The 54675-nt window shown below is 58.4% G+C and carries 64 protein-coding genes (1 of these 64 only partly in view); 26 read left to right on the top strand and 38 right to left on the bottom strand.

Going from position 1 to position 54675, the window contains the following annotated elements:
* From MUY35_RS08480 to parC, 4 genes are all read right to left on the bottom strand, one after another.
* Window positions 1–94, bottom strand: a 94-nt coding sequence (locus tag MUY35_RS08480) for a GTP-binding protein (protein WP_002583150.1), incomplete at its 3' end; no start/stop codon positions are given.
* A gap of 172 nt (window positions 95–266) precedes the next feature.
* Complete coding sequence (locus MUY35_RS08485; RefSeq protein WP_248365738.1) at window positions 267–1442, bottom strand: M48 family metallopeptidase; 1176 nt, start codon at window positions 1440–1442, stop codon at window positions 267–269.
* Window positions 1439–2614, bottom strand: a complete 1176-nt coding sequence (locus tag MUY35_RS08490) for a DUF898 family protein (RefSeq protein ID WP_248365740.1) — start codon at window positions 2612–2614, stop codon at window positions 1439–1441. Before MUY35_RS08490 ends, MUY35_RS08485 begins: the two co-directional genes overlap by 4 nt.
* A 3-nt stretch (window positions 2615–2617) precedes the next feature.
* The gene (parC, locus tag MUY35_RS08495) at window positions 2618–4951 is read right to left on the bottom strand and encodes a DNA topoisomerase IV subunit A (protein WP_248365742.1); all 2334 of its coding nucleotides are present in this window, start codon (window positions 4949–4951) and stop codon (window positions 2618–2620) included.
* Between the two features lie 237 nt (window positions 4952–5188).
* Here parC and MUY35_RS08500 point away from each other — a divergent pair, with 237 nt between their 5' ends.
* From MUY35_RS08500 to MUY35_RS08525, 6 genes are all read left to right on the top strand, one after another.
* On the top strand, window positions 5189–5776 hold the full coding sequence (locus tag MUY35_RS08500) for an SH3 domain-containing protein (RefSeq protein ID WP_248365744.1): 588 nt from the start codon (window positions 5189–5191) through the stop codon (window positions 5774–5776).
* A 126-nt stretch (window positions 5777–5902) separates the two neighbouring features.
* Complete coding sequence (locus tag MUY35_RS08505) at window positions 5903–6739, top strand: SDR family NAD(P)-dependent oxidoreductase (RefSeq protein ID WP_248365761.1); 837 nt, start codon at window positions 5903–5905, stop codon at window positions 6737–6739.
* A gap of 76 nt (window positions 6740–6815) precedes the next feature.
* Window positions 6816–7022 carry a twin transmembrane helix small protein gene (locus tag MUY35_RS08510; protein ID WP_248365763.1) on the top strand — a complete coding sequence of 69 codons (207 nt, stop codon included), beginning with the start codon at window positions 6816–6818 and terminating at the stop codon, window positions 7020–7022.
* A complete protein-coding gene (locus tag MUY35_RS08515; protein ID WP_248365772.1) occupies window positions 7022–7594 on the top strand; it encodes a cob(I)yrinic acid a,c-diamide adenosyltransferase in 573 nt (190 codons plus the stop codon). The genes MUY35_RS08510 and MUY35_RS08515 overlap by 1 nt, the downstream gene beginning before the upstream one ends.
* 206 nt (window positions 7595–7800) lie before the next feature.
* Window positions 7801–8559, top strand: a complete 759-nt coding sequence (locus MUY35_RS08520; RefSeq protein WP_248365774.1) for an electron transfer flavoprotein subunit beta/FixA family protein — start codon at window positions 7801–7803, stop codon at window positions 8557–8559.
* Window positions 8559–9485 carry an FAD-binding protein gene (locus tag MUY35_RS08525; protein WP_247038593.1) on the top strand — a complete coding sequence of 309 codons (927 nt, stop codon included), beginning with the start codon at window positions 8559–8561 and terminating at the stop codon, window positions 9483–9485. The genes MUY35_RS08520 and MUY35_RS08525 overlap by 1 nt, the downstream gene beginning before the upstream one ends.
* A gap of 66 nt (window positions 9486–9551) precedes the next feature.
* Here the strand turns inward: MUY35_RS08525 and MUY35_RS08530 are convergent, their stop codons facing one another.
* Window positions 9552–10379 carry a DUF6473 family protein gene (locus MUY35_RS08530; protein ID WP_248365776.1) on the bottom strand — a complete coding sequence of 276 codons (828 nt, stop codon included), beginning with the start codon at window positions 10377–10379 and terminating at the stop codon, window positions 9552–9554.
* A 159-nt stretch (window positions 10380–10538) separates the two neighbouring features.
* On the opposite strand from MUY35_RS08530, the gene MUY35_RS08535 reads away from it, so the two are divergent.
* Window positions 10539–11414, top strand: a complete 876-nt coding sequence (locus tag MUY35_RS08535) for a 3-hydroxybutyryl-CoA dehydrogenase (RefSeq protein ID WP_248365778.1) — start codon at window positions 10539–10541, stop codon at window positions 11412–11414.
* Between the two features lie 22 nt (window positions 11415–11436).
* Here MUY35_RS08535 and MUY35_RS08540 read toward each other — a convergent pair whose 3' ends face one another.
* Genes MUY35_RS08540 through MUY35_RS08570 form a run of 7 tightly spaced genes read right to left on the bottom strand, consistent with a single transcriptional unit; the run spans window position 11437 to window position 16904 of the window.
* A complete protein-coding gene (locus MUY35_RS08540; protein ID WP_248367221.1) occupies window positions 11437–12294 on the bottom strand; it encodes a 1-acyl-sn-glycerol-3-phosphate acyltransferase in 858 nt (285 codons plus the stop codon).
* A 56-nt stretch (window positions 12295–12350) separates the two neighbouring features.
* Window positions 12351–12623, bottom strand: coding sequence for an HPr family phosphocarrier protein (locus MUY35_RS08545; protein ID WP_248365786.1), 273 nt, complete (start codon window positions 12621–12623; stop codon window positions 12351–12353).
* 3 nt (window positions 12624–12626) lie between these two features.
* Window positions 12627–13022: a PTS fructose transporter subunit IIA gene (locus MUY35_RS08550; protein ID WP_248365788.1), complete on the bottom strand. Its 396-nt coding sequence runs from the start codon at window positions 13020–13022 to the stop codon at window positions 12627–12629.
* Window positions 13023–13027: 5 nt separating this feature from the next.
* Window positions 13028–13936 carry an RNase adapter RapZ gene (gene rapZ, locus MUY35_RS08555; protein WP_248365795.1) on the bottom strand — a complete coding sequence of 303 codons (909 nt, stop codon included), beginning with the start codon at window positions 13934–13936 and terminating at the stop codon, window positions 13028–13030.
* Window positions 13937–13945: 9 nt separating this feature from the next.
* Entirely contained in the window at window positions 13946–14395 is a 450-nt protein-coding gene (locus MUY35_RS08560; protein WP_248365797.1) for an HPr kinase/phosphatase C-terminal domain-containing protein, read from the bottom strand.
* Window positions 14392–16179 carry a sensor histidine kinase gene (locus MUY35_RS08565; RefSeq protein WP_248365799.1) on the bottom strand — a complete coding sequence of 596 codons (1788 nt, stop codon included), beginning with the start codon at window positions 16177–16179 and terminating at the stop codon, window positions 14392–14394. Before MUY35_RS08565 ends, MUY35_RS08560 begins: the two co-directional genes overlap by 4 nt.
* A 20-nt stretch (window positions 16180–16199) precedes the next feature.
* Entirely contained in the window at window positions 16200–16904 is a 705-nt protein-coding gene (locus MUY35_RS08570; RefSeq protein WP_248365801.1) for a response regulator transcription factor, read from the bottom strand.
* A 361-nt stretch (window positions 16905–17265) separates the two neighbouring features.
* Between MUY35_RS08570 and MUY35_RS08575 the strand changes: the two genes are divergently transcribed.
* Window positions 17266–18864 carry a phosphoenolpyruvate carboxykinase gene (locus MUY35_RS08575; RefSeq protein ID WP_248365803.1) on the top strand — a complete coding sequence of 533 codons (1599 nt, stop codon included), beginning with the start codon at window positions 17266–17268 and terminating at the stop codon, window positions 18862–18864.
* 60 nt (window positions 18865–18924) lie between these two features.
* Here the strand turns inward: MUY35_RS08575 and MUY35_RS08580 are convergent, their stop codons facing one another.
* Window positions 18925–19692, bottom strand: a complete 768-nt coding sequence (locus MUY35_RS08580) for a sulfite exporter TauE/SafE family protein (RefSeq protein ID WP_248365805.1) — start codon at window positions 19690–19692, stop codon at window positions 18925–18927.
* 192 nt (window positions 19693–19884) lie between these two features.
* On the opposite strand from MUY35_RS08580, the gene MUY35_RS08585 reads away from it, so the two are divergent.
* Complete coding sequence (locus MUY35_RS08585) at window positions 19885–21534, top strand: acyl-CoA dehydrogenase family protein (RefSeq protein ID WP_248365807.1); 1650 nt, start codon at window positions 19885–19887, stop codon at window positions 21532–21534.
* On the opposite strand, the gene MUY35_RS08590 is transcribed toward MUY35_RS08585, so the two are convergent.
* Complete coding sequence (locus MUY35_RS08590; protein ID WP_248365809.1) at window positions 21531–21950, bottom strand: DUF3995 domain-containing protein; 420 nt, start codon at window positions 21948–21950, stop codon at window positions 21531–21533. The two genes, MUY35_RS08585 and MUY35_RS08590, sit on opposite strands and share 4 nt — an antisense overlap.
* 160 nt (window positions 21951–22110) lie before the next feature.
* Between MUY35_RS08590 and MUY35_RS08595 the strand changes: the two genes are divergently transcribed.
* Together MUY35_RS08595 and MUY35_RS08600 are read left to right on the top strand one after the other, a co-directional pair.
* A complete protein-coding gene (locus MUY35_RS08595; RefSeq protein ID WP_248365811.1) occupies window positions 22111–22671 on the top strand; it encodes a TetR/AcrR family transcriptional regulator in 561 nt (186 codons plus the stop codon).
* Between the two features lie 40 nt (window positions 22672–22711).
* Window positions 22712–23110 carry an META domain-containing protein gene (locus MUY35_RS08600; protein ID WP_248365813.1) on the top strand — a complete coding sequence of 133 codons (399 nt, stop codon included), beginning with the start codon at window positions 22712–22714 and terminating at the stop codon, window positions 23108–23110.
* Here MUY35_RS08600 and recO read toward each other — a convergent pair.
* The 11 genes from recO to folK form a co-directional block, all read right to left on the bottom strand.
* A complete protein-coding gene (gene recO / locus MUY35_RS08605; RefSeq protein WP_248365815.1) occupies window positions 23101–23853 on the bottom strand; it encodes a DNA repair protein RecO in 753 nt (250 codons plus the stop codon). The two genes, MUY35_RS08600 and recO, sit on opposite strands and share 10 nt — an antisense overlap.
* A gap of 54 nt (window positions 23854–23907) precedes the next feature.
* Entirely contained in the window at window positions 23908–24240 is a 333-nt protein-coding gene (locus tag MUY35_RS08610) for a DUF1491 family protein (RefSeq protein WP_248365822.1), read from the bottom strand.
* Complete coding sequence (gene era, locus MUY35_RS08615) at window positions 24237–25154, bottom strand: GTPase Era (RefSeq protein WP_248365832.1); 918 nt, start codon at window positions 25152–25154, stop codon at window positions 24237–24239. Before era ends, MUY35_RS08610 begins: the two co-directional genes overlap by 4 nt.
* Window positions 25151–25837, bottom strand: a complete 687-nt coding sequence (gene rnc, locus MUY35_RS08620) for a ribonuclease III (RefSeq protein WP_248365843.1) — start codon at window positions 25835–25837, stop codon at window positions 25151–25153. Before rnc ends, era begins: the two co-directional genes overlap by 4 nt.
* Window positions 25834–26613 (bottom strand): signal peptidase I, encoded by a 780-nt coding sequence (lepB, locus tag MUY35_RS08625; RefSeq protein ID WP_248365845.1) that lies wholly within the window; start codon window positions 26611–26613, stop codon window positions 25834–25836. Before lepB ends, rnc begins: the two co-directional genes overlap by 4 nt.
* 108 nt (window positions 26614–26721) lie before the next feature.
* Complete coding sequence (acpS, locus tag MUY35_RS08630; protein ID WP_248365847.1) at window positions 26722–27135, bottom strand: holo-ACP synthase; 414 nt, start codon at window positions 27133–27135, stop codon at window positions 26722–26724.
* A gap of 31 nt (window positions 27136–27166) precedes the next feature.
* A complete protein-coding gene (locus MUY35_RS08635; protein ID WP_248365849.1) occupies window positions 27167–27919 on the bottom strand; it encodes a pyridoxine 5'-phosphate synthase in 753 nt (250 codons plus the stop codon).
* Window positions 27920–27962: 43 nt separating this feature from the next.
* The gene (locus tag MUY35_RS08640) at window positions 27963–28610 is read right to left on the bottom strand and encodes a DUF2062 domain-containing protein (protein ID WP_248365859.1); all 648 of its coding nucleotides are present in this window, start codon (window positions 28608–28610) and stop codon (window positions 27963–27965) included.
* 29 nt (window positions 28611–28639) lie between these two features.
* Complete coding sequence (locus tag MUY35_RS08645) at window positions 28640–30778, bottom strand: bifunctional (p)ppGpp synthetase/guanosine-3',5'-bis(diphosphate) 3'-pyrophosphohydrolase (protein WP_248365861.1); 2139 nt, start codon at window positions 30776–30778, stop codon at window positions 28640–28642.
* A gap of 34 nt (window positions 30779–30812) precedes the next feature.
* A complete protein-coding gene (rpoZ, locus tag MUY35_RS08650) occupies window positions 30813–31169 on the bottom strand; it encodes a DNA-directed RNA polymerase subunit omega (RefSeq protein ID WP_248365863.1) in 357 nt (118 codons plus the stop codon).
* Between the two features lie 84 nt (window positions 31170–31253).
* On the bottom strand, window positions 31254–31850 hold the full coding sequence (folK, locus tag MUY35_RS08655) for a 2-amino-4-hydroxy-6-hydroxymethyldihydropteridine diphosphokinase (protein ID WP_248365871.1): 597 nt from the start codon (window positions 31848–31850) through the stop codon (window positions 31254–31256).
* Between the two features lie 102 nt (window positions 31851–31952).
* Between folK and MUY35_RS08660 the strand changes: the two genes are divergently transcribed.
* From MUY35_RS08660 to rnhA, 4 genes are all read left to right on the top strand, one after another.
* Entirely contained in the window at window positions 31953–32513 is a 561-nt protein-coding gene (locus MUY35_RS08660; RefSeq protein WP_248365873.1) for an NYN domain-containing protein, read from the top strand.
* 130 nt (window positions 32514–32643) lie between these two features.
* A complete protein-coding gene (ispH, locus tag MUY35_RS08665) occupies window positions 32644–33594 on the top strand; it encodes a 4-hydroxy-3-methylbut-2-enyl diphosphate reductase (protein ID WP_248365875.1) in 951 nt (316 codons plus the stop codon).
* Window positions 33591–34178, top strand: coding sequence for a class I SAM-dependent methyltransferase (locus tag MUY35_RS08670; protein WP_248365877.1), 588 nt, complete (start codon window positions 33591–33593; stop codon window positions 34176–34178). Before ispH ends, MUY35_RS08670 begins: the two co-directional genes overlap by 4 nt.
* Complete coding sequence (rnhA, locus tag MUY35_RS08675) at window positions 34171–34623, top strand: ribonuclease HI (RefSeq protein WP_248365886.1); 453 nt, start codon at window positions 34171–34173, stop codon at window positions 34621–34623. The genes MUY35_RS08670 and rnhA overlap by 8 nt, the downstream gene beginning before the upstream one ends.
* Before the next feature lie 6 nt (window positions 34624–34629).
* Here the strand turns inward: rnhA and MUY35_RS08680 are convergent, their stop codons facing one another.
* From MUY35_RS08680 to def (MUY35_RS08700), 5 genes are read right to left on the bottom strand one after another with little or no spacing between them, the layout of a single operon-like run.
* Window positions 34630–35292 carry a hypothetical protein gene (locus MUY35_RS08680; RefSeq protein ID WP_248365888.1) on the bottom strand — a complete coding sequence of 221 codons (663 nt, stop codon included), beginning with the start codon at window positions 35290–35292 and terminating at the stop codon, window positions 34630–34632.
* A 55-nt stretch (window positions 35293–35347) separates the two neighbouring features.
* The gene (locus MUY35_RS08685) at window positions 35348–35587 is read right to left on the bottom strand and encodes a GlsB/YeaQ/YmgE family stress response membrane protein (RefSeq protein ID WP_248365890.1); all 240 of its coding nucleotides are present in this window, start codon (window positions 35585–35587) and stop codon (window positions 35348–35350) included.
* 39 nt (window positions 35588–35626) lie between these two features.
* The gene (fmt, locus tag MUY35_RS08690) at window positions 35627–36526 is read right to left on the bottom strand and encodes a methionyl-tRNA formyltransferase (protein WP_248365892.1); all 900 of its coding nucleotides are present in this window, start codon (window positions 36524–36526) and stop codon (window positions 35627–35629) included.
* The gene (gene def / locus MUY35_RS08695) at window positions 36523–37020 is read right to left on the bottom strand and encodes a peptide deformylase (protein WP_248365907.1); all 498 of its coding nucleotides are present in this window, start codon (window positions 37018–37020) and stop codon (window positions 36523–36525) included. Before def (MUY35_RS08695) ends, fmt begins: the two co-directional genes overlap by 4 nt.
* Complete coding sequence (gene def, locus MUY35_RS08700; protein ID WP_248365909.1) at window positions 37017–37538, bottom strand: peptide deformylase; 522 nt, start codon at window positions 37536–37538, stop codon at window positions 37017–37019. The genes def (MUY35_RS08695) and def (MUY35_RS08700) overlap by 4 nt, the downstream gene beginning before the upstream one ends.
* A gap of 138 nt (window positions 37539–37676) precedes the next feature.
* On the opposite strand from def (MUY35_RS08700), the gene MUY35_RS08705 reads away from it, so the two are divergent.
* Window positions 37677–38849: a PatB family C-S lyase gene (locus MUY35_RS08705; RefSeq protein ID WP_248365922.1), complete on the top strand. Its 1173-nt coding sequence runs from the start codon at window positions 37677–37679 to the stop codon at window positions 38847–38849.
* A gap of 86 nt (window positions 38850–38935) precedes the next feature.
* Entirely contained in the window at window positions 38936–39478 is a 543-nt protein-coding gene (locus tag MUY35_RS08710) for a L,D-transpeptidase (protein ID WP_248365924.1), read from the top strand.
* Here MUY35_RS08710 and MUY35_RS08715 read toward each other — a convergent pair.
* The 4 genes from MUY35_RS08715 to MUY35_RS08730 form a co-directional block, all read right to left on the bottom strand.
* Window positions 39475–39828, bottom strand: coding sequence for a hypothetical protein (locus MUY35_RS08715; protein ID WP_248365926.1), 354 nt, complete (start codon window positions 39826–39828; stop codon window positions 39475–39477). The two genes, MUY35_RS08710 and MUY35_RS08715, sit on opposite strands and share 4 nt — an antisense overlap.
* 98 nt (window positions 39829–39926) lie before the next feature.
* A complete protein-coding gene (locus tag MUY35_RS08720) occupies window positions 39927–41396 on the bottom strand; it encodes a deoxyribodipyrimidine photo-lyase (protein ID WP_248365927.1) in 1470 nt (489 codons plus the stop codon).
* 72 nt (window positions 41397–41468) lie between these two features.
* Entirely contained in the window at window positions 41469–42668 is a 1200-nt protein-coding gene (cbiE, locus tag MUY35_RS08725) for a precorrin-6y C5,15-methyltransferase (decarboxylating) subunit CbiE (protein WP_248365929.1), read from the bottom strand.
* Between the two features lie 177 nt (window positions 42669–42845).
* Window positions 42846–43673, bottom strand: coding sequence for a protein-disulfide reductase DsbD domain-containing protein (locus MUY35_RS08730; protein WP_248365931.1), 828 nt, complete (start codon window positions 43671–43673; stop codon window positions 42846–42848).
* 106 nt (window positions 43674–43779) lie between these two features.
* On the opposite strand from MUY35_RS08730, the gene MUY35_RS08735 reads away from it, so the two are divergent.
* Entirely contained in the window at window positions 43780–44358 is a 579-nt protein-coding gene (locus tag MUY35_RS08735) for a YqgE/AlgH family protein (protein WP_248365933.1), read from the top strand.
* Here MUY35_RS08735 and MUY35_RS08740 read toward each other — a convergent pair.
* On the bottom strand, window positions 44355–45311 hold the full coding sequence (locus MUY35_RS08740; protein WP_248365935.1) for an L-threonylcarbamoyladenylate synthase: 957 nt from the start codon (window positions 45309–45311) through the stop codon (window positions 44355–44357). The genes MUY35_RS08735 and MUY35_RS08740 overlap by 4 nt on opposite strands.
* Window positions 45312–45417: 106 nt before the next feature.
* Here MUY35_RS08740 and MUY35_RS08745 point away from each other — a divergent pair, with 106 nt between their 5' ends.
* Complete coding sequence (locus MUY35_RS08745) at window positions 45418–47139, top strand: acyl-CoA dehydrogenase (protein WP_248365936.1); 1722 nt, start codon at window positions 45418–45420, stop codon at window positions 47137–47139.
* Window positions 47136–48179, top strand: coding sequence for an MBL fold metallo-hydrolase (locus tag MUY35_RS08750; RefSeq protein WP_248365938.1), 1044 nt, complete (start codon window positions 47136–47138; stop codon window positions 48177–48179). The genes MUY35_RS08745 and MUY35_RS08750 overlap by 4 nt, the downstream gene beginning before the upstream one ends.
* Here MUY35_RS08750 and MUY35_RS08755 read toward each other — a convergent pair.
* Window positions 48176–49126: an NAD(P)-dependent oxidoreductase gene (locus MUY35_RS08755; protein ID WP_248365940.1), complete on the bottom strand. Its 951-nt coding sequence runs from the start codon at window positions 49124–49126 to the stop codon at window positions 48176–48178. The two genes, MUY35_RS08750 and MUY35_RS08755, sit on opposite strands and share 4 nt — an antisense overlap.
* 169 nt (window positions 49127–49295) lie before the next feature.
* Between MUY35_RS08755 and MUY35_RS08760 the strand changes: the two genes are divergently transcribed.
* From MUY35_RS08760 to MUY35_RS08770, 3 genes are all read left to right on the top strand, one after another.
* Complete coding sequence (locus MUY35_RS08760; RefSeq protein WP_248365948.1) at window positions 49296–49757, top strand: DUF6173 family protein; 462 nt, start codon at window positions 49296–49298, stop codon at window positions 49755–49757.
* Window positions 49758–49838: 81 nt separating this feature from the next.
* Entirely contained in the window at window positions 49839–49973 is a 135-nt protein-coding gene (locus tag MUY35_RS08765) for an aa3-type cytochrome c oxidase subunit IV (RefSeq protein WP_248365950.1), read from the top strand.
* 34 nt (window positions 49974–50007) lie between these two features.
* The gene (locus tag MUY35_RS08770; protein WP_248365952.1) at window positions 50008–50604 is read left to right on the top strand and encodes a hypothetical protein; all 597 of its coding nucleotides are present in this window, start codon (window positions 50008–50010) and stop codon (window positions 50602–50604) included.
* 8 nt (window positions 50605–50612) lie between these two features.
* Here MUY35_RS08770 and MUY35_RS08775 read toward each other — a convergent pair whose 3' ends face one another.
* Both MUY35_RS08775 and MUY35_RS08780 read right to left on the bottom strand, forming a co-directional pair.
* A complete protein-coding gene (locus MUY35_RS08775; protein WP_248365953.1) occupies window positions 50613–50942 on the bottom strand; it encodes an AzlD domain-containing protein in 330 nt (109 codons plus the stop codon).
* Window positions 50939–51652, bottom strand: coding sequence for an AzlC family ABC transporter permease (locus MUY35_RS08780; RefSeq protein WP_248365955.1), 714 nt, complete (start codon window positions 51650–51652; stop codon window positions 50939–50941). The genes MUY35_RS08775 and MUY35_RS08780 overlap by 4 nt, the downstream gene beginning before the upstream one ends.
* Before the next feature lie 48 nt (window positions 51653–51700).
* On the opposite strand from MUY35_RS08780, the gene MUY35_RS08785 reads away from it, so the two are divergent.
* The 3 genes in view from MUY35_RS08785 to MUY35_RS08795 are tightly spaced (each overlapping or abutting the next) and all read left to right on the top strand, a layout consistent with a single transcriptional unit that may run on beyond the window.
* Entirely contained in the window at window positions 51701–52591 is an 891-nt protein-coding gene (locus MUY35_RS08785) for a formate dehydrogenase accessory sulfurtransferase FdhD (RefSeq protein ID WP_248365957.1), read from the top strand.
* The gene (mobA, locus tag MUY35_RS08790) at window positions 52588–53208 is read left to right on the top strand and encodes a molybdenum cofactor guanylyltransferase MobA (protein WP_248365959.1); all 621 of its coding nucleotides are present in this window, start codon (window positions 52588–52590) and stop codon (window positions 53206–53208) included. The genes MUY35_RS08785 and mobA overlap by 4 nt, the downstream gene beginning before the upstream one ends.
* On the top strand, window positions 53205–54675 hold the 5' portion of the coding sequence (locus MUY35_RS08795) for a bifunctional molybdopterin-guanine dinucleotide biosynthesis adaptor protein MobB/molybdopterin molybdotransferase MoeA (RefSeq protein ID WP_248365961.1). Its footprint extends 290 nt past the window's final position; the window shows 1471 of its 1761 coding nt (coding positions 1–1471); it begins with the start codon at window positions 53205–53207; the stop codon falls past the right edge of the window. The genes mobA and MUY35_RS08795 overlap by 4 nt, the downstream gene beginning before the upstream one ends.

Genomic DNA, 54675 nt, shown 5'->3' on the forward strand with positions numbered 1-54675 from the left:
TCGCCGCCGTCAGCGTCGTTTTGCCGTGGTCAACGTGGCCAATCGTGCCAATGTTGACGTGCGGTTTGGAGCGTTCAAACTTTTCCTTAGCCATGTGCCATAAGCCTTGTATCTGATGGGGTTCCGCCGAACCCGGATTCATTATCGCGCGCTCACTACTCGGTCGCGCAGGGAAAATCAAGACTTCCCGAACGCGGATTGGTGCGAAAGCCACGATTGTTTCATTTGGGTTTGGTCGCGGCGTCGAACAGCCTTACATCGCAGCGTTAATCATCCCGGGACCAAGTCTTCTTGTCCATGGTTTCGGGGTCGGATTGCACTGGGGCCGCACCGCCACAGACCGTCCGCAAAGACTGCCACTCGCCTTCATCAAGAATTGAGCCGTAATTTCGGCCTTCCACGACCGCTGCCTGTGCCGCTGCAATCCGCTTGCCCATCTGTGGATGCGACATGAAGTGCGCCACGATACCTTCGGCGTCACCATGTTCTTCGCGCAAACGCTCAAACATCGTGCCCAGCGCTGCGGGTGAAACACCTGCATTATCCAGAAGGTCGTGGGCATAGTCGTCCGCCGTCGCCTCGGCGGTTTGACTGTAGGACGCGTTGATCAACTGGTTGGCTAGAAACAAGGCAATTGTTCCGCCTGCAAAATCGCCAAACAACAGACCCAGCACCCCCAGAGAGCCAGCCGAACGCAATGCATCGCGGGTCGGGTCGCGGTTCACGACATGGCCTATTTCGTGTGCCAGAACGGCGGCGACCTCCTCCGGGTTCTCCGCCTGTTCTATCAATCCACGAAAAAAGACGATACGCCCACCGGGCAAAGCAAAAGCATTGACCATATCATGATCAAGAACGTGGATCTGCACATCGTAAGGCAGATCAGATGTAGGATTGAGACGGTCATACATTGCCTGCATCGCCGCATTTCCCGCGGACCCTTCGCAGATGGGCGTGACGCCCAGCCCTGTTTCATTCAGCGCCATGCGGATTTGTTCGAACGTGGTGTCGCCCAAAGCCTTTTCGCCTTCAGGCGGCAGCATCACCGCGAGCTGTGCGGCCATCACCGGGACAAGGAAAAAGATGATCGCCGCGACCGATGCCGCCGCCCCGCTGACCCAAACCGCAAGCTTTGACAATGAAATGGTCCGATCGCGCTTTTTCAGGTGCGGGGCACGCGATTGGACGTCCTTTCGCAAACCCTCATCCCGAAGATACAGTCGCGCGACCATGTCCCCCGACCGACCGATCACCAATGCATCTCTGTCGGCCTGATCCGGCAGGCGTCGCAGATCGGACCATTGCCAAATAAGCGGCTGACCATCCGGTAACATAAGCTCCAATCCATCGGGCAGTTCGCGCACGGACACACGCGTCAGCACGGCACGTTCTCCGGCAACGAAATCGGCAAAGCCCGAGGGCTGGTCCTGTGTATGGTTCAAATCGCTGCCCCCACATCCAAGGCTTCAGCAAAGCCTTCGGCTTCGGCAAACTCATCACGGTCCCGCTGCGCAATCAGGTGCAGGTCATCGGCGCTCACGAGTTGGGTCACTTCGGCGAAATGTGCCGCGATTGGCAGCGTTATCCAAGCATGGGTCATCGCGCGATATCCCAGAAAAATGGTGAAGTAGGCCAGTATCAATACAGGCGCGCCGGCCGCCAAAGCCGTCTCGAACTGTTCGATGTTCTCGACATCAAAACCCCTGCCGCCGACAATCATGACAGCGACCCCCATTAAGATCAGCACCAAACCGGTGAACACCAGATAGATCAACAACCAGCCCAGCGCATAGATACCGACAATCGCCCAAGGTCGCGGGGCCGTGCGAAATCGCATTGGCCCGAGTTCTTTCGCCTCGGTCATGCGTTTGAAGCTGTCGGCGCGCCAATAGGCCAAACCATAGACAAGCCATGGACCGGTCAGCAAGAACATCGCAAACCATGCCGGATTTTCAGACAGCGCGCCCATAACGCCCGCCACCGCGGACAGGCCAAGTGGATAATAGATGTGCTTCATCGAACCGAACAGCAGGCCGCGACGCCCGCCCTGAATGAAAACCTGATCACCATAATAGGTATGGCCGACCTTGTATTTCTCAAGCCAAAGTGTGGTCAGGGGCCATGACAGCCCAACGGTCAACGCCGCCAGCACCCAATGCACAATGGCGCGCCACGCATAGCCCCATGCGCCCGGCTCCAGACCAAATCGGATGCCGCGCCAGCGGGTGCGGGCCAGAATATATCGGCGCGCGCGATACTGAGCAAAAAAAATGATCGGTGCCAGCCCGACAAAGCTGAGAAGATAGGCCGCGACGTTGCCCTTAAACAGTGTAAAGCTGAAATACATCAATATCAGGTTCACCACACCGATATAGAACGCCATGAACACCACGGCGACCAGAAATCCCAGCAGCTTTTCAAGCGGGTCGCCGACATATTCCAAGGGGATGCCGCCGGGGCGAATGGCGCTCCAGTAATAACGGCGAAGGCGGGTCTTGGCCCAGAACCGATAGAAGCCAAGCGTCAGGATGGTCAGGATACCGGTCTTGAGGGCCAGCCCCAGCATCGGGCCTTTTCGGCCTGAATAGGTGATATTTAGTCTGGCCGGCGGCATCCGTTAGTCGAACTTGTTGTCGCGCGGGAAGCCATGCGGCGGCGCTTTGCCAACCCCGGCACGTTTGCCCAACCAAGGCGACATGTCAGGCTCGGTCCGCGTGCGGTCGCCGGTTGCTGGCCAGGACAAGCCCGCATCCAAGTCAAACGTCTTGATGTCCGACAGCCCGCCATCCAGTTCAAGCACCCCCTGTTTGCCCCGTGCGCTGTTGTATTTCTGAAGCCTGACACCCTTGCCGCGCGTCATCTCGTTAATCTCGGCAACCGGGAACACCAGAAGTTTGCGATTTTGCGAGATTACAGCCACGTGGTCGCCATCGACGGGCTTGCAAATTCTGGCAGTTGCGCCGCCCACGTTCAGAACCTGTTTGCCGTTCTTGGTTTGCGCCAGAACGTCATCTTCGTTGACGATAAAGCCGTTCCCCTCGTTCGAGGCGACAAGAAGGCGTCGTCCCGGCTGGTGAATGAACAGGTCCACAATCTCGGCCTCGTTCGGCATGTCGACCATCAGGCGCAGGGGTTCACCCATACCGCGCCCGCCAGGCAGGTTTGCCGCCGACAGCGTGAAGAATTTACCTTGCGAATCAAACACCAGAAGCTTGTCGGTTGTTTCAGCGTGGAAAACGAAGCGGGGGGCGTCGCCGTCGCGGAATTTCAACTCGCGCGACAGATCAATGTGACCCGACATCGCGCGAATCCAGCCCATTTGCGAGCAGACGACCGTGATCGGCTCCTTCTCGATCATCGCTTCCAGCGGCACGTCTTCGACCACGCCCGCCTCGGCAAATTGGGTGCGACGGGCACCGCCTTCGTAATTCTTGCCAAACAGCTTCTTGGTTTCTTTCAACTGGTCGGAAATCCGCGTCCATTGCAGGTCGTCGCTGTCCAACAAGTCTTCAAGCCCAGCGCGTTCTTCCATCAGCTTGTCACGCTCGCGGACAAGCTCGATTTCTTCTAGACGGCGCAAGCTGCGCAGACGCATGTTCAGGATCGCTTCGGCCTGAACTTCGGACAGTTCACCTTCGCCCGGCGCAGGGCTCACATAGTCTGACTCGTTCATGGCGCGAACGTGGTCGCGGCCCCAATCCTCGCGCATTAGCGCGGCTTTCGGGTCGTCGTCGTAACGGATGATGTCGATCACGCGATCAAGGTTCAGGAACGCGACGATGAAGCCTTCCAACACTTCAAGCCGGTGGTCGATCTTTTCCATCCGATGAACAGAGCGGCGCAACAGCACATCGCGGCGGTGATCAAGGAAGGCGCGCAGCACCTCTTTCATCGAGCAGACCTTGGGCGTCACACCATCGATCAGCACGTTCATGTTCAGACTGAACCGCGTCTCAAGGTCCGAGTTGCGGAACATCAGGTTCATCAGAAGCTCGGCATCCACGTTCTTGGATTTCGGCTCCAGCACGATCCGAACGTCATCGGCACTTTCATCACGAATATCACCAAGGATCGGAACCTTCTTGGTCTGGATCACCTCGGCAATCTTTTCGATCAGTTTCGATTTCTGAACCTGATACGGAATCTCGGTCACGACGATCTGCCACTGACCGCGGCCCAGATCCTCGACCTCCCATTTGCAGCGCAGACGGAACGATCCACGCCCGGTGCGGTAAGCCTGCGCAATGTTTTCAGACGGCTCGACGATCACACCGCCGGTCGGAAAATCAGGGCCGGGCACATAGTTCAACAGTGTATCGTCGCGCGCATCCGGCACCTTGATCAGATGCAGGCAGGCGTCGATCAATTCGGCGATGTTATGGGGCGGGATATTGGTGGCCATGCCGACCGCAATGCCGGACGAGCCGTTGGCCAACAGATTCGGAAACTCGGCAGGTAAAACGACCGGTTCGGTCAGGCGGCCATCGTAATTGTCACGATAATCGACGGCGTTTTCGTCCAGCCCGTTCAACATCGCCTCGGCGACAAAGGTCATCCGCGCTTCTGTGTACCGGCTGGCGGCGGGGTTGTCGCCGTCGATATTGCCGAAGTTGCCCTGCCCGTCGACAAGCGGATAACGCACCGCGAAATCCTGTGCCAAACGCGCCATCGCGTCATAGATCGCAGCGTCGCCGTGCGGGTGAAAATCCCCCATCGTATCGCCAGAAATCTTAGCTGATTTCAGGAACTTACCACCGGATGCCAGTTTCAGACGCGACATCGCGTAAAGGATGCGGCGGTGCACCGGCTTCAGCCCGTCCCGCGCATCAGGCAAAGCCCGGTGCATGATCGTGGACAGGGCATAGGTCAGATAGCGATCACCAATGGCACGGCGAAGCGGCTCTGATATAGAGAGGGAGTTTTTATTGCTGTCATCGGTCAAATCGGTCATAAATGATGTGTATCGAGTGCTGTTGGAAGGGTAAAGCTACTGCGGGAAAGGATGCTTATCTTTCCCCTATTATTTTAGATAGCTCGGTGTTCTTTTTAACACCAACTAGACGAACTCCTGCTTGAATCATGTCGGTAAGGGACTGGCAATCGAAACCGAGCAAGGGTTTGTGCGTTAAATAGTCGAACAGAAGATCAAAAAGATCTCGTCAAGGGTACATGGTTAAGGGGAAGTATTGTGGGAATTATTAAACTAAGTTGCCTGACGATTGGTGTTATTGGCATCTCGATGGTCCAATTTGGACGGGACGGTGATCTGCCTGCCGACCGCATTGGGCGCGAACCAACAATCGCGCAAGAAACAATCCTGCCCGTATCCGCCGTGCTTGATGCGGGGATCGCAGCATCGCCCGAGACTGCGCAGGGCGAGGTTATTGCAACTGCAAATGCCGCTCCTGCTGTCGTACCGCCAAAGCAAACACGTTTGGTTGCAGTTCCGGTCACTCTGACAAGCGCGACCGTGCCGCAAACGCCCGCAGAAATTGCAGAAGCTGCCGCCCGCCTGATGGCGTCAAAAGCGACAAAGCCGACGCCCGCGGCCGTCCGAAACAACATATCTGGTGCGCTGCCAACTGCCTTGGTCAGCGGCAGTGCGGTGAACATGCGCGCCGGGCCTTCGACAGGCCACGGCGTGGTTGCGAAGCTCTCGCGCGGTACAGAAGTCTTCGATATGGGCCCTGTCGGCGGGGGCTGGAGCCAGATCAAAGTCGTGGACACGGGCGCGCGCGGCTTCATGGCCTCAAAATTTCTGGCACCGCAATCCTGAGCGGGCTGCCAACCTAGAATTAAACGCACCAAACGACGTGCCCGAACATAAGGGCGCGTCGTTTTTCGTTGACCCCAACTTTTTCTGCCGACTTAAGTGTCGCCTGCACGCGCACAGGACCCCACCATGAAAACTTCAGGCAAATCTATCCTTATCACCGGCTGCTCATCGGGCATCGGGTATGATGCAGCACACACCTTAGCCAAACGCGGCTGGCGCGTCTTTGCCACCTGCCGGAAAGAGGCTGATTGCGAACGCCTGCGCGCCGAAGGGCTGGAAAGTTTCCTTCTGGACCACGCCGACGAGGCAAACATGGAGGCCGCAATGGCCGAGGCGCTGGATCGCACTGGCGGCACGCTGGACGCGCTGTTCAACAACGGCGCTTTCGCGATCCCCGGCGCCGTCGAAGACCTGCCGACGAATGCGCTGCGGCTGATCTTTGAAACCAACCTGTTCGGCTATCACCACCTGACACGCTTGGCGATTCCGGTGATGCGGGCGCAGGGCCATGGCCGGATCATCAACAATTCGTCAGTTCTTGGCTTCGCCGCCCTGCCTTGGCGCGGCGCTTACGTGGCGACGAAATTCGCACTTGAAGGGCTGACCGACACATTGCGGCTTGAGATGCGGGGAACCAAAATAAAGGTGATCCTTATTGAACCCGGCCCGATCACCTCGAATATTCGCCAAAACGCGCAACCGCATTTCGAACGCTGGATTGATTGGGAAAACAGCGCACGATCAGGGCTGTATCACAAATTGCGTGAACGGCTTTATGACGACAGCGGCACGCCAGACACGTTCGAACTGCCGGCCTCTGCCGTCACCGATAAACTGATCCACGCGCTGGAAAGTCCTCGCCCCAAGCCCCGCTATTACGTCACGACGGCCACGCGGATCGCTGGGATTGCGCGTCGGCTGTTGTCGACCCGCTTTGGTGACCGCGTAACGCCGAACGGGTGAACGCCGCGGATTTGCCCTCGCAATCTGGCGGTTTCGGGGCTATCTGAAACGCAATGCACTGACCCAAGGAAGCAGCATGTTCGACGATCCGCTTTTTGTCTTAGTTGTTGTCGCGGTTGGCGGCGTTGCCATTATTCTGTTTATGGGAATCGGCACGTTCGGCATCGGCGGAGAGACATCGCGTAAGCACTCGAACCGATTCATGCGGTATCGAATTTATGCACAAGCCATCGCGATCGCACTGATCTTGCTGTTCGTCTGGCTAAGAGGAGGAAACGGCTGATGGTTGTCCTGAACAAGATATACACCCGCACCGGCGACAAAGGTGAAACGGCTCTGGGCGATGGCTCGCGCGTGCCAAAACATTCGGCCCGCGTTGATGCCTACGGCACAGTGGATGAAACCAATGCCACGATTGGTCTTGTGCGCCTTCATGCAGACGGTGACATGGACGCCGCCCTTGCCCGCATCCAGAACGACCTGTTTGATCTGGGCGCAGACCTGTGCCGCCCGCATATGGACAAAGACGATACGGCTGAATACCCGCCCCTTCGGATGGTTGACGCGCAGGTTGACCGGCTCGAGGCCGAGATCGACGCGATGAACAAGGCGCTGGAACCGCTGCGCAGTTTCGTCTTGCCCGGCGGGTCCGCGCTGGCCGCTCATCTGCATCTGGCCCGCACCGTCAGCCGCCGCGCGGAACGCATGGCCACGGAACTTGCGACGCAAGAAGATGTGAACCCGGCCGCGGTCAAATACCTCAACCGTCTGTCAGATTGGTGCTTCGTCGCGTCACGCGTGGCAAATGACGACGGCAAGTCGGATGTGCTTTGGGTGCCGGGCGCGAACCGCTAAGTCGGCTTCCAGCCCTGGCGCGGCAAAACCCCTTGGATGCCGAACAGCGGAAACATTCTCGCAATGAATCGCGGCCAAAACGATAGAACGCGGCGTCCTTAAGGCAGAACGTGACGATTTTGCGCTGTTTTCGGCGCCCCCGACCCGGTAAACGGGAGAAGAACTGAGACCGCCCCATCCGGGGCTTAATTGGGAGATACACGCCAATGAAGGTGCTTGTGCCTGTGAAGCGCGTGATTGACTACAACGTGAAGGTTCGTGTGAAAGCGGACGGATCGGGTGTCGATCTTGCAAACGTAAAAATGTCGATGAACCCTTTTGACGAGATTGCCGTCGAAGAGGCCATCCGCCTGAAAGAAGCCGGTAAGGCCGACGAGATTGTCGTCGTGTCGATCGGCGTAAAGCAAAGCCAGGAAACGCTGCGCACCGCGCTGGCGATGGGCGCTGACCGCGCCATTCTGGTGGTTGCTGCTGATGATGTTCATAACGACATCGAACCGCTGGCCGTGGCCAAGATTTTGGCGAAAGTCGTGGAAGAAGAGCAGCCGGGCCTTGTTCTGGCCGGCAAGCAAGCCATCGACAACGACATGAACGCCACCGGCCAAATGCTGTCGGCCCTGCTGGGCTGGTCGCAAGGCACGTTTGCCTCTGAACTGGACATCGACGGCGACAAGGCTGTTGTGACCCGCGAAGTGGACGGCGGTCTTCAGACCATCAAGGTCAACATGCCGTCAATCGTCACCGTTGACCTTCGCCTGAACGAGCCGCGCTATGCGTCGCTGCCCAACATCATGAAGGCCAAGAAAAAGCCGCTGGACGAAAAAACCGCCGCCGATTACGGCGTCGACGTCACACCGCGCCTTGAGATCGTTTCGACCACCGAACCTGCCGCGCGTGCCGCAGGCATCATCGTGGGTTCGGTTGACGAATTGGTAGAGAAACTTAAAGAAGCGGGGGCTGTATAATGGCTGTTCTTCTTCTCGCAGAAGTCAACAATGGCGAACTGGCGATGGACGCCACCGCCAAGGCTGTCACCGCCGCGAAAGCACTGGGTGACGTGACGGTTCTGGCCGCTGGCGCATCTGCCGCCGCTGCTGGCGACGCTGCCGCAAAAATCGACGGAGTGTCGAAGGTGCTGGTCGCCGAAGACCCCTCGCTGGGTCATCGGCTGGCTGAATCCACAGCCGCGCTGATCGTCTCGCTGGCTGGCGACTACGAACATATCGTCGCCCCAGCCACCACCGACGCCAAGAACGTGATGCCCCGAGTGGCAGCACTTCTGGACGTCATGGTGATCTCGGACGCATCGGGCGTGGTTGACGCCAATACGTTTGAACGCCCGATCTATGCGGGTAACGCCGTTCAGACGGTCAAATCGTCGGACGCCAAGAAGGTCATCACCTTCCGCACCTCGACCTTTGATGCGGCTGGCGAAGGCGGGTCGGCTTCGGTTGAGACCGTATCGGCCGCTGATAACCCCGGTCTGTCGGAATGGGTCGAAGACAAGGTTGCCGAAAGCGACCGGCCCGAACTGACCTCGGCTGGTGTTGTCGTGTCCGGTGGGCGTGGTGTTGGCTCGGAAGATGACTTCGCGCTGATCGAGAAGCTGGCTGACAAGCTGGGTGCCGCCGTTGGTGCCTCGCGTGCAGCGGTCGACTCGGGTTACGCCCCGAACGACTGGCAGGTTGGTCAGACCGGCAAGGTTGTCGCCCCGGATCTTTACATCGCGGTCGGTATTTCCGGCGCGATCCAGCACTTGGCTGGCATGAAGGATTCGAAGATAATTGTCGCGATCAACAAAGACGAGGAAGCACCGATCTTTCAGGTGGCCGACTTCGGTCTGGTCGCCGACCTGTTCGACGCTGTGCCAGCGCTGACTGAAAAGCTCTGATCACTTGAGCAGACCATAATTGAAAGGCCCGCCCAGCCCGGCGGGCCTTTTTCCTTCGATCCAGTCTCAGATAATGCGATCAACTGCATCATGCAGCGCGCGACTGGCCCTGCGGTGGGCGATCATGCCCAGCATGTCACGCGTGGCAGGTTCGTCCATATCGGCATAGACCAGACCTTCGCGCCCCTCGTCCATCTCTTGCTGGGTTGGCACAATTTCAACGACTTCGCGCACGAAGGGCGCAACCGCCTGCATCATCTGTTGATCAACGAACAACGGGTCAGAGCCGTAAAAGCCGTTCGCACCACCATCCTTGATCCGGTGATCCGCCAGCCACAACAGTACGATGTCGCAATCCAACTTTGAGATCAGAAGCTTCATTCGGGCGACCCACGCGGTGCGCAATTCTTCTACGACCAAGGCGAACCGGTCTACCGATGTTTCACGCAACGCCGACAGAAGGTGGCGGGTGAAATTGAACTCAGTAAAATCAATTTCGCCATACAGGTCTTTCAACAGGTTCGAGCCGCGCAAAAACCTATCATTGCGCCGCGGGTGGACGGCATAAAATCGATTCGACATGTTATGCGCGCCCGTCACCTGAAGCACCGTGACACGGGCTTTGTTGCTGAGCGTTAGCACGCCGTAATCGTGCAAAAAAGCATCCACACCAGCATTTAGACACCCAAAGTTGGCCACTTGCATTCCAAGTTCCAGCTGCAACAGGTCTGGGTAGGGGTGTTCGACATATTTGCCATAGGTTTCGGTCCCGCCCAGCACAGCAATATACGGGCTCGTCAGTTTCTTCTTGGGGCCACGAAACAGGATTTTCGACGTGCCGTGTCTGCACAATTGGTAATTCAGGGGGCCCTTCCCCAAGGTATCGTAAACCATTCCACCCACTCCAATAATTTTCACCCATGCGATGATTCGCACAATGCGGTTTCCAATTGGCTAATCTTCAAATGCAGGTAATTCCCTTAAGGCGCGCTTAACCCTTGCGCGCCCGCCGCGCCGCCGCATACTCTGTTGCAGAACAATGAAAGGGACGAGATGAGCATCGAGACGATTGGCATCGTAGGCGCCGGACAAATGGGCAACGGCATCGCGCATGTTATGGCTCTGGCGGGGTACGAGGTCCGCCTTAACGACATCAGCCAAGACAGTCTGGACGCAGCTGTGGCTCGCATTGCGAAGAACATGGAGCGGCAAGTCGCGCGCGAGGCGATCACCTCGGATGATCGCGACAAAGCGATGGGTCTGATCTCGACCACGATGAAGCTGCCCGATATTGGATCGACAGATCTGATCATCGAGGCCGCAACTGAAAACGAAGCCTTGAAAAAGAAGATTTTCGATGGGCTTTTGCCGCACCTGAAGCCTGAGACGATTTTGACGTCAAACACCTCGTCCATCTCGATCACCCGACTTGCCAGCGGCACGGATCGGCCAGAACGGTTTATGGGTTTCCACTTCATGAACCCTGTTCCGGTGATGCAACTTGTGGAACTGATCCGCGGCATCGCCACGGACGAGCCGACATTCAAGGCGTGCCATGCTGTTGTTGAGCGGCTCGGAAAGACCGCGGCCAGCGCCGAAGATTTCCCAGCCTTTATCGTCAACCGCATCCTGATGCCGATGATCAACGAAGCTGTTTATACCCTTTACGAAGGCGTGGGGTCCGTCAAAAGCATCGACACATCGTTGAAATTGGGGGCCAACCATCCGATGGGACCGTTGGAGTTGGCCGATTTCATCGGGCTGGACACCTGCCTTGCGATCATGAACGTGCTGCATGACGGGTTGGCGGACACGAAATACCGGCCCTGCCCCCTGTTGACCAAATATGTCGAAGCTGGATGGTTGGGTCGCAAGTCGAAGCGCGGATTTTATGATTATCGCGGTGAAACGCCTGTGCCGACCCGGTAACTCGTGGCGCGCCACATCTGGTTCAGCTTTTGCCTAACGCCAGCGTATGTGCCCGTAACCACGTCATGAAACCACGCGGATTGGTGTGCAGTTTTGCCATCTGCTGATCAGTCAAAACCGAGCCAATGACTGGATTTTTCGGCTCGTTGCAGCTGCGCACGATCTCGTGCAGAAGCAAAGCCTGTCGCATTGTGGCCGACAGGCGGTTGGCCATTTGATACCAGCGCGAGTTTGCACCGGGAAAGAAGATCGGCACGACTTTTGCGCCGGACCGGCGGATCAGTTGGGCTGTGAAAACGTTCCATTCCCGTTCGATCGCGGGGCCGGTCAACGTATCGGACGACGCGACAACGCCTGACGGAAATAACGTCACCAGTCCCCCGGCCTTCAAATGCGCCATGGTCATTGATCGCATCTCGACCATTTTTTGTTGCGCATCAGGGTCATGCGGGAACGGCACCGGGATCATATAGGACGACGCGACCTGATCCAGCCCATCCAAGACCGAGCGGCTGAGGATGCGGTAATCCTGTCTGCGGCGGCCGATCAGTTCGGCCAGAACCATCCCGTCCACCAGCCCGTGTGGGTGATTGGCGACCGCGATGACCGGGCCATCCAAGGGAATATTCTGCAGCTGTGCGTCCGGGGTTTCGACCCGAATGCCCATTACATCCAGACACGCACCCCAGAACGCCTGCCCTTTCGGCGCGCCGCGTTTCTCGAGCTTGCGCACCATTCGCAGGATCGAAACCTTGCCGGTGAACCATTCGACGACGCGAATAATAAGGGACTGGATCGGGTTGTTCAGCGAATTGGCATAGGTCAGGTTGCGGCGATCATAATGGTCGTGAGACAGGTCTTCCTGCCCGCCATTGACCATTTCGCTTTCAACGTTGTTCACGACGTCCTGTCCCATTCTCACCACCGACACGCGCCTTACATGCCTTCGCCGAACTTGTCGGCAACCAGATCGGTCAGAGCATTCATCAACTCAGCAGCTTGCGGACCCGATGTTTCGACGTGGATCTTGGTGCCCTGCGAGGCCGCGAGCATCAAAAGACCCATGATCGAGTCCCCCTCAGCATCAATCCCGTCTTTAGATACGCGCGCGGACGCTTCATGGCTTTCGACTGTATCAACAAATTTCGCGGACGCACGCGCGTGCAATCCTTTGACGTTGACGATCTCCAATTCGCGGCTGGCGCTCATGCGTTAGACCTCCTGTATACCATCGATACAGTCGATGTATTTTCGCCCCGCTGCAAGCGCCTTACGTGTGGACATGTCAATTGGCAGATGTCGGGTCTTTGCTAACTTGACCAGCATGGGAAGATTGGCACCATAAAGGATTTTTCGGTCAGCTTTGCAGCAGGCCGGAAGCGACAGGTTGGCGGGTGATCCCCCGAACATATCGACCACCACCACGACCCCATCACCTTGATCGACAGCGTCCGCCGCTTTGGCGATTTCGTCCTGCTTACCGTCGCGGTCACAATCCGCCGCGGTCGATATAGCGCGCACACCCTTCAACTTGCCGACCACATGTTCGACAGCTGCCAGATATTCCCTGGCAAGCCCGCCATGCGCGACGATCACGATACCGATCACGCTCGTTACCCCGACTGCTTCGACGCCTGCCCCGCTTCGGCGCGGCGTTCCAATTCCCGATGTCTAATTGACACTTGCCAGCCCTTGTGTGCAAGCGTCTTTGCCAATCTTTCCGTCAGGGCAACAGAGCGGTGTTGCCCTCCGGTACATCCAAACCCGATAGCCAGATGCGATTTGCCCTCGTCGCCATAGGCGGGGATCAAAAATTCGACCAGTTCCGCGACTCGCGTGAAGAATTCGTCGAACCGTGGGTCCTTGGATACATAGTCGGCCACTTCCTCGGCGCGACCATCCAGCATCCGCAGCGCCGGTTCCCAATGCGGGTTGCGCAGAAAACGCGCGTCCAGAACCATATCAAGCCCGCGTGGCACGCCGCGTTTGTATGAAAATGAATGAACTGACACGGCCAGATTTTCCGCCCCCGACTGCGACAGCCATCGCATCAGGTCTTCTTTCAGATCGTGTGGCGACAGGTCCGAGGTATCAATCAACACATCCGCACGACCGCGCACGGGTACCAGCAGCTCGATCTCGCGAGTGATGCCGTGATCAGGTGTTTCAGCGGGGGCCAGCGGGTGGCGCCGGCGCGTTTCCGAATAGCGGCGGATCAACACATCGCGCGAACAATCCAGATACAGCACCTCGACATCATGGTTATCGTCTTCACGCAGGTCTTCGATCACCTGCAACATCATCTCGGTCGAGAAATCACGATTGCGAACATCCACGCCCAGCGCCAGCGGATGGTCCAAGGCAGGCCCAGCCAGCACCCGACCGATCAGTGACAGCGGCAGATTGTCGATAACCTCATAGCCGATATCTTCCAGCACGCGGATCGCCGTGGTCCGCCCCGCGCCCGAAGGTCCGGTGACCAGAACGACTTTCTGCCCAGCACTGGTGGTATTGTCAGTCATCATCATCGCCTAACTTGTTTCGGCATATCCGCCATTGCGCAGCAAATGGTATACGGCACATGCGAAATAGGGCGCGTCAACCCGCAAAACAAGGTCGATGTCGCATCCGGCAACAGTTGTGACCCGATGTGACTGCGGGTGGCGCTCCAGTTCATTCTCGGACAGATCAACGACAAGCTGCAGCCGGGCAGAAGATATCCACGGAACGTGGATCAGCCCCACGCCGCGCGCCTCGATCACGCCCTGAAGCCGATCGGGTGCAAGCACGTGCAAAACATCATTTTTCAGCTCCACCAAGCTCAGATCATCCGCAACGAGCTTTGCGCCAAGACCGATCAGTTCAAGCGCCAATGAGGATTTTCCAGACCCCGACGGGCCGGTGATCATCGCGGCAGACTCGCCAACCGCTATCGTTGTGGCGTGGAAGCCGAGAGGCCCGGTAACGCCGCCTTCGCTCAAACCGGTAGGCCAACCACAAACCGCGCACCCAGCGGGTCCGAGGTGACATCGGCATCGGTCGGACGGATATTTTCAGCCCAGATCACGCCGCCATGTGCTTCGACGATCTGTTTCGAAATTGCCAACCCAAGGCCTGAATTATTGCCAAACTGGTTTTCGGGGCGTTCGGAATAGAAACGCTTGAAAATCTGGTTCAAGGCCTGCTCGGGGATGCCGGGGCCTGTGTCTTCGATCACCACCAACACGCGGTTCTCGCGCCGACGCGCCCAGACGCGGATGGCATCGCCTTCGTCGCAGAAGCTAAGCGCGTTGGTGATCAGGTTTACAAAGACCTGCGCAAGTCGCGCTTCAAGCCCCCGGATGAAGATCGGGTCCGGCGGAAGGTCAGTGATAAACTCGACGCCCTTGTCGCTGCCCTCGTTGCCCAAATATTCAGTCAGGTTGTGAAGCATTTTCAGAAGGTTGAAGGATTCCTCCTCTTCCTTCACCAACTCGCTGTCCAGCCGCGAAGCGTTCGAGATATCGCTGACCAGCCTGTCCAGTCGGCGCACATCATGGTCAATCACATCCAAAAGCTTGCCGCGATGTTCATCTTTCTTGGCCAGACGCAATGTGCCGATCGCAGACCGCAGGCTTGCCAACGGGTTCTTGATCTCGTGTGCCACATCTGCCGCAAATTGTTCGTTTGAATCGATCCGGTCATATAGCGCGGCGACCATGCCCCGCAGCGCGCCAGACAGACGGCCGATTTCATCAGGGCGGGCGGTCAGGTCAGGGATGCGAACACGCCCGGTGCGCGCACTGTTGGTGTCCTTGTCGCGCCCCAGCTCGGCGGCGGCGGCGAGGTCCGACAAGGGGTTCGCGATGGTCGAGGCCAAAACGAGGCTCAGCCCAATAGAAACCAGAATAGCGATGACAAACATCTGCAATAACTGCTCACGTTCGGCCCGGACCAGCAAATCCAGCTCGCCGGTCGCGCTGGTAATCGCCACCACGCCCACAGGCACTCCGTCTTGCAAAATGGGTGTCGCAACTGAAAACACCGTGCCGCCGTTTGCATCCACCCCGTTTGATACCCGCGTCGCGCCATTCATGGCACCGGGATACAACGTCCGCGCCATCACCTCGGTGTCCAGCGGTAAGGATTGACCATCACCTTTCGCGATAATGCCCGAAACACCCTCCCAAACAGAGTTCAGCAGGTCTGTGATGATGGTCGATCCCACGTCGCGCCTTAGCCCATCAACCGGAGTCGGCTCGGCCTGCGGTACACCCACGGACCGGGCAAGCAGCGCCTCGTCTGCGTCGAAAACGAAAACTTCCAGACCGACCGGCAACTGCAAATCTGACAGTGTCTCGGCATAGTTGGGCGCAACAGCGTCGACAGCTGCGGCGGTTTCTGCCACAGCTTCACTTTCTGGAAACAGAACCTCGTCGCCCTCCGGCGTGGCCACGGCCTGATTGTCGCTGGCCTGTACCAACTGGGCTTCGAACACATCGGCGATCAATTCGGCTTCGACCACCAACCCGCGTTCCCGCTGGATCAGAAGGCTGTCGCGAAACGGATTCAGATACAGAACACCCGCAACCAAAACCACCAATCCAAGCAGATTAAAGGTGATGATTTTCCGGGCCAATGGCGACCGGTTGATCGCAATCATACCCCGTTGCGCACGCTTATCGTGCAGCTCGAAGTCCATCTCGCCACTTGGCGAGACCCAGTCTTCGCCCAGAACTAGATCACCTCGGGATGTGGCTTTGGTGTCCTTCACCTTTGTCACCATCTTGTCAAACGCACCTGGCGCTATTCCTCGTTATAACGATAACCAATGCCGTACAGTGTTTCGATCGCCGAGAAATCATCATCAGCTGTGCGCATCTTCTTGCGCAAGCGTTTGATATGGCTGTCGATGGTTCGGTCGTCGACATAGACCTGATCGTCATAAGCCACATCCATCAACTGATCGCGACTTTTAACGAAGCCGGGCCGTTGCGCCAGCGCTTGAAGCAGCAGAAACTCGGTCACGGTCAGCGACACGTCTTTGCCCTTCCAAGCCACCGCATGGCGCAGAGGGTCCATCGTCAGTTCGCCGCGAACAAGCGATTTGCTTTCTTCGACGTCGCCCGCGTCATCCTTGGCGATCACCTCTTGTCGGCGCAGAAGCGCGCGGATGCGTTCGACCAGAAGCCGTTGACTGAAGGGTTTCGTGACATAATCGTCCGCCCCCATCCGCAGCCCCAGCACCTCGTCGATCTCGTCATCCTTGGACGTCAGAAATATCACCGGCATGGTTTTGGTTTTCTGGCGCAAGCGCTGCAACAGATCCATCCCGTCCATTCGGGGCATCTTGACGTCCAGCACAGCCATATCCGGCATTCGCTGCATAAACGCATCAAGTGCGCTTTGACCATCGTTATAGGTCTCCACCTCGAAGCCCTCGGCCTCGAGTGTCATTGCGACGGATGTCAGGATGTTCCTGTCATCGTCCACCAATGCGATCCTCGACATAGTGGTCTCCTTGCCCTGCTCATTTCAGTTTTATTTTGGGGCATTGTCCTGTTTTCGGCCATGCGAATCAACAAGGAACTGCGAATCGTTAATCCATGCTGGCGCGCGCGCAACGAATTACGCAAAATGCAGGCGAATTTAAGGCATTACTTCCCAGCAGCTTACGCAAGATGATTGCGCAAACACGTCCTTGGTTGCGCTAACTGCGCCAAAGCGACCTGTTCCATTGGAAAGACGCCATGTTATAGGGCGAATACCGTCCCTCGTTCACATGAGGGTCGGCGCGCGTGGCCCGGGTCGCGCGGTCTCATGTGAAACCAAAACACGCCGGACGCAAACGGATCGGCGACAGGAGCATAATATGACCACTGGACGGGTGAACCCAGTACGCCGCTTGGAAGACCAAGGTATCAAGGGGCTTGGCAATATCTATTACAACTTGATGGAGCCTGCTCTGATCGAAGCCGCGCTGGAGCGTGGCGAGGGGTGTCTGGGACAGGGCGGTGCGTTGCTGGTCACGACCGGCAAGCACACGGGCCGTTCGCCCAAGGACAAATTCGTCGTCAAAACGCCCAGCGTCGAGCCGCATATCTGGTGGGAAAACAACCCGCCAATGGACCCTGCCAAGTTCGACGTCCTGTACGACGACATGCTCGACCATATGAAGGGCAAGGACTATTACGTGCAAGACTTGTTCGGTGGGGCTGATCCCGCTTATCGGCTGGATGTGCGCCTTGTGACCGAGCTTGCCTGGCACGGACTGTTTATTCGCCACATGCTGCGCCGCCCCGACCGCGACGAACTGGACAATTTCGATCCCGAGTTCACCATCATCAACTGCCCATCATTCAAGGCTGACGCGAAACGCCACGGTTGCCGGTCTGAAACGGTCATCGCGCTGAACTTCGACCGCAAGACCATTTTGATCGGTGGCACCGAGTATGCAGGCGAAAACAAGAAGTCTGTCTTCACGCTTCTGAACTATCTGCTGCCGCAAAAAGGCGTGATGCCGATGCATTGCTCGGCCAACCATGCAAAAAGCAATCCGGTCGATACCGCGATTTTCTTCGGCCTTTCGGGCACTGGCAAGACGACCCTATCCGCCGATCCCGAACGCACACTGATTGGCGATGATGAACACGGCTGGTCAGACACCGGCACCTTCAACTTTGAAGGTGGCTGCTATGCCAAGACCATAAACTTGTCTGCCGAGGCCGAGCCCGAGATCTATGCCACGACCACCAAGTTTGCGACCGTGATCGAGAATATGGTCTTTGACGAAGAGACCAAAGAACTCGATTTCGAAGATGACAGCCTGACCGCGAACATGCGCTGTGCCTATCCGCTGCATTACATCGCCAATGCGTCGAAATCGGCCATTGGCGGACATCCCAAGAACATCATCATGCTGACGTGCGATGCGTTTGGCGTTCTGCCCCCAATCGCGCGGCTGACACCGGCACAGGCAATGTATCACTTCCTGTCAGGCTTCACCTCAAAGGTCGCGGGCACCGAGAAGGGCGTGACCGAGCCCGAGCCGACATTCTCGACATGCTTTGGCGCACCCTTCATGCCGCGCCGCCCGGCTGAATACGGCGCGCTTCTGCGCGACAAGATCGCAAAGCACGGCGCGACGTGTTGGCTGGTCAACACCGGTTGGACCGGGGGGGCTTATGGCACCGGGTCACGGATGCCAATTCGTGCCACCCGTGCGCTATTGACCGCCGCGCTGGACGGGTCCCTTGCAAAATCTGAATTTCGCAAGGATGACAGCTTCGGTTTTGAGGTGCCGGTGACCGTCGAAGGCGTGCCAGATCTTTTGCTGGACCCGCGCCGCACATGGCAAGACACAGCAGCCTATGACGCACAGGCCCAAAAGCTGGTCGACATGTTTGCAAAAAACTTCGTTCAATACGAAGGCGATATCGACGACGACGTGAAAGCCGTCGCAATCGGCTAAACGGCATTTCGATACGCTCACAAACGCGCCTCGATTTCCGGGGCGCGTTTTGCGTTCAAACTACCCCCACAGCCCCCGTCGGATGAGGTTCAACCCAGCGACAGTCAATACAATCAACGTCGCTCGTTTGAACGTCGCCTGAGGCATCTTATCATGCAGTAGCCCTCCCAAAAACATCCCCGCTATCGCTGGAACCAACAGGGCAACGGATAAGGGGATCGTCTGTGTGTTCAAAACGCCAGATTTCAAATGCGCCGCGAAAAGAGCAACTGCCCCCACCCCATAGATCACGCCCTGAACCCGCATCTGTTCTGCTTTGGGGGTATTTATGGCGGTCAGATAGGCGATGGTCGGCGGCCCCCAGACCCCTGACAAACCACCCGATACGCCCGCAAACGCGCCGATCAGACCTTCATCTCGCGTGCGGTTCTCAGGTTTCAGGGTCGGTTTCCAACCGCTCAGCTGCAACAGGCAGAAGGCCACGACCGGCACACCAATGATGATAAACAGCAATGACTGCGACAAGACGGTAACCAACTGAGCGCTAAGTGTCAGAAACACCAACAATGCGATCAGGAAGATGCGAAACCTCTCGACCGCCCTCCAGGCTTCTAGAAAACCGTGCCGGAAGGCTTGATATCCGTTGGTCACGACGGTCGGCACAATCAAAGCGGCCAAGGCGAGTTCTGCAGGCAGCATCGTCGCCAGACCTGAAATCATGATCAGCGGCATTCCAAACCCCACTGCGCCCTTCACAAAGCCTGCACAAAGGGCAACCAGCGCGGCCAGAAGAAGGGTCATCTGCGATAGCTCTGCCACTATTCCCATGGGATCCAATCCTGTTCACTTCCTTTTACCGAAGCCAATCTGCAGGCGCAGTAGAGAAATTTTTGCGTCACTATTGTTCGTTTACAATTACGTTTTCGTATTTTTATTGCGCTGCACCTGCAAAGTGATTATTTCTCTGCAAGTGCGAAATACCCAGCCGAATCCCGGCCAATCCTATGACAGGAGACAGTGATGACAGGCGTCCTGATCGACAATCTTTTGACCCTCACGGCAGATGCTTTAACGCCGGTCGAAACCGTTTTTGAAGCGGCCAAGACCTCGGTCCGCGAAGTGGTGTCCGATGGCGACCGGATATCCGGTGCGAAGCTGGAAGATCATCAGGCCGCGGCGCACGCGCTGTCGTGGTTTGCCACCTATACCGAAAGCCTGCGCCAGATGAACGCCTGGGCCAGCCGCTTGAACGATGAAGGTCGTTTGGGCGAGATGGAAAAGCTGATCCTGCAAATCGCCTTCGGTGAATACCTCGCCCAGATGAAGGGCGGTATCATGATGAGCCAGAACGAGTTCGCGCGCCTGTCGGATATGGGTTTAGACGCAGCGGCACTGGACACCGACGCGATCAACACGCTGCTCGCCAACGGCAACAGCCAAGCCGCCCGCACGCGATTGGTTGAATTAATGCGCGATAATGCTGGGCACGCCACGTTCGGCGCATCAGGTCTTGAAGAAGAGCTTGAGATGATTCGCGAGACGTTCCGCCGCTACGCCGATGACAGGGTCGTTCCGAATGCGCATGAGTGGCACCTGAAGGATGACTATATTCCGATGGAAATCCTTGAAGAGTTGGCGGAGATGGGCGTGTTCGGCCTGACCATCCCCGAGGAATACGGCGGTATGGGTTTGTCGAAGGCCTCGATGGTAGTGGTGTCCGAAGAACTCTCACGGGGCTACATCGGCGTTGGCTCGCTGGGCACGCGGTCCGAGATTGCAGCCGAGTTGATCCTTGCGGGTGGCACCGACGCACAGAAGGAACTGTGGCTTCCCAAAATCGCGTCCACAGAAATCCTGCCCACAGCCGTATTTACCGAGCCGAACACCGGGTCCGATCTTGGATCTTTGCGCGCCCGTGCGGTGAAAAACGCCGACGGTGACTACGAAGTGACCGGCAACAAAACCTGGATCACCCACGCCGCGCGCACCCATGTCATGACCCTGTTGGCGCGCACCGATCCGAATTCAACCGACCATCGCGGCCTGTCGATGTTTCTGGCTGAAAAACAGCCCGGCGACGATGAAAACCCCTTTCCCTCCGATGGCATGACCGGCGGCGAGATCGAGGTGCTGGGATATCGTGGTATGAAAGAATTTGAACTGGCCTTTGACGGCTTCAAAGTGAAAGGTGAAAACCTTCTGGGCGGCGAGGAAGGTCAAGGCTTCAAGCAGTTGATGAAAACGTTCGAGGCCGCACGCATTCAAACAGCCGCCCGCGCCATCGGCGTGGCGCAGAACGCGCTGGAAATCGGGATGCAATATGCCGAGGACCGCAAGCAGTTCGGCAAGTCCCTGATTAACTTCCCGCGCGTCGCCAACAAGCTGGCAATGATGGCGGTTGAAATCATGGTGGCGCGTCAGCTGACCTATTTTTCGGCGTGGGAAAAGGACCACGACCAGCGCTGTGATCTTGAGGCTGGTATGGCGAAACTTCTGGGCGCCCGCGTTGCGTGGGCCTGTGCAGACAACGCGCTACAAATCCATGGTGGCAACGGATTCGCGCTGGAATACCAGATCAGCCGCGTACTCTGCGACGCTCGTATTTTGAACATCTTCGAGGGCGCGGCCGAAATTCAGGCGCAGGTGATTGCGCGTCGCCTTTTGGCTTAAAGCAGCACCCAAAGTCCGGCGGCGATCGCCAAGCAAAGCGGGCCATACAAGATCAGGTCTAGCCGTGCGAACGGCTCTTCCACCGGCACTCGTAGCAGCGCAAGCACATAGCTCGCCGCGCCTCTGATCGCGAAGACCGCAACCATCATCCAGACCGCGCCGCGAGTGATCCAACTGGGTAGCAGGCCAACCCATCCGATCAAGTCAGCAGTGATCACGGTCGCCACGCCCAATGCGCCCGCGACGGCAAACGACGCCCAACCCGGCGGCATATGCGCGATACCTTTCTGCCCGACGACTGTGCGCGCCAATAGCGCTTCGTTCGCCACCGGCCACGTGAGACCCGCGCCCCAAACCATGTGGATAGCTGCGATCACAAGAAGCGTCGCGATTAGGATGGATGCCAGCACGCTCATGTTACATCCCCCGGTAAATTGCGTGCTGCTAGAAGTGTCAGCGCGGCGTTGGCAAAAAGCGGTTGTTTCATAGGGCTTTCCTTATATATACGCTTGCGTATGGTAACCCAATTCAATAAGTTGTCAATACGCCACCGTATGTGGCGATTTGGAGTATGTAATGTCAGAGACAAAGACACGCCTGAAAGCAGAAGATTGGATCCTTGCAGGCTTTCGCGCCTTGGCGTCTCAGGGACCCGACGCACTTAAGGCAGAACCCCTTGCGCGGGCTTTGAAGACCACAAAAGGTTCATTTTATTGGCATTTCAAGGATGTTCCCGATTTCCACAAACGCATGCTCGCCTTGTGGGAAGAGCAATCGGTCGACGCAATCACCCAGGAATTATCTTTGGAAAGTGACCCGGTGAAGCGGCTGTATCAACTCGGCGATATCGCCGTGTCGGCGGGCCCAGAATATGGTGGCGACGCGGCAGAACCTGCAATCCGTGCGTGGGCGTATGGCAACCCGATTGTCTCCCAAGCCGTACAGCGAGTAGACCAAAAGCGGGTGGCCTTTCTAAATGATATCCTAAGCGAATTGGACCTGACCAACCCGGACATCGCGCGGATCATCTATGGGGCCTATGTCGGCATGGGAACCCTGTCGGCGTCCGATACCTTTGACAATAAGAACGCAATGTCGACCTTGATGGCCGCAATTCTTGCGCTCCGCGACGCTTAATCGCGTTGGCATACCGCCACTTCGGGCGTAAGTTGGGCGCATGAAAAATACATTGCTAATCACCGCGACGCTCGCCGCTCTCACTCTCGTGGGGTGCAAGGATGAAACTATATCAGGTTTTGCCGACAGAAAAGCTGTGTGGAAGCTGCTTGAGATTGATCGAAAACCCTTCGACGCAGACGCAACAATCTCTTTCCCAAAACCGGGGCTGATCAACGGGCAGGCGCCGTGCAATACGTACTCAAGTGAGCAAAAAGCGCCCTATCCGTGGTTCGAAATCGGTCCCATCGCCGCGACCCGCATGGCGTGCGAGGATATGGACGCAGAAAGCAACTATTTCACCGCTTTGACGCAAATGCGCCAGGTCGAGACGTCGGGCGATATGTTGATCATGTCAAACGAAGCCGGTCGCCAGATGGTATTCTTAGCTCAACGCTGATCCGCGCGAATCTGTTCGTCGCGCGCCTCGCGCTTCAGGCGATCAACAAGCCGCGCGCGCGCGTCGGGCAGGGGTTTGTTGCCGTGCGAATGCGCCAACCAGTTGATTAGGAAAAACCCTGTGGTTTCAAGACCTTGAACCACGTTTTCGCGCGCACCACTGCCCCCACCCAATAGATCAGGTGGCAATGGCAGCAGACGATCAGCCCATTCACCAGCCGCCTCAGCCGACACCGCCCGCCCTGTTTTTGGCGAGACATAGGCCAGATCATCCATCGATCCGGTCACGGCGCAGGTAGATAGGTCCAGCCCAAAGCCCAGTTCCTCAAGCAACGCGAGTTCCCATTTAAGATAGGCGGTCGGCCAAGCTTCATTCGCGCCCAACAGGTCCAACATGGCTTGCGTTTGACGATACAGCGCCGGGTGCGCTTCGCGTTCGGGCAGCGCAAAGGTCAGCAGCGACGTGACCGCATTCAATCCCGCAAGGGCTGTGCGATCCGACAAAACACTAGCCCGACTGCGGATCGGCTCGACATTATAACTGCCAATGTGTTCTTCAAGCCGCGCGCGCCAAGCGACATCAATCTGCGCGCCGGGTTGCAAGATGGGGGCGATCTTGCGGCTTGTCCCACCGCGCACGACGCCCGCATGACGCCCGTGTTTTTCCGTGAACACGTCGATGATCACCGAGGTTTCACCGTGTTTACGCACGGACAAAAGCGCGCCTTGGTCCCGCCAATCCATGCCTGTCACCCTCCTGCCGTCAGACTAGCCTTCGATACAGGTTTGGCAATGGTGCTAGTCAGATAGCCCCGGCTCATCCAACAGGTGGCGCCCTTCACGGTCTTCGACTTCAATCACCCACACATCCGGATCGAAACTTTTCTGTCGGGTCAATGCCGCGTCAACATCGGCCTCGACCCCATCAGCGAGAGCGACCCAACGGCGGTCCCCGGTCATCAAATCAAAGCTGCGTTGATACGCGACGGCTTGCCCGTCCAGCGTGTTCATTTTCACCAAGACAGCCCCGGCAGTGGCGTCACCCTTTTGGGTAATGAATACCGGGATATCAGACAGGCGCAACCGCGTCAGATAGGCGGCAACCCAAAGTTCTGCGGTCAGTCGCGTCAAGCGTTCCCGTCCTTGAAATCAAGGCCCATTTCTGAATAACGCTCTTTTTCATCCAACCAGTTCGGGCGCACCTTCACCTGCAGGAACAGGTGGATTTTGCGACCCATGAACTCCTCCAACTCGGCGCGGGCGGATTGGCTGACGGCTTTGATCGTCTCGCCCTTCTTGCCCAGGATAATGCCCTTATGACCGTCGCGGGCAACATAGATGATCTGATCCACACGGGCAGAGCCGTCTTTGCGTTCTTCCCAGTTCTCGGTCTCAACGGTCAGTTGATAGGGCAATTCCTGATGCAGTCGCAGGGTCAGCTTTTCGCGGGTCATTTCGGCGGCGATCATGCGCATAGGCAGGTCGGCGATCTGATCCTCTGGATACAGCCACGGTCCCTTGGGCAGGCGTTCTGCAAGCCAAGTGCGAAGCGCAGCCACGCCATGGCCCTTTTCGGCAGAGATCATGAAGGTTTCGGCAAAGTTATAACGCTCGTTCAAATCCTTCGCCAAGGCCAGCAACACCTCGGCCTTCACCTTGTCGATCTTGTTGATCGCCAGCGCGACGGTGCGGCCTTTGCCGATATCTTCCAGCCCCTCAAGGATGCGCTTCACGCCTTCGGTCACGCCGCGATGGGCTTCGACCAGCAAGACGGTAATGTCCGCATCCGCAGCCCCGCCCCACGCGGCGGCAACCATCGCGCGGTCCAGACGGCGACGCGGCTGGAACAGGCCCGGCGTGTCGACGAAAACAATCTGCGAATTACCTTCGACGGCCACACCACGAATGCGCGCCCGCGTGGTTTGCACCTTATGCGTCACGATCGAGACCTTGGCCCCCACCATATAGTTCGTCAACGTCGATTTCCCGGCATTGGGTTCACCGATCAGGGCGACGAAACCGGCACGTTGCGGTTGATCTGTCATTTCTTGCTCTCCAGCTGCTTCAGCAGCGCGCGGGCGGCCGCTTGTTCGGCGGCGCGTTTTGAATTGGCCTTGGTTTCGGCCGACCGTCCATTGGACAGCTTGGCTGTGATTGTAAACATCGGCGCGTGGTCAGGGCCTTCGCGGCCGGTTTCGACATATTCCGGTGGCGGCATTTTGCGCGCCTGCGCCCATTCCTGCAACGCGGTCTTGGGGTCGCGCGCATCATCTTCAACCTTGTCGATGCGGTCACCCCAGAGCGACAATATCATTGTTCGCGCCGCTTGCAGCCCGCCATCCAGATAGACCGCCGCAATGACGGCCTCCATCGCGTCGCCCAACAAGGCCAGCTTGCGCCGCCCGCCGGTCTTCATCTCGGACCGGCCCAACTTCAGCACGTCGCCAAGATCAATCTGACGCGCGACATCTGCGCAGGCTTCTTTGCGCACCAGCGCGTTATAGCGCGGCGCAAGCGTGCCTTCGGGCGCCTCCCGATCATCGCGCAAAAGCTTTTCGGACATCACCAGACCCAGCACGCGGTCGCCCAGAAACTCCAGCCGTTGGTTGTCAGGTCGGGTTGCAGACGAGAACGAGCCGTGGGTCAGCGCGCGGATCAACAGCTCGGGGTCTTTGAACTCATACCCGATGCGGCCTTGAAAGGCCTGAAGATCGCTGGACAGCTTCACTCGATCGCCTTGAAGAACCGGTCAGAGCGCCATGTCCAGAAATAGAATAACCGCTTCCCCGCTGCCGAAAACATGATGCGGTCGGCGCGGCCCAGAAGGTATTCGGCAGGCACGAAGCCCACGCCGCCTGCATTCGGGCTAACGCGGCTATCGGTCGAATTGTCTCGGTTGTCACCCATGAAGAAGTATTCGCCTGCCGGAACGGTGAACACGTTGGTGTTGTCCAGGCGCGTGTTGCGTACGTTCAGGACAGAATGGGTGACGCCGTTGGGCAATGTCTCAACGGATTTTTCTTTGATACAGTTGCCGCCTTCGCCAACGGGGCTGTTGGCGCATTGGGGGAAGGTCGCAAACCGGCCCTGCGCCTGCTTAATCTCTTCAAACGTGCCGTTGGGTGTTTGCTTGGCCTCTTCGCCATTGATGAACAGGATACCGTCCTTGACCTGTAATTTGTCGCCGGGCAGGCCGATCAGGCGTTTGACATAGTCGGTGCCAAGGGTTGCATGCCGGAACACAACAACATCGCCGCGTTCTGGTTCTGACCCGAACAGGCGGCCCGAAATAGGGCAAGACGAGAACGGGCAGGAATGGCGCGAATAGCCATAGGCCATTTTGTTCACAAACAGGAAATCGCCGATCAGAAGCGTATCCTTCATTGATCCTGTGGGAATCCAGAAGGGCTGGAAAAACAACGTGCGGAATACGCCCGCGATGATAAGCGCCCAGAAGATCGTCTTGATCGTCTCTAAGATGCCCTCTTGTTTCTTTTCAGCCATTATTACGTCTGCCTCTTTGGTCGGACCGATCTTTGCCGGCCCATTGGGGATGTGTGGCGATATGGGCGGATGTGGGGGAAGTGTCAAGTTTGGCAGGGCATATGGCCCTTATGTGGGCACGTTTTCGATGGGCCGCGCTTCGATCACCACAAATGCCTGCGCCCAAGGGTGATCATCGGTCAGGGTAACGTGAATGATGGCTTCGTGCCCGGCGGGTGTCATCTTGGCCAGACGTTCGGCGGCCCATCCGGTGACGGCCATCACGGGTTGGCCCGTGCGCATATTGCTGACGGCCATATCACGCCAGCTGATCCCCATGGCAAGCCCGGTTCCCAACGCTTTTGAGCATGCCTCTTTCGCCGCCCAGCGCTTTGCCAATGTTCCCGCCTCGTCTTTGCGGCGCGCGGCTTTTGCCAGCTCAATCTCGGTAAACACACGATTGCGAAACCGGTCGCCAAACCGGTCAAGCGTACCCGCGATCCGGTCGATATTTGCAAGATCGGTGCCGATGCCAAGGATCATACGGACCTCCGAAACAGGCGCGGTGGCGGTGTCATCCCCGCGCCTCGTCCATCAAGTGGCGCATGTCGGCGATGACCTCGGGAAGGCCACGAAAGATCGCTTCGCCAATCAGGAAGTGGCCGATGTTCAACTCGACCACCTCGGGCATCGCGGCGATAGGGGCAACCGTGTCGTAGGTGATACCGTGGCCCGCGTGCACCTCTAGCCCCAACGAATGGGCGAGCGTCGCGCCGTCACGCAGACGCTCAAGTTCTGCGTCTCGTTCGTCAAACCGACCCTCGGCGTGAAGATCGCAATAAGCGCCCGTATGCAGTTCAACCACCGCCGCGCCGATGCGGGCAGAGGCTTTGATTTGTTCAGGATCTGCGGCAATGAACAGCGACACACGACACCCGGCGTCGCGCAGCGGGGCGATGAACTCGGCCAGCTTGTTGTCCTGACGCGCCACTTCCAAGCCGCCTTCTGTGGTCAGTTCTTCACGCTTTTCGGGCACAAGACAAACCGCATGGGGTTTGTGACGCAACGCGATGGCCAGCATTTCTTCGGTCGCAGCGCATTCAAAATTCAGCGGTGTTGTCAATTCTGCGACCAGCCGTTCGATGTCATCATCCAGAATATGGCGACGATCTTCACGAAGATGGGCGGTGATGCCGTCGGCTCCGGCTGCTTCGGCCAGCTTTGCGGCACGAACTGGGTCAGGGTATGCCGATCCGCGCGCATTGCGCACCGTTGCGACGTGGTCAATATTTATGCCCAGTCGCAATTTGGCGGTCTGATTGATCATGTCGCGTCCCTTCGTTGCTCGCAATATGTCGACGCGCCAAGTCTTACGTTTTTTTCTGCGCTTCGCCAGCCTCGTCTCGCGCAGCCCTAAGTCGTTTTTCATATCGCTCTTTCAGCTTCTTGATACGACGACGCTGATAGGCATGGATGACAGGGTTTGACAGAGCGTAACCAATTGTCGCTGCAACAATGCCGGGAAAGAGACACCCCACCAGATAGGGAAGGAATACGCGATCATAGAACTCGGAAAGATTGGTCCAATCCACAACCCCGCCTGTGAAGGGCGCTTTAATGTTTGACCAAAAGTCCGTCGTCGCAGCGGCGAATTGCGAAATGATTTCAGGAAGGTGGACACTGGACGGCTGGCCCAACATCGCATTGCCCAGATTGACCGAAATCTCGGCAATCAGGGGAAATGTCAGCGGATTGCCGATAAATGTCGCCAGCAAAGAGGCCAGAACGTTGCCACGTATAGTCCAGGACAGGATAGCGGCAGTTAGAAAATGCAGCCCGTAAAACGGTGTGAACGAGGCGAATATCCCTGCCGCAATCCCGCGCGAGATACGGTGCGCCGGGTCCGGCAAGCGTCTAACACGATAGATCACATAGCGCGATGCGCGATACCACCCGCCGCGTGGGTAGAAAAATTCCGCAATAGTACGCAGGTATGAGCGCGGATTTCTCTTGAACACGGGTGATCCCTTTCGGCCAACAATGGCGGTTACGGTTTACGGTCGATGTCCCTGTGTCGGTGAACCTCGGCAACGTCACTATCGGCTTCTAATGTCAGCATAATGGCATGCAGATGTTCAATATCGCGCAAATCGACATCAACAAGAAGGCGGTAAAAATCAGGTTTTCGATCTAGGAACTTCAAATCCGAGATATTGGCCTTTTGCTCGCCAATCAATGAACAAATTCGCCCCAACACCCCAGCGTCGTTGGAAATGGTCAGCTCGATACTAACGGTGTGGATCGGCGGGTGCTGCCCGGAATGCCAGTGAAGATCGACCCAGCGGGCGCTGTCTTCGGCCAGATCCGCAAGCGCGTCGCAATCAATGGTGTGCACCATGACGCCCTTGCCGCGATAGGTAATCCCGACAATCCGTTCACCCGGCACCGGTTGGCAGCATTGTGCGCGGGCGAAATCCTGCCCGGTTTCAAGACCGACCACAACCGAGTCACCGTCAATCTCATCCTCGGCCTCGACGCTTTCGGGATAGAGTGCCGCCACCACATCGCGGGCCTGCAACTCTGCTGATCCCATGCGCGCCAACAGTTCCTCTACATTTTCCAGACGCAGCTGCTTTGCTGCCGTCGCAAGAGCTTTGTCTGTTGCCTTGCGCCCAACATGTTCGAACGCGACACGCGCAAGTTCCCGGCCCAGCCGCACGAATCGTTCGCGATCGACGCCGCGCAGGCTTTTCCGAATGGCCGCCTTGGCACGACCGGTCACGACAATGTCGATCCACGTGGCCTGCGGGCTTTGGCCCTCGGCTGTCATGATCTCGACCGACTGGCCGTTCTTGACCCGGGTCCACAACGGCACGCGGATGCCGTCAACCTTTGCCCCAACGCAACTGTCACCAATGCGCGTGTGGATCGCATAGGCAAAATCCAGCGGCGTAGCCCCGCGCGGAAGCTTCACAACTTCGCCATTGGGGGTAAAACAGAAAACCTGATCCTGATACATTTCGAGCTTCACATGCTCTAGAAATTCATCGTGATCCTCGGCTGCCTCAAACCGTTCGGTCAGGGACGAAATCCATTTCGCAGGATCAACGGCAAACGGGTTCTCGGCACGCACGCCGTCCCTGTAAGACCAATGCGCTGCGACACCTGCCTCAGCTACATCGTGCATTTCACGGGTGCGAATTTGAACTTCGACCCGCTTGCCATCCCGGCCAGAAACCGTGGTGTGGATCGACCGATAGCCGTTGGATTTCGGCTGGCTGATATAATCCTTGAACCGCCCAGGAATGGCGCGCCACCGCTGGTGGATCACACCCAACACCCGGTAACAATCAGCCTCGCTTTCTGTGATGATACGAAAGCCGTATGTGTCGGACAGCCGCGAAAAGCTCTGGTCTTTTTCCTGCATCTTGCGCCAGATCGAATACGGTTTCTTCGCGCGGCCATAGGCTTCGGCTGTGATGTCCGCCTTGTCCAATTCCAGCCGGATGTCGCTTGTAATCTTCTCGATCACATCGCCGCTTTCTTTCTGAAGCCGCAAGAACCGCCGCATGATCGAGTTGCGACCTTCCGGGTTCAGCACATGAAAGGCGAGGTCTTCCAGTTCTTCGCGCATCCATTGCATACCCATCCGGCCCGCAAGCGGGGCATAGATATCCATTGTCTCGCGCGCTTTCTGAACCTGCTTGTCAGGACGCATCGCGCGGATCGTGCGCATGTTGTGAAGGCGGTCGGCAAGCTTCACCAAAATCACGCGCAAATCTTTAGACATTGCCATGAACAGCTTGCGGAAATTCTCCGCCTGCTTGGTCTCGGACGAGCTGAGCTGAAGATTGGTCAGTTTGGTGACGCCATCGACCAGCTCTGCGATCTCAATCCCAAACAGCTCGGTCACTTCGGTATAGGTGGACCGGGTGTCTTCGATCGTGTCGTGCAACAGGGCTGTAATGATCGTGGCGTCATCCAGTCGCATATCCGCAAGAATTTCTGCGACAGCAAAGGGATGCGTGAAATACGGCTCGCCCGAATGGCGGGTCTGGCCATCATGCATGCGCGCGCCGTATTCATACGCCGCGCGAAGCAGTTTGCCGCTGGATTTAGGATTGTAGCGGCGAATCCGTTCGATCAGCCCGTCAAGATCAAGGTCAAGATCTGGAAGGTCGTTCATCCGGTCCGCCACCCCGCGGGGATCTTAGATCCGTTTAACCCTGACCTTGCGCTTCCATCAGTGCACGCAAAAGCTTTTCTTCAGACAGATCATCGTCAGCCGGCTTGTCAGCGGCTTCGGCACCCATCAACAGCGCCATGCTGTCTTCTTCAGGCTCGTCAACTTCGATCTGAGTCTGGTTGCTTTCGATCATGCGCTCGCGCAATTCATCAGCGGTCTGCGTTTCATCTGCAATTTCGCGCAGCGCGACGACGGGGTTCTTGTCGTTGTCGCGGTCCACGGTAATTTGGCCGCCTGCCGAAATCTCGCGGGCACGGTGCGATGCGAGCATTACAAGCTCGAATCGGTTCGGTACTTTGTCTACGCAATCTTCAACCGTCACGCGGGCCATGATCAAACTCCATTCCTTGCAAGGGGATTTGAAACGCTTATCTAGGGCCGTTGCCGCGCAGATACAAGCAAAAACAAGAACGGATCAGGGGGTCAAATAGGGCTTAATGTCCTTTTTTTCTGCGTCAGGCAGGTCGTTGACCAATTCCTGCACGGTCTTGCCTAAGATCGGATGGCACCAGTCGGGGGCAATATCAGCGAGGGGAATCAGCACGAAAGCACGTTCATGCATACGCGGATGCGGCAGAATCAGTTGATCTGGCGCCACCTCTTTTTGGTCATCCAGTGGCAAATCCATCCAATGCGACAACACAGATTTGTTAGGCAAAACTGAGTCGCCATACGCGATCAGGTCAAGGTCCAACGTACGCGGTGCCCAGCGCGACGGACGCTCGCGCCCGAAGTGAGCTTCAACCCCGTGCAGAGCAGATAACAGGTCCTCTGGCGGCAAATCAGTATCAACATTGATCGCTGCATTCACAAAATCGGGTCCGGCACCAACCGGAAAACAAGGCGTGCTATAATACCTACTGGATTTAGTGATTCTCAAACCCTGTTCCGTCAGGTATTCAATTGCGTCGTGTATTATTTTTTCCGATTCTCCTAACGATGACGTAGCGTTACTTCCTAACGAAACCAGCACTTTTGGACAGGTTGATTGCAAATTAATTGCTTGCGGCACGACACTGGTTCCCTAGATTGCGATTTATGTTTGTTCGTTGGTTAATTTCTTAAATACCACTCACGGGATTATTCGGCGAAGCGAATTGGAAAGGAAATTATTATGTTCTACCGAGACGAACGGCTTGCGCTGTTCATCGATGGTTCAAACCTTTACGCGGCCGCCAAATCGCTTGGTTTTGACATCGACTACAAACTTCTCCGTCAGGAGTTCATGCGACGGGGCAAACTGCTCCGGGCTTTCTATTACACTGCCCTTCTTGAGAACGAGGAGTATTCGCCAATCCGCCCGCTGGTGGACTGGCTGAACTATAACGGCTTTTCGATGGTGACCAAGCCGGCCAAGGAATACACCGACTCGATGGGGCGTCGCAAAGTTAAAGGCAACATGGATATCGAACTCGCCGTGGACGCGCTGGAACTTGCACCCCATATCGACCACGCGGTTCTGTTTTCGGGTGACGGCGATTTCCGCCCTCTGGTCGAATCGCTGCAACGTCAGGGCGTGCGTGTGTCGGTCGTGTCGACCATCCGCAGCCAACCTCCGATGATCGCCGACGAATTGCGCCGCCAGGCCGACAACTTCATTGAGCTGGAAGAGCTGAAGGATGTGATCGGTCGCCCGCCGCGCGAATTTGATCGTCCCGAGCGGACTGAAGAATAATACCGCCACTCAAAGTGAACCAAAAGGGCCGGGATTCGTTCTCGGCCTTTTTACGTTTGCGTGTTCAAGTCCGCTTCGCACTGGACCTTGGCGCGCAAAATGCGTACCCATCCCCGCATCGGAGGATGCCATGACCAAGCCTGCTCTCACGCTTTATCTTGCCGCCCCTAACGGTTTCTGTGCCGGGGTCGATCGCGCCATCAAGATCGTCGAAATGGCGATCGAAAAATGGGGCCCACCGATCTATGTGCGCCACGAAATTGTGCATAACAAGTTTGTCGTCGACGGGCTGCGTGCCAAGGGCGCGGTGTTTGTCGAGGAACTCGACGAATGCCCCGATGATCGCCCGGTCATCTTTTCGGCCCACGGCGTTGCCAAAGCCGTACCTGCAGAAGCTAATCGTCGCGAGATGGTTTTTGTCGATGCGACCTGCCCGTTGGTGTCCAAGGTTCATATCGAGGCTGAACGCCACCACCAGAACGGCCTGCAAATGGTCATGATCGGCCACGCGGGTCACCCCGAAACCATCGGCACGATGGGGCAATTACCCGATGGCGAGGTTCTGTTGGTTGAAACCGCAGACGACGTTGCCACCCTGGCCCCCCGCGACCCTGCGCAACTGGCTTACATCACCCAAACAACCCTTTCCGTGGATGACACTGCAGGTGTGGTCGAAGCTTTGCGCGCGCGTTTCCCCCAAATCGTCGGGCCGCACAAAGAAGACATCTGTTACGCGACCACGAACCGGCAAGAGGCTGTGAAGGCCGTGGCGCCCAAGGTCGATGCACTGCTGGTGATCGGCGCGCCCAACAGCTCGAATTCACGTCGGCTGGTCGAAGTGGCGCGCGCCAATGGCTGCGCATACGCCATGCTTGTGCAGCGCGCGACCGAGATCGACTGGCGTGCCATAGACGGCATCAAGACAGTCGGCTTGACCGCAGGGGCGTCCGCCCCGCAGGTTCTGGTGGACGAGGTCGTCGACGCCTTCCGCGACCGTTTCGACGTCACCGTTGAACGCGTCGAAACCGCCAAGGAAGATATCGAATTCAAGGTGCCACGCGTTCTGCGCGAAACAGCATGACCGAAGACCGTGAGACTCTGGCCGTCTATAACACCGAGGCTGGTGCCTATGAAACACGCGTGGCTGAGAAGTCGTCGCCGGGTCTGCGGGCGTTTCTTGGCCACCTGCCTGCCAACGCGCATGTGCTTGATCTTGGATGTGGCCCCGGATTGTCGTCTGTGGAGATGCAAGCTGCGGGGCATACTGTTGATGCGGTCGATGGGTCCTCTGCTATGGTGGAACGGGCGCGCGCCAATGGGGTCACCGCCCGGCAAGCCCTGTTCGCGGATATAGATGCGATTGACGCTTACGACGGCATCTGGGCCAATTTCAGCTTGCTGCATTTGCCCCGCGCCGCGTTGGAGCCAACCCTTGTCCAACTGCATACCGCACTTCGCCCCGGCGGGCTCTTTCATATCGGCATGAAACTGGGTAAAGGCGAGGGCCGCGACCGGTTGGGACGCTTCTATAGCTACTACCAGCAGGATGAGCTCGAGACAGCGCTGACGCGCTGCGGGTTTATCCTGCAATCTCGCACGCTTGGTGCGGGGCGCGGGTTGGAAGGAACGATTTCAGACTGGATGGTGGTATTGGCACATGGCTGAGTTCTTTGCATACACAGACGGCGCCTGTTCGGGCAATCCCGGCCCCGGTGGCTGGGGCGCTTTACTGCAAGCCCACGAAGGTGGCGCAGTGATCAAAGAACGCAAGCTCAAGGGCGGCGCGGCCGAGACGACCAACAACCAGATGGAGTTGATGGCCGCAATCATGGCGCTGGAAACGCTTGGAAAGCCCTGCGCGATCACCGTGATCACTGACAGCGCTTATGTGAAAAACGGCGTCACCGGGTGGATTCACGGATGGAAACGCAACGGGTGGCGAACCTCGTCGAAAAAACCGGTGAAGAACGTCGAGCTTTGGCAACGTCTGGACGAAGCCCAAGCGCGTCACCACGTGACGTGGGAATGGGTCAAAGGCCACGCCGGTCATCCAGAGAACGAGCGGGCGGACGAACTGGCCCGTGCAGGGATGGAGCCGTTCAAGGGCTAGCTTGCCTTAAAACTCCAACCAAATGCCTGCCGCCACCTCGTCTTTGATGATGCCATCCAATGCGTGGGTCCATTCAAGCTGTAAATGTTTGCCCTGCTTGTATTGCCATGCGACCGACGGGATCACGTTCACCTGCGTTCCAGAATTTATCGGGGTGACATCCAAAGCCATCATCGTCATCAAACGCGGGTGCGGTTTCAGCCCGACCAACGCGAACCCACCAAGGTCAACATCCGCGTCCAAGATGGACACACTGGCGCTGACCTCAACATCCAGCCAACCGGGGCCAAACGCTGTGTCAAATCCACGGCCCAGATGTATCGCGGGCGAGACATAGGGATCCTCCTCGGTCCCTTCTACACTCAGGCTAATCGCTTTTTGCCAAGACCCGCCGTCGTTCTGCATATGCCAGCGGCCGAAGGCTTTCACATGCGTGATGTCTTCACTTGCAAGGGCATAATCCAGCTTGGCCCCAACCGTCCAACGACCAGTCAAACCGTATTCGCCATACAGGTTGATCACCGGCAGATCGTCCAGCGTATCTGCATCTTGGCGCACCTGTGCTGACACAAACGCCTCGCCTTCTTCGCGTGGCCAGGCACCCGCGAGGGCGACGTCGCCGGTCGCTAAAAGCAATGTCAGAGCAAGGATAAGAAGCCGAGTCGCCATACCCGCAAGCTTCGTCGTGATTGGTTAATCAATGATTAATCCGCGACGCCCAGTATCAGGAGCGTCCGCTGTATCGCTGCCACACCCAAATCAGAAAAATTGCGCCCACAAGTGCGCCGACAAAGCCAAAGGCAAGCCCGCCGATCATTGCGATGAACTGCAGCACGAACCCGCCAATCAGCGCGCCAGCGACGCCAATGGCGATGGTGGTTGGCACATCAGTGCGCAAATCCATGATCCGGGTCGCTAGAAACCCGGCGGCAGCACCAAAGATGATCAACATTATAATGGACATGTTCTGAATATGGGGGGCATTGGCCCGGAATGTAAGGCTCTATCGCACCTTATCGGGCATATCGAACCCCCGCAGGAAATCGCCGGCCTCCATCGCGCGTTTACCGGGGCGTTGGGCGCGCAGCACCTTTATCGCGCCAGTTCCACAGGCGATCACCAAGCCCTCAAGCACCTGACCCGGCGCACCAGTCCCGTCTGTCACACGCGAAGCCAACAGCTTCACCTGTTCGCCCGCCATCTCACATTTCGCACCCGGAAAGGGCGAAAGCCCACGGATCAGACGATCAACCTTGACCGCGGGGAGGGTCCAGTCGATCTGCGCCTCAGATTTGTCGATCTTATGGGCGTAGGTGACGCCCTCGTCCGGCTGCGGCTCAGGCGTCAGTTTGGACAAGCGATCAAGAGCGTCGACGATCAGGCGCGCACCCATTGCGGACAGTCGGTCATGCAGTTGGGCGGTGGTTTCTTCGGCGCCGATTGGCGTGGCTTCGCGCAGCAAAACAGGACCGGTATCAAGTCCAGCCTCCATCTGCATGATGCACGCGCCAGTTTCACTATCACCCGTCATGATCGCGCGATGAATTGGTGCCGCCCCACGCCAGCGCGGCAGCAAAGACGCATGGATATTCAGGCAACCATGCTTGGGCGCATCTAGGATCGCTTGCGGCAGGATCAAGCCATAGGCCACCACCACAGCAACGTCGGCATTCAGCGCGGCGAACGCTTCTTGTTCATCAACACTTTTCAATGACACAGGGTGGCGCACGTCCAACCCCAATTCGACCGCACGGGCATGGACGGGACCGGGGCGGGGCTTCTTTCCGCGACCCGCTGGGCGCGGCGGCTGGCAATAGACGGCGGCGATATCGTGACCGGCGTCAACCAGCGCCTCCAATACCGGAACCGAGAACTCGGGCGAGCCCATGAAAACAAGTCTCATCGCGCCAGCTTCCTTGCCTTCTTCATCAACATGTCCCGCTTCATCTTCGAGAGGTGGTCAAAATACATCCGCCCATTCAGATGGTCGATCTGATGTTGAACCGAGGTCGCCCAGATGCCGACAAAATCTTTCTCTTCCTCAACGCCGCTGTCGTTCAGAAACCGCACCGTGACGGCGCGCGGACGACTGATCACCGCCGAGACGCCGGGAAGGTTTGGGCTGGCTTCTTCGTGGTCGCGAAACTCAATCGAGCGGTGCAGAATTTCCGGGTTCGCCATGCGCACAGCCTTGCCGCGTTCGTCGGATGCATCCACCACAGCCAGTCGCAGCATAATCCCCAATTGAGGGGCCGCGAGCCCGACTCCGGGCATGGCGTCCATCGCCTCAATCATCTCATCCCAAATGGCACGGGTTTCATCGGTGACAGTGTCGACAGGGCTCGCCGCTGTGCGCAAGCATTTATGCGGATATTTCAGATACGGGCGGTGGGTCACATTCGCGCCAGTTCTCGTTTTAACTTCTGCATTTTGCGAGTGATCATCTGGCGCTTCAGCGGTTTCAGATAATCGATGAAAAGCTTGCCGTTCAGGTGGTCAATCTCGTGCTGCACACAGGTTGCCCAGAGCCCGTCAAAATCACGCTCCTGCACATTGCCGTCGCGATCAATCCAACGCACGGCAACCTCTTTTGGCCGCGTGACTTCGGCGAATTGTTCGGGGATGGACAGGCAGCCTTCCTCGTAGGTGTTCAGGTCGTCTGAGGACAGGATGACCTCGGGGTTGAACATGATCATGGGTTGCGGCGGCTCGCTGTCGTCACGCACGCAGTCCATTACGATCAACCGCGTCAGGACACCCAGCTGCGGCGCGGCCAGTCCGATACCCGGCGCGTCATACATGGTTTCCAACATGTCATCGGCCAGTTTGCGCAGGTCGTCAGACAGATCGGGCACCGCCTCGGCCACTTTCTTGAGCCGCGGATCGGGGTGAAGGAGGATAGGTTTAATGCTCATGCGGTCGATTTAGGGTATGGGTGGCCGCTGCGCAATGGTTGCCGCGCTGCGAAGCCTTGAATCCGCCCGCCAGAAAGACAGCCGTACGACTTGCACCTGACGTCCAAACCGCTACCGTGCCGCAAAGAAGGAAACAATATGAATTTCGATCAGATCATCGACCGTCGCGGCACCAAGTCGTCAAAGTGGGACAAGATGGAGGCTCTGTTTGGTGTGTCGCCAAAAGACGGGCTGGCCATGTGGACCGCCGACAGCGACTATCCCACCGCCCCTTGCGTGATCGACGCGGTGAAACAGGCGGCGGACTTGGGTATTTTCGGGTATTCGTGGGAGCACCCGGATTACCTGAACGCCGTCGCGTGGTGGATGACAACCCGGCACGGCTGGGATGTAGACCCGGAATGGGTGCTGACCAGCCAAGGGTTGGGCAACGCGATTGCCTTGTGCCTGGATGTCTGGACGGATCCCGGCGATGGGGTCGTGATCTTCACACCCGTCTATCACGAATTCGCCGCGAAGATTGGCAAGAACGGACGTAAGGTGGTCGAATGCCCGCTTGTTCTGAACGGCGACCGTTACGAGCTTGATTTGGATGACGCGCAGGCGCGCCTGACCGGAAACGAAAAGATGATCTTGTGGTGTTCACCGCACAACCCATCGGGCCGCATCTGGACTGACGAAGAACTGCGCGCAGTGGCGAATTTCGCGGACCGCAACGACCTGTTGCTGGTGTCCGACGAAATTCATCACGACTTAGTCTATCCCGGCAATGCTTTTCACCCAACCGCTGTCGCCGTGCCGGATGTTTTGCCGCGATTGGTGGCGCTGACGGCGCCATCAAAGACCTTTAACATCGCGGGTCAACGCACCGGCAATATGATTATCCCAGATGCCAAGTTAAGGGCAGCCATGCGCAAACGGCTTCGCACGCTGGACTATGCGCCCGGCATGTTGGCGGTCGCGATGATCACCGCAGCCTATTCGCCCGATGGCGCGATATGGGTCGACCAGCAGATGACGCATCTGGCGCATAACAAAAAGATCTTTGACGAAGGGATCACAAGCATTCCGGGCGTCACCTCGATGCCGCTGCAAGCCACCTATCTGGCATGGGTCGATTTCTCGGCCACCGGCATGTCGCATGATGAGGTGACCGCGCGCATTCGGGATGACGCCAAGATCGCCGTCAGCCCCGGTCCCGGTTTCGGCACGGGCGGCGACGGCTTCCAGCGCTTCAATCTTGCCACCCAAGGCGCGCGGGTTGAAGAGGCTGTCGCGCGCATGAAAAACGCCTTTAGCGACCTTCAATAAACCCCAACCGGCAGACCTTCGCCGAACCGAATTCGCAGACGCGGATCGCGCTTGAATGCCCGCATGAATAGTATCAAAGACGCGGAATGCATAGCTTCCTGCGCTTTTTGTTACGACTTTCGCTGCTTCTGATTATCGGGGCCGTGGGAATGTTGTTGTGGGATCGCTATGCGCCGCCCGCCCCGCCACCGACGCTTGAGCCGATTAGCGGTCAGATCGACCGCATCGTGATCGAAAAGTCCCAGCGCACACTGACGGTGTTGCAGCGCGGCAAGGCCCTGCGCACCTATAAGGTCGCACTTGGCTTTGCGACCGACGGGGACAAGCTGATCCAAGGCGACGGCAAAACGCCTGAGGGTGTTTTCAAGATTGACCGACGCAACGACGAAAGTGCGTTCCATTTGTCGCTGGGCATCAACTACCCCCTGCCACAAGACATCGCGCGCGCGAAACTGGACGGCTCTGATCCCGGCGGCGACATCTTCATTCACGGCCAGCCAAACAACTTGCAAAACGCGGCATTAATGGACCGAGACTGGACCGAAGGGTGCATCGCCTTGTCGAACGAGGAAATCGAAGAGCTTTGGGCGGTTACACCAATTGGAACCGAAGTGGAGATCAGGCCTTAACCCTGACCTTCGATCAGAGCGACAGGTGCGGTTTCTTCGCGGGCAAAATCCAACGGGGCGCGGTCATGCGCCTCTGCCTTGCGTTTGAAATCGTATTTCATCTGCCCATCTTCTTCATCTGACGCGATGATCAGGCACTGATACAGGTGGCGTGAGCCATCATAGAGATCGACAAGGCCGCGCAGATGCGGGGCGCGTTCGGCATCAAGAGCGAATCCCGACTCCCAAAAATCGAGCACCGGGAAGACTTCTTCATTCACACGAATGCGCAGTCGGCTTTTCTTTTTAAGGTCTTTCTTGCGCGCAGCTTCCAGTCCCTCGCGCACCTCTTTTGGTAAAAACTCCAGCATATTCCCCTCCAAACCCACGCCATGATGGCATGGAATAGGTAACGGTCAAGTAAAGCTTTGGGGTTGAGTGGGATTGCGCCCCGGCCCGTCAGTCCGTTTCAGGTCTCGCCGCCACCTTGGTTGGGCAGGCTTTCAAACGCATCCAATGCGGCGCGGCGCGCCGTGGCGTGATCGACCATTGGGGCTGGATATGTCTTGCCAATTTCAACGCCGGCCTTGCTGCGCACATCCGCTGGTGCCTCCCACGGGGCGGCAAGATAGCGGTCTGGCAGTTTGGCAATTTCCGGCACAAACTGACGGATGTAGTCCCCGCCCAAGTCGAATTTCTTCGCCTGCGTCATTGGGTTGAAGACGCGAAAGTAGGGTGCGGCGTCTGCCCCGCAGCCCGCCACCCACTGCCAACTGGCCGCGTTCGATGCAAGGTCGCCGTCAACAAGTGTGTCCCAAAACCAGTCGCGCCCGGCCCGCCAGTCGATGCGCAGATGCTTTACCAAAAAGGACGCCACAACCATGCGGACGCGGTTGTGCATGTAACCTGTCTGCCAAAGCTCTCGCATCCCCGCATCGACAATCGGATATCCGGTCTGGCCGCGTTGCCACGCCGTCAGCGCTGGTTGGTCATATTGCCAAGGGAAGGCGCGGAATTTGGGCTGAAATTCGGTATCGACCAGATTTTGGTTGTGAAAAAGCAGGTGTGCTGCGAAATCGCGCCAGCCAAGCTCGGCGCGAAATTTTTCGGCGTCACGACCCGACATTTGCCCCAACATCTCGGCCCGCTCTAAGGTGGCCCAGACCTGACGCGGGCTGATATTGCCTGATTGCAGGTAAGGCGACAGGCGCGAGGTATGTGGCTGTGCAGGAAAGTCGCGCCCTTCGGCATACCCGTTTGCGCCTTCGTCGAAGAACGCATCCAAACGCGCCATCGCCCCGTCTTCGCCCGGTTGCCACACCGGATCGAAGCCCACGGCCCAGTTCGGGGATGCAGGAAGAAGATCGAAACCTTCCAGCACCTCTGACGGCAAAGCGTTGGTAAACCGAATGGCGTCAGGTGCTGGCAGAGGGTCGCCAAGACCTGTTGCCCTGATCCGCTCGCGGCACGCCCGCCAGAACGGTGTAAACACACGAAACGGAGTGCCTGCTTTCGTCGCAACCTGCCACGGTTCCAACAGGTAACGTCCGGCATGGCTGTGCACCGTGCAGCCCTGCGCTGCCAATTCGGCCTTGAGTGCTGTGTCCGCCGCAACCTCGTCCGGGGTGTAACGCCTGCTCCAATACACATCGCGCGCGCCGGTTTCCGTTATCAAATCGGCAAGCGCCTTGGCCGCGGACCCGGATCGAAGGACCAATTGCCCACCTCGCGCGGAAATCTGGTGGGACAACGCCGCCAACGCATGATGCAACCACCAGCGACGCGCACCACCGGGCGGATAAGGCGCGTTTGCGTCGTGGATGAAGGCGCAGGTCACACGATGTCCCGCCTGCACTGCCGCTGTCAGCGCTTGATGATCCGACAAACGCAGGTCATCGCGAAACAACAGTACCGCGGCAGAACCTCTAGTGTCGGTCATCGCATATCCTTGGGCTGGGTCTGGGTCATGGGTCAGATACGTCGCGCGGCCATCTTTGGATCATCTTTCGGGTCAGCGCTTGATCAGGCTCCATTGCGTGACGGGTTGCATCGGCTTCCATCTCTGATCGGACCCAAACGGCTCGGCGCGTTCGACTGTCAGCTTCACAAGCTGGCCGCCGTGTTTTTGATGCAGGGAGATCAAAAGCGTTTGGCATTCGGGCGTCACCGCATTCACCACCAAGCGCCCCAAAGGCTTCAGCTCGGTCCAAGCCGCGTCAAACACAGCCTCAGACAACCCGCCGCCGATAAAAATCGCGTCTGGCGCCTCCAAACCGCCAAGCGCGGCTGGCACTTCGCCGTCCACAAGGTCAAGCTTTGGCACGCCCAGCGCCAAGGCGTTTGCGGCTGCCATGGCGCGCCTGTCGGCCCGCGGTTCGATCCCAATGGCACGAGCATAGCGCGCGCCGCGCATCCACTCGATGGCAACAGATCCGCAGCCTGTACCGATGTCCCACAACAGCGCGCCGCGCATCGGCATCAGCTTGGCCAAGGTGATCGCACGGATTTCTTGCCTGGTCATGGTGTCGTCGCTTTGAAACAACGTGTCTGCAAGGCCCGGCACACGCGGCAGAAGGGCGGCGTCGGGGGCGGCAATGCATTCGACCGCGAGGGTATTGAACTCGGGCACATCATGGTCCCAGCTTTCGGCAACACCGTCAAAGCGCGCCTCGTCCTTGCCACCCATATGGGCCAGCACTGTCATACGGGATTTGCCAAAGCCGCGCTCGGTCAAAAACCGCGCGATCTGTTCGGGCGTTTCTGCGCCTGTGGTCAGGATCAAAAGCCGTACATCGGGTTGGATGAAGGCGATCATCTGCTCAACGGGCCGCCCATGAACGGTCAGCGTTTCCAGATCCGCCATCGACCAGCCCATCCGTGCAGCGGCCAGTTGGAACGCGCCCACTTGCGGGTGATAGACAATCTGCGCCGGGTCGATATGACGCCCGATCTTTGCGCCAACTGAAAACCAAAGCGGATCACCCGTCGCCAACATCACCACGCGCTTGCCCGCGCGCTGGGTGAGTTCGTCGATCAGGCTGTTGAAGGGCGAGGGCCACGCCAGCAACTCCGCGTCGCCTTCGATAAAATCATGATGGCGCGCACCACCAACGATCACCTCGGCGGCATCAACGACTGCGCGAGTGGCAGGGGTCAGGCCCGCGATGCCATCTTCACCTATGCCGACGATGTGAAGCCAAGGGGTGGTCATGCTTTTCCTCCGGCAGTCCTGCAGCCAGCATATTGACGGCAGCCAATCGCTCTGGCCCGATGGGCTTTGTCAGTGATCCGTATATTCAGAGCATGGCGTGGTCGCAACGCCAAAGGCTGAAGGATGGCGCGCGTTGGCGACCATCAGACAGGCGGTGAAAAACCGTCGTTGGGATGATTAGCTTCCGGTGCAGCCGCGAATATCAACGCCGCGGCCTTCGGCCAACACGGTCATGCGCAGATCAGAGCGATTCAGCAAGAAGGGCTTGCTGGTGCTGGGGACAAGTTCGGCGACGGTGGTCAATGCGCCTGCGCTGCGCGATGTGGAAATCTCTGACACCCAGACCGATGGGTCGGCGGTTTCGACCACCACAACCTCGTTCGCACCCACCTTAGGCATGTCGATCTTCACGGTGACGCGCAGCCCGTCCGCAATCGGTTCAACGTCGCAAACGGCACGGCGCAAACCGGCCTCTTTCGCGGTGTCGGGGCGCTGACGCAAGGCGCGCTTGATCGGCGCTTGTGCGCCGCTTGCCTGCGGTGCCAAGGTTACCGAAATTTTGGCGTCCATCGGCATGCACACATCCAGACAAACCCCCAAATTAACGTTGCCCTTCAACGTGATGGGTTGGCCTTCCTGTTTGGGAACAAGCGTCATGGGCAACACCAGCTCGTGCGAATAACCGATGGTCTGCATGCCGCTTGTCAGAAACACCTCGGGGGTGGGCCAGTGGAATTTGACCCCGGCCAGATTGCCCGAGCCCTTCCAGTTCAGGCTGGGCGGGATACCCGCCTCGCCGGGCGCACGCCAATAGGTTTTCCAACCGTCGGCAAGACGAAACCGCAGGGCCGCCATATGGTTCCCAGATGCATCCCGCCAACCGGGTAAAACGTCGATCTTGACGACATCATCGGCTGCTGGCGGCATACCGCTGCCAGACTGCGCGGGCGCGGCAAGGGTCGCAAGCCCGATCAGGGCGGCGGATATGGCGGTCTTAATACTCATGCAATGATACATAAGCGGGGGGCGACCAATGTGAAATCACATTTAAGGGAGTCAACGTTACCATTCACTGCTTGCCTTTCGCGACATGCGGCGCTTTGCTGAGGGTATGAGTGCAACCGACAACATATCAATGGACCTAAGCGGCAAGCTTCTGATCGCGATGCCCGGCATGGGCGATCCGCGGTTTGAACATTCCGTCGTCTTCATGTGCGCCCATTCGCCGGAAGGTGCGATGGGGCTGATTATCAACAAGCCTGCCCCCGAAGTGTCACTGGGTGATATCCTGACGCAACTCGATATCGAGGCGGGTTCGATGACCAAAGCGACGGACGTGTTTTTCGGCGGCCCCGTCGAAGGCGCGCGCGGGTTCGTCCTGCATTCCGGCGAATATGACAACGACGCCTCGACCCTTAAGGTCGATGACGCGTTTTCAATGACCGCGACGCGCGATATTCTTGAGGCTATGGCAAACGGCGTTGGCCCGGCGAATACGTTGGCCGCGCTTGGCTATGCCGGTTGGTCGCCCGGCCAGCTTGAAGCGGAAATCCAGCAAAACGCCTGGCTGACATGTGACGCAGAGCAAGCCATCGTCTTTTCCGACGACAGTGACGGAAAATGGAAGGCGGCGCTGGCAAAGCTTGGTGTCGATCCGCTGCTCTTGTCCGCGCAAGGCGGTCACGCCTAGTTGCGTGGCGCCGCGGCCCGCCGCAAACGATCATTGATCGCCCGCCCCATCCCGTGATCAGGAATGGGCGACACCGCAATCGGGGCGTCGCCTTCGATGTCCAACTGGTGCAGATACCGAAACAGATTTGCCGCCGCTTCGACCAGATCGCCGGACGGCGACAGGTTCAGATCAGCCTCAACATGGCCAAACCCCAGCAGACGTTCACCCGGCCTCGCTTCATCGGCGTTCAGACGCATTTGCGCGTTTGGCGCATAATGCGAGGACAATTGACCGGGCGCTGTGATGCCTGCGCTGGCTTGCCGGACGGCAATCGCGCCGCCCAGCGCGGCTTCGAGGGCTTCGACCGGCAGGCCGCCGGGGCGCAACAGGACCGGGGCGGGGTCGAACCCGACGATCGTGCTTTCCAACCCGACCTCGCACGGGCCACCGTCCAGCACCGCCGCGATCCGACCGGACAGACCGTCCAGAACGTGCTGCGCAGTGGACGGGCTGATGCGTCCCGACGGATTGGCAGACGGCGCAGCGACGGGAATACCTGCAGCCTCCAGCAGTTTCTGCGCCAACGGGTGGGCTGGCACGCGGACGGCCACGGTTGGCAGGCCAGCTGATACAAGCGCCGACAAAGGGCCACCGGGCTTCAATGGCAGAACGAGGGTCAGCGGCCCCGGCCAAAATGCCTGCGCCAAATCAAGGGCTGGGCCACTCAGCACTGCGATTTCAGAAACCGCCTCCAGCGACGGCACATGGACGATCAGCGGGTTGAAATGGGGGCGCCCTTTGGCGTCGAATATCCGCGCAACAGCGTGGTCATTCGTGGCGTCAGCGCCAAGGCCATAAACCGTCTCGGTCGGGAAGGACACAAGCGCGCCTGCCCGCAAAAGCTCTGCGGCCCCCGCGACACCGGCTATGTCCGCCGATAGAATTTCCGTATCCAAGCCGTCCGCACTCATGACGCTGCGTTTTCCTTTGCCGTCCCACTGACCTTCAGTAAAGAGGATTAACGGCCCAGTTAATGGCCTATTGCCCAGATGCCAAGAGATTTGCCGAGGACCGATTATGACCTACCGCGCGACAACCGACGATTTTCAGTTCCTGTTTGACCACGTCATCGGCTATGATCAGCTGCCCGAAACCGAGCGGTTTGCCGACGCCACCCCGGATGTTGCGATGGCGGTTCTGACCGAAGCTGGCAAGATGTGCGAAGATATCCTTGCCCCCCTGAACCGCAATGGCGACCTGACCCCGGCTGTGCTTGAAAATGGCGTCGTGCGCACGTCACCCGGCTTTGCGGATGGCTACAAGGCAATCGCGGAAGGTGGGTGGATCGGCATGGCGGCGGACCCTGAATATGGTGGGATGGGCTTACCCCTGACCCTGCAAACAGCGGTGAACGACATGATGTCGGCAAGCTGCCTGTCGCTGCAATTGTGCCCTTTGATGACGCAAGGCCAGATTGAGGCGCTGGAACACCACGCCTCGGACACGCTGAAAGACCTGTATCTGCCCAAGCTAATCAGCGGTGAATGGGCCGGCACAATGAACCTGACCGAATCGCAAGCCGGGTCAGATGTGGGCGCGCTGTCGTCAAAAGCCGAAGACAATGGCGATGGCACTTATTCGGTCACAGGCCAGAAAATATTCATTTCGTGGGGAGACAACGACATCACCGGGAATGTCTGCCACTTGGTGCTGGCCCGTCTGCCCGATGGCGCACCGGGCACAAAGGGCATCAGTCTATTTCTTGTCCCAAAGTTTATCCCCGATGCCGATGGCAATCCGGGCGAAGCAAATAGCCTGCGGGTCGTCAGTCTTGAGCATAAGATGGGCCTGCACGGCAGCCCCACCGCCGTCATGTCATTTGAGGGCGCAAAGGGCTGGATGGTCGGCGAGCCGCATAAAGGCATGGCCGCAATGTTCACCATGATGAACAATGCCCGCATGGGCGTGGGCGTGCAGGGTTATGCAGTAGGCGAACGTGCATATCAGGAAGCGTTGGCATATGCGATGGAGCGCAAACAGGGCCGTACACCTTTGGGAGAGGCGGGCACTGGCGCAATCATCGACTTCGCCGACGTGCGGCGCATGTTGACGCAAATGCGAACCGAGCTATTCGCGGCGCGGTCTATGGCGATGTCGTTGGCGCTTGCGATAGATATGGCGCATGCGACGGGCGACGAGGAATGGAAGGCGCGTGCCGCCCTTCTGACGCCAATCGTCAAGGCCTACGGCACCGAGGTTGGAATGCTTGTTAGCCATCTGGGCGTGCAGGTGCATGGCGGCATGGGATTTATCGAAGAAACCGGCGCAGCCCAACATTCCCGCGACGTACGTGTCACCGCGATTTACGAAGGCACGAACGGCATTCAGGCAATGGACCTTGTCGGTCGCAAGATGATGGACGGGGGCGAGGCCGCCTTCCGCCTGCTGGATGAGATCGAGACGCAGGCCGAAGCTGCCCGCGCCGATTTCCCCAACATGTCCGAAGCTGTTTGGTCGGCCGCAGAAGACCTGCGCGAAACCACCGAATGGATGGTCGAACAATCCGACATGCAAGACCGTTTCGCCGGTGCCGTCCCGTTCCTGATGGGCTTTGCACGTGTTCTTGGCGCGCATTACCACTTGCGCGCCGCGATTGCCGAGGGTGGCAAGGGGCCGCGTTCAGAGCTTGCCCGTTTCCACATCAACCGGCTGTTGCCCGAGCACACCGCACACTTCGCGCAGGCGCGCACCGGGGCTGCGGGGCTCTATGCCCTTAGCCCGGAAGATTTGGCATCGTGACCACCAAACCTAGCGCGCCGCTGGCTTTTCCCTTCCCGGACATTCCCGGCGAGGGCGAAGCGGTTGAGGTCGCTAAGGGCGTCCTTTGGATGCGCCTACCGCTGCCGATGGCGCTGGACCACGTCAACGTCTTTGCCTTCGAAGACCCCGAGGGCTGGACGATTGTCGATACTGGTTTTGACAGCAGACGAACCCGCCGCATCTGGGAAAAGCTGTTGGCGGGACCGTTGGGGGGCGAGCCCATCGCGCGGGTGATCGTGACCCATCATCACCCCGATCACGTCGGGCTGGCCGGGTGGTTGCAACGCGACCACGGGGCCGAGCTGGTGACCACGCGCACCGCATGGCTGTTTGCGCGGATGCTGCTGCTGGACGAGCAAATGGTGCCAGTGGACGAAACGCTGGCTTATTGGCGCGCGGCGGGCATGGCCCCTGACGTCTATGAAAAGCGGCTCACCGAACGCCCCTTCAACTATGCCGACATCGTAGCCGACATGCCCTTGGGCTTTATACGCATCAAAGAAGGCAGTCGCCTTCATTTTGGCGGGCGCGAATGGGATGTGCGGATTGGCAACGGTCACGCGCCGGAACACGCGACACTCTGGTCGACGGATGGCGCGCTGGTGATAGGTGGCGACCAGCTTCTGGCCACGATCAGCCCTAACCTTGGCGTCTATGCGACTGAGCCCGAGGCCGACCCGGTCGGTGACTGGCTGGAAGCCTGCGAACGCCTGTCGCAATATGCGACCCCGGACCAACTCGTCTTGCCGGGCCACAAACTGCCCTTCACCGGCCTGCCCACCCGAATGCGCCAGTTGATCACCAATCACCACAACGCGCTGGACCGGTTGGAAGCCTTTCTGGCCGATCCCCACGTGGCCGGCGACTGTTTCCCCCCGCTGTTCAAGCGCGAGATATCGGGTGGTGAATACGGGCTGGCATTGGTCGAAGCAGTGGGCCACCTGAACCACCTGCTGCACGAAGGGCGCGTCACACGCACCCGTCGTGACGATGGTGCATGGCTGTGGCAGAAGGCTTAGCTGCGCCCGCGCGGCAGCACTTCGTATCCCGGCTCCTCTGGCTCATCATCCACCATCTCGGCGGGAAAGCCGGGGGCGGTGATGTCCAGCCCGGTCGCCTCTTCCAGCCTGCGGATGATGTCGTCTGACCGCGCACGTTCGCCAAAGCGCGCGATGCCGTCATTGAAAATCTCGACCATCAAGGGTGATATTTCGAGCGGCACGCCTGCCCGATCAGCAATCGCCTGAAACAAGCCGATGTCCTTCTTCACCAAGTCCATGGTGAAGGAAATATCGCGTGAACCGTTCAGAATCACTTGGCTTTCCGTTTCATGCACAAATGACGTGCCAGATGAGATCTTGATCGCCTCATAGGTCGTCGCAAGATCAAGCCCGGCAGCTTTCATCGTCACCAATGCCTCGCAACAGGTCAGCAGGTTGGCGGTCGCAAGATAGTTGGTCATAACCTTCAGGACCGAGGCCGAACCCAGTTCGCCCGTATGCAGAACACGCCGCCCCATCGTGGTCAAAAGCGGCAGCACCCGCTCAAACGTCGCGCGCTCACAGCCCGCGAAGATCGAGATGTTGCCGGTGTCTGCGCGATGACATCCGCCCGACACGGGGCAGTCGACAGCATCGCCGCCACGCGCGATGACCTCTTCGCCCAGACGTATGACCTCGGCTTCATCGGTGGTGGACATTTCCAACCAGATTTTGCCAGCCCGAACCTCCTCCAACATCTGACTGACCACCGCGTCCGAAGCTGCGGGGGACGGAAGGCATGTGATCACCACGTCGCACGCGCGCATCAGCTCAGCAGGGTTGGCCACCGTTCCGGCCCCACGTGCGACGAAGTTAGCAACAAGATCAGGGTTAAGGTCCAGAACCGTCAGGTCTTTCCCATTGCGCAGCAAACTGCCCGCCAGTTTCCCGCCGACATTTCCCAACCCCACGAAACCGATTTTCATATTTTCCTCCCCACTAACATGCCCAACTTTGCAGACCAATTTGGGCCCAGCGCGCCCATTTACGACGCTCGCAAGCACATCACGCATCCGATCACGCGATCGCAACGTGACGCCATGGGGCGCTTGTGCCACTATTAGACCCGTGAATTGCGAACTTTAGCGAGGCCAGATGACGAAGAAAAAGCAAACCGCCCGCGCCAATCCACCGCGCGCCCACACCGTCAGTTGCAGCGAGGATGGTCCGGTCGTGGTCGAAGACCAGCCGCTGCCGAAGGCAGTCGCTGAAACGCCTCTGGAGCAGAAAAGCCCTGCCCAATGGGCCTATGAGCGACTGATTCTCTATATCAAGACTTTCGAAGAACAGCTGGACAACGAACACGAGGTCGCCATGGGCTTCACCGGCGGGGACGCGGGTATTCTCAGAATCGAGGGTATTGGGTTTTTCGACCCGGATGTCCTGACCTTTTACGGGTCAGACGGTGGGGGCACGAAAACCCAACTGATCCAACATATCAGCCAACTTTCGGTCATGTTGCGCGCCCTGCCCAAACAGGTGGAAAGTGCGGAACCCAAGCGCATTGGTTTTCGCTTGGCCGCAGAATTTGAAGAAGGTGGCGCGCCAGAAGGATAACGTGCATTGCAGGCCGTGACAGGCGGTTTCAAATCGGCTATTCGGTGGAACAACGCATATTTTGGAACAGGAAGACGCATAATGGCTGATCACGTAGTTGGAACGATGGACACCAGCACGCAGGAAAAAACCTTTGAGGGATTCGTCAAAATCGCAGCGCGCACGGTCGTGGTGTGCGTGGTGATCTTGGTCCTGCTGGCGATATTCAACGCCTGATACCCCGCCCGGTCCGAGTAGGTAGGATTTTCCAATGTTGCGATTGATCATGGCTTTGTCGCTGTTGTTGACCCTTGCGGCTTGCGGCGGCGCAGACAATGTCTGGGCTAGTGACAAAGCGGTGGCGCGCGCGAAATATCGCCACGCGGCCCCTCCCTCGATCACGCTGTTCACGGTGATTTCGAACAAATCTGGTGCGGGCGCGCATTCATCCTTGCTGATCAACGGGTCAGAGCGGCTGATCTTTGACCCAGCAGGCACGTGGCATCACCCGAACCTGCCCGAACGGCACGATGTGCATTACGGCATGACCGAAAGAGCGGTCGATTTCTACGTCGATTATCACGCGCGCATCACCTATCATGTGGTGCGCCAGGATATCGCGGTCAGCCCGCAAGTGGCGGAAATGGCGATCCGCGCGGTGGAACGCTATGGCGCTGTGCCCAAAGCGCAATGCGCCACGTCGGTGGCTGCGATCCTGCGCAGCCTTCCCGGTTTCCAGTCAATCTCGCCGTCGATGTTCCCGAAGAAAATCATGGACCAGTTCGGGGCTCTGCCCGGAGTGAGCGAACGCAAGTTCTATGACGATGATCCGGAAGAAAACGGCGAGATCCTGACGCGCGGCATCTGACCGCGCGACTAGCCCAGCAGGAACAACATTCCGTAAAGTGTGGCCGCGCCGGACAGGATCGCGGCCAACACGTTGCGGCTCAAATATCCAACCAACAATGTGACCAAGGCTGCGCTTAGGCGGGCTGGATCAGGTGATCCGCCTGTCGCGGCGGGCCAAAGGACCAATGGCGCGACCAACCCCGGCAACACGGCCACCGGCGTATAGCGCAGGTGGCGCAGCACCCATTCGGGCATCGGCCGGTCACCGATCAGCCCAAGAAAGCTGAACCGGATCAGGAAGCTGCCAATCGCCAGCGCGAATATGACAAGCCAAACGGAGCTGTGATCAACGGTCATCGCGTTGCCCTTTTCGCCATCAAAAGCTCGACCTGCGCGCCGACGATCATCGCGCCGATGGCAGCCACCAATAGGCCCGAACCATAGGGCATCCACGCCATCAGCAATGCAAGAACCACAGAGGTCACGGCCGCCGCGACATGCGCAACAGTGCGCAGCGCCGGCGCGACCATCGCCAAAAAAGTGATGGGCAGCGCGAAATCGAGCGCGAAGCTGGCCGGAATTTGCGCGCCCGCGACGGCCCCCACATAACTTGCGCTATACCACAACGGGACCAACGGGACGACCGTTCCGATGTAATAAGCGAAGCGCTCTGTGACGGTCAGCTCTGGCTCCAGCTCAAACTTGATCTGCGATAGGGCATAAGCCTGATCGACCATAAGATAAGCCACCAGCGCACGTCGCCAAAGCGGCGCACTGCCCAGATATGGCGTCAGCGACGCACTATACATCGCCATTCGCAGGTTCACCGCCAAAGCTGTCAGAATCACAATAAGGGTCGGCGCGTTTTCGGTCATCAACTGGACAGCCGCAAACTGTGCCGCCCCCGCGATGACCAACACCGTAAAGCCCATAACCTCCGCCACGTTCAATCCAGCCTCGGTCGCCACAACGCCAAAAAGCAGCGCGAACGGAACAATCACCAGAATGAAGGGCAACGCATCGCGTGCGCCACGCAAGAAGTGTCTTTTGGGGTTGGACGAAGTCATCATCGGGTCCTAGATTACCCCTTCACGCTTACGGCGTCGCGACAGGAGTTGCAATTGACCACCGACGACATTCTATCCGAATACCTGATCGCCCCGGATCCTGGCGCCACCCGCCTGACCCGCGCGGTGGACGGTCACGATGAAACGGGCGCGCCCACTTGCATATCTGTGGTCGAAGAGCGCCCGCTGACGATCTTTCTGAACAAGCGCGAAATCGTGACCGCCATGACCATTGGCGACTATCCCGACTATCTGGCACTGGGTTTCTTGCGCAATCAGGGAATGCTGTCAGACGATGATCAGATCACGGGCGTCGACTATGACGAAGATATCGACACCGTGGTGGTGCGCACCGCACGCGAAACCGATTACGAGGACAAACTTGCCCGCAAAACACGCACGTCAGGTTGTGCGGTTGGCACCGTTTTTGGCGATATGATGGAGGGGTTGGACGGCCTGACCCTGCCCGCAACATCGCTGAAAACCTCGTGGCTGTATGCCTTGGCACAAAAGATCAACCGCACGCCGTCACTGTATCTGGAAGCAGGCGCGATCCACGGCACCGTTCTGTGCCAAGAAGACCGCCCGCTGGTCTATATGGAAGACGTGGGCCGCCACAACGCCGTCGATAAAGTCGCGGGCTGGATGCTGTCTGAACGTGTTTCCGGCACTGATAAAATTCTCTACACCACCGGGCGTTTGACCTCGGAAATGGTGATAAAAACCGCCCAGATGGGCATCCCAGCGCTGGTCTCACGCTCTGGCTTCACCGCCTGGGGTGTCGAGATTGCGCGCGAAGTCGGCCTGACCCTGATTGGTCGGATGCGGGGGCAACGGTTCACCTGCCTGTCCGGCGAGGGCCGCCTGATCCGCGACACTGACCCTGCCCATGTGACCCACGAGGATCGAAAACATCGCCGCAAGGGGGGCGGGGAATGACGAAATCCGTTGGGATCATCCTTGCAGGCGGATTGGCGACGCGGATGGGCGGCGGCGACAAGGGATTGCTACCGCTGGGTGACGGAACGCTGCTGTCTCAGGTGATCGCCCGCCTCGCGCCTCAGGTCGGGGCGCTGGCGTTGAATGCCAATGGTGATCCAGCACGCTTTTCAGACCTGGGCCTGCCAGTCCTGCCCGACAGCATTGACGGTTTCGCAGGGCCGCTCGCAGGCGTTCTCGCGGGGCTTGATTGGGCGGCGGCGCAGGGCGCAACCCATGTGGTGTCCGCCGCCGCTGACACGCCATTCTTTCCGCGCGACCTTGTTTCCCGGCTGACGCAAGCAGCAACCGATGCACACGCCCCAATCGCGCTTGCCGCAACCCTTGACCCGGATCGCGGGCCCATGCGTCAACCGACCTTTGGATTATGGGACGTGGCACTGCGCGACGATCTGCGCTCCGCACTTGAAGGCGGGCTGCGCAAGGTGGTCCAGTGGACAGAAAAGCATGGGGCCGCTCAGGCCGTATTCGATCCCGACCCCTTCGATCCGTTTTTCAACGTCAACACACCAGAAGACCTCGCCCGAGCCCAAATTTTGCTGGAGACCGCCCCATGAAAATCTTCGGTGTTACGGGTTGGAAAAACTCCGGCAAAACAGGGTTGATGGAACGACTGGTGGCCCATTTCACCGCGAAAGGCCTGCGTGTCTCAACCCTGAAACACACCCATCACGGCGTCGATCTGGAACGACCCGGCACCGACACCCACCGTCACCGCGAGGCAGGCGCACAAGAGGTGGTGTTGGCTTCGGCCGCCCGCGTTTCAATCCTGCACGAGCTGCGCGACACGGACGAGCCGCGCTTGGCCGAACTGATCGCCCGCCTGACGCCCTGTGATCTGGTGCTGGTCGAAGGTTTCAAGAACGCGCCCCATCCGAAAATCGAAGCGCACCGTGCCGCTACGGGCGAAACTTTGTTGGCCCCCAAGAACGACACCATTCGCGCGGTGGCCAGCGATGTTCCCCTTCCCGATCTCGACCTGCCTATCTTTGATCTCGATGACACCCCAGCCATCGCGGCCTTCATTGAAACCGCCACCGGCATGGCCCCACGCTCAATACCCAAACTGGCGAATGACTGTTTCGCCCTGCCCCCCGGTGTCAACTGGACCCCGGTTGACAAGGCGCTGGCCACGCTGCGCGATCGCCTGCAACCCGTCGCAGGTACCGAAACCGTTCCGGTCGGGCAGGCCCGCGGTCGCGTCTTGGCTGCTGACCATATGGCCATCCGCTCCAACCCACCCGGCGCGAATGCGGCGGTTGATGGGTATGCTTTCGCCTTCGCTGGCCTTCCCGCAGGCGACGTGGTGCACATGCCCCTTGTCGATGGCCGCGCCGCCGCAGGCGCTCCTTTTGCGGAGACCGTTCCGATGGGCCAAGCAATCCGCATCCTGACAGGCGCTCTTCTACCCAACGGGGTCGATACGGTGGTCATGCAAGAAGACGTGCAAGTGAATGACGGCACCCTCAGCTTCCCCGCAGGCGTCAAACCCGGCGCAAACGCCCGCGCAGCTGGCGAGGACGTGGCAGCAGGCAAACTAGCTTTGCCCGCTGGCCAAAAAATGCGGGCGCCGGACGTGGCGCTTCTGTCGGCCCTCGGCCTTTCCAACGCAAAAGTGCACACCCGCTTGCGCGTCGGCGTGCTGTCCACCGGCGACGAATTGGCTGAACCCGGCACGACAATGGATATTGCCCGCACCTACGACGCCAACCGTCCGATGCTGCTGTCTCTGGTGGAAGGGTGGGGCTATGCACCGGTCGATCTGGGCCATGTGACCGATGACCGGGACATCCTGCATCAAGCCCTCAACGATGCCGCAACAAAAGCGGACGTGATCCTGACGTCCGGCGGCGCGTCTGCTGGTGACGAAGACCATGTCTCAGCACTCTTGGGCGAAACCGGATCGCTGCACCATTGGCGCATCGCGATCAAACCCGGCCGCCCCCTTGCCCTTGCACAATGGAACGGCACACCCGTCTTCGGTCTGCCCGGCAACCCCGTCGCCGCCCTGATCACCACACTGA

This window comes from Aliiroseovarius sp. S1339, assembly GCF_023195695.1.
Classification (GTDB): domain Bacteria; phylum Pseudomonadota; class Alphaproteobacteria; order Rhodobacterales; family Rhodobacteraceae; genus Aliiroseovarius.

Excerpts from the sequence above, each read along its gene's own strand:
- MUY35_RS08520 (WP_248365774.1), top strand. The coding sequence starts at position 7,801 with ATGAAGGTGCTTGTGCCTGTGAAGCGCGTGATTGACTACAACGTGAAG.
- MUY35_RS08570 (WP_248365801.1), bottom strand. The coding sequence starts at position 16,904 with ATGTCGAGGATCGCATTGGTGGACGATGACAGGAACATCCTGACATCC.
- MUY35_RS08510 (WP_248365763.1), top strand. The coding sequence starts at position 6,816 with ATGTTCGACGATCCGCTTTTTGTCTTAGTTGTTGTCGCGGTTGGCGGC.
- MUY35_RS08760 (WP_248365948.1), top strand. The coding sequence starts at position 49,296 with ATGACGAAGAAAAAGCAAACCGCCCGCGCCAATCCACCGCGCGCCCAC.
- MUY35_RS08535 (WP_248365778.1), top strand. The coding sequence starts at position 10,539 with ATGAGCATCGAGACGATTGGCATCGTAGGCGCCGGACAAATGGGCAAC.
- era (WP_248365832.1), bottom strand. The coding sequence starts at position 25,154 with ATGACAGATCAACCGCAACGTGCCGGTTTCGTCGCCCTGATCGGTGAA.
- MUY35_RS08540 (WP_248367221.1), bottom strand. The coding sequence starts at position 12,294 with ATGGTCAATGGCGGGCAGGAAGACCTGTCTCACGACCATTATGATCGC.
- cbiE (WP_248365929.1), bottom strand. The coding sequence starts at position 42,668 with ATGACCACCCCTTGGCTTCACATCGTCGGCATAGGTGAAGATGGCATC.
- MUY35_RS08705 (WP_248365922.1), top strand. The coding sequence starts at position 37,677 with ATGAATTTCGATCAGATCATCGACCGTCGCGGCACCAAGTCGTCAAAG.
- MUY35_RS08505 (WP_248365761.1), top strand. The coding sequence starts at position 5,903 with ATGAAAACTTCAGGCAAATCTATCCTTATCACCGGCTGCTCATCGGGC.
- MUY35_RS08710 (WP_248365924.1), top strand. The coding sequence starts at position 38,936 with ATGCATAGCTTCCTGCGCTTTTTGTTACGACTTTCGCTGCTTCTGATT.
- MUY35_RS08585 (WP_248365807.1), top strand. The coding sequence starts at position 19,885 with ATGACAGGCGTCCTGATCGACAATCTTTTGACCCTCACGGCAGATGCT.
- MUY35_RS08565 (WP_248365799.1), bottom strand. The coding sequence starts at position 16,179 with ATGGTGACAAAGGTGAAGGACACCAAAGCCACATCCCGAGGTGATCTA.
- mobA (WP_248365959.1), top strand. The coding sequence starts at position 52,588 with ATGACGAAATCCGTTGGGATCATCCTTGCAGGCGGATTGGCGACGCGG.
- MUY35_RS08680 (WP_248365888.1), bottom strand. The coding sequence starts at position 35,292 with ATGGCGACTCGGCTTCTTATCCTTGCTCTGACATTGCTTTTAGCGACC.
- MUY35_RS08745 (WP_248365936.1), top strand. The coding sequence starts at position 45,418 with ATGACCTACCGCGCGACAACCGACGATTTTCAGTTCCTGTTTGACCAC.
- MUY35_RS08660 (WP_248365873.1), top strand. The coding sequence starts at position 31,953 with ATGTTCTACCGAGACGAACGGCTTGCGCTGTTCATCGATGGTTCAAAC.
- MUY35_RS08580 (WP_248365805.1), bottom strand. The coding sequence starts at position 19,692 with ATGGGAATAGTGGCAGAGCTATCGCAGATGACCCTTCTTCTGGCCGCG.
- MUY35_RS08530 (WP_248365776.1), bottom strand. The coding sequence starts at position 10,379 with ATGGTTTACGATACCTTGGGGAAGGGCCCCCTGAATTACCAATTGTGC.
- MUY35_RS08735 (WP_248365933.1), top strand. The coding sequence starts at position 43,780 with ATGAGTGCAACCGACAACATATCAATGGACCTAAGCGGCAAGCTTCTG.
- MUY35_RS08740 (WP_248365935.1), bottom strand. The coding sequence starts at position 45,311 with ATGAGTGCGGACGGCTTGGATACGGAAATTCTATCGGCGGACATAGCC.
- lepB (WP_248365845.1), bottom strand. The coding sequence starts at position 26,613 with ATGGCTGAAAAGAAACAAGAGGGCATCTTAGAGACGATCAAGACGATC.
- MUY35_RS08490 (WP_248365740.1), bottom strand. The coding sequence starts at position 2,614 with ATGCCGCCGGCCAGACTAAATATCACCTATTCAGGCCGAAAAGGCCCG.
- rapZ (WP_248365795.1), bottom strand. The coding sequence starts at position 13,936 with ATGACTGACAATACCACCAGTGCTGGGCAGAAAGTCGTTCTGGTCACC.
- MUY35_RS08770 (WP_248365952.1), top strand. The coding sequence starts at position 50,008 with ATGTTGCGATTGATCATGGCTTTGTCGCTGTTGTTGACCCTTGCGGCT.
- MUY35_RS08545 (WP_248365786.1), bottom strand. The coding sequence starts at position 12,623 with ATGAGCGCCAGCCGCGAATTGGAGATCGTCAACGTCAAAGGATTGCAC.
- MUY35_RS08670 (WP_248365877.1), top strand. The coding sequence starts at position 33,591 with ATGACCGAAGACCGTGAGACTCTGGCCGTCTATAACACCGAGGCTGGT.
- MUY35_RS08595 (WP_248365811.1), top strand. The coding sequence starts at position 22,111 with ATGTCAGAGACAAAGACACGCCTGAAAGCAGAAGATTGGATCCTTGCA.
- MUY35_RS08765 (WP_248365950.1), top strand. The coding sequence starts at position 49,839 with ATGGCTGATCACGTAGTTGGAACGATGGACACCAGCACGCAGGAAAAA.
- MUY35_RS08525 (WP_247038593.1), top strand. The coding sequence starts at position 8,559 with ATGGCTGTTCTTCTTCTCGCAGAAGTCAACAATGGCGAACTGGCGATG.
- MUY35_RS08720 (WP_248365927.1), bottom strand. The coding sequence starts at position 41,396 with ATGACCGACACTAGAGGTTCTGCCGCGGTACTGTTGTTTCGCGATGAC.
- MUY35_RS08780 (WP_248365955.1), bottom strand. The coding sequence starts at position 51,652 with ATGACTTCGTCCAACCCCAAAAGACACTTCTTGCGTGGCGCACGCGAT.
- recO (WP_248365815.1), bottom strand. The coding sequence starts at position 23,853 with ATGGATTGGCGGGACCAAGGCGCGCTTTTGTCCGTGCGTAAACACGGT.
- rnhA (WP_248365886.1), top strand. The coding sequence starts at position 34,171 with ATGGCTGAGTTCTTTGCATACACAGACGGCGCCTGTTCGGGCAATCCC.
- rpoZ (WP_248365863.1), bottom strand. The coding sequence starts at position 31,169 with ATGGCCCGCGTGACGGTTGAAGATTGCGTAGACAAAGTACCGAACCGA.
- fmt (WP_248365892.1), bottom strand. The coding sequence starts at position 36,526 with ATGAGACTTGTTTTCATGGGCTCGCCCGAGTTCTCGGTTCCGGTATTG.
- def (WP_248365909.1), bottom strand. The coding sequence starts at position 37,538 with ATGAGCATTAAACCTATCCTCCTTCACCCCGATCCGCGGCTCAAGAAA.
- parC (WP_248365742.1), bottom strand. The coding sequence starts at position 4,951 with ATGACCGATTTGACCGATGACAGCAATAAAAACTCCCTCTCTATATCA.
- MUY35_RS08635 (WP_248365849.1), bottom strand. The coding sequence starts at position 27,919 with ATGATCAATCAGACCGCCAAATTGCGACTGGGCATAAATATTGACCAC.
- MUY35_RS08775 (WP_248365953.1), bottom strand. The coding sequence starts at position 50,942 with ATGACCGTTGATCACAGCTCCGTTTGGCTTGTCATATTCGCGCTGGCG.
- MUY35_RS08685 (WP_248365890.1), bottom strand. The coding sequence starts at position 35,587 with ATGTCCATTATAATGTTGATCATCTTTGGTGCTGCCGCCGGGTTTCTA.
- acpS (WP_248365847.1), bottom strand. The coding sequence starts at position 27,135 with ATGATCCTTGGCATCGGCACCGATCTTGCAAATATCGACCGGATCGCG.
- MUY35_RS08755 (WP_248365940.1), bottom strand. The coding sequence starts at position 49,126 with ATGAAAATCGGTTTCGTGGGGTTGGGAAATGTCGGCGGGAAACTGGCG.
- MUY35_RS08590 (WP_248365809.1), bottom strand. The coding sequence starts at position 21,950 with ATGAGCGTGCTGGCATCCATCCTAATCGCGACGCTTCTTGTGATCGCA.
- MUY35_RS08575 (WP_248365803.1), top strand. The coding sequence starts at position 17,266 with ATGACCACTGGACGGGTGAACCCAGTACGCCGCTTGGAAGACCAAGGT.
- MUY35_RS08645 (WP_248365861.1), bottom strand. The coding sequence starts at position 30,778 with ATGAACGACCTTCCAGATCTTGACCTTGATCTTGACGGGCTGATCGAA.
- MUY35_RS08730 (WP_248365931.1), bottom strand. The coding sequence starts at position 43,673 with ATGAGTATTAAGACCGCCATATCCGCCGCCCTGATCGGGCTTGCGACC.
- MUY35_RS08715 (WP_248365926.1), bottom strand. The coding sequence starts at position 39,828 with ATGCTGGAGTTTTTACCAAAAGAGGTGCGCGAGGGACTGGAAGCTGCG.
- MUY35_RS08515 (WP_248365772.1), top strand. The coding sequence starts at position 7,022 with ATGGTTGTCCTGAACAAGATATACACCCGCACCGGCGACAAAGGTGAA.
- ispH (WP_248365875.1), top strand. The coding sequence starts at position 32,644 with ATGACCAAGCCTGCTCTCACGCTTTATCTTGCCGCCCCTAACGGTTTC.
- MUY35_RS08600 (WP_248365813.1), top strand. The coding sequence starts at position 22,712 with ATGAAAAATACATTGCTAATCACCGCGACGCTCGCCGCTCTCACTCTC.